Here is a 55,700-nt window from a genome sequence, read left to right on the forward strand (position 1 = left end):
ATGTATCTGCACGCCACCGATAAGGTAATGAAGGATGATAACCTGCTGGCGCTGTTTGATATCCCGAAAATTCTCTGGCCGCGCCTGCGTCTCTCCTGGCAGCGCCGTCGTCATCATATGATCACCGGGCGCATGGATTTTTGCATGGACGAGCGCGGGCTGAAGGTGTACGAGTACAATGCCGATTCCGCCTCCTGCCATACCGAAGGCGGGCTGATCCTCGAACAGTGGCTGAAGCAGGGCTACTACGGCACCGGCCACAATCCGGCGGAAGGTCTGCTCGATGAGCTGGCGGGGGCGTGGAAACACAGCCGGGCGCGGCCCTTCGTCCACATCATGCAGGACAAGGATCTGGAAGAGAACTACCACGCGCAGTTTATCCAGCGTTCGCTGACCCAGGCCGGTTTTGAGAGCAAAATTCTCTTTGGCCTTGATGAGCTGCGCTGGGACGCTGCCGGCCAGCTGATCGACGCCGACGGGCGGCTAGTCAACTGCGTCTGGAAAACCTGGGCATGGGAAACCGCCATTGAGCAGGTGCGCGAAGTCAGCGCTGAGGAGTACGCGGCGGTACCGATTCGTACCGGACATCCGCAGAATGAGGTGCGGCTGATTGACGTCCTGCTGCGTCCTGAAGTATTGGTATTCGAACCCCTGTGGACGGTGATCCCCGGCAACAAAGCCATTCTGCCGGTGCTGTGGTCGCTGTTCCCGCATCATCGCTATCTGCTGGATACCGATTTTGAGGTTAACGACGAGCTGGTGAAAACCGGCTATGCGGTGAAGCCTATTTCCGGGCGCTGCGGAAACAATATCGACCTGATCGGCCCTCAGGATGAACTCCTGGATAAGACCAGCGGCCAGTTTGTCGATCGCAAGAATATCTACCAGCAGCTGTGGTGCCTGCCGAAAGTGGACGGTAAGTACATTCAGGTGTGCACGTTTACCGTCGGCGGTAACTACGGCGGTACCTGCCTGCGCGGCGATTCGTCGCTGGTGGTGAAAAAAGAGAGCGATATCGAGCCGTTAATCGTTTTGAAAGACAAAGCATGACGTGCGAAACCCGGGTAGCGGCATACCCCTGTCCCGGTGACAACGTACTGAAAAGGATAGCCCCGGCATGGTAAGCGCCGCCGGGGAGCACCTGCCATAACGCAAAGATAATTAACACAACAACAAGACAGAAAAGGAAAATAGTATGCACGATCGGCGTCTCGCCGCCCGCGCGGGTGAACTCAAGCCCTCCGCCGTCCGCGAACTTCTCAAGCACAGTAAACTGCCCGGCGTGATCTCGCTTGGCGGCGGCATCCCGGCCCCGGAACTGTTTGATACCGAAGGCCTGGAGCAGGCGGTGCAGAAGGTGATGAGCGAGCGTTTTAATGACGCATTCCAGTACGGTCTGACGGAAGGCTACCCGCCACTGCGCCAGGCGGTGAGTGAAATTTGCCAGTCCCGTGGCGTCGCCTGTTCAGCCGCCCAGGTCTATATCACCTCTGGCTCCCAGCAATCGCTGGATATCGTTGCCCGTACGCTGCTCGATCCGGGCGATACTATCGTCGTTGAGCGTCCTACCTATCTGGCGGCGCTGCAGGTATTTCAGCTGGCGCAGGCCAATATCCTCAGCGTCGACACCGACGATGACGGGATGTTGGTGGAGCAACTGGCCGACCTGCTGGAGACCACCCGCGTCAAAGCCGTTTACCTGGTGCCGACGTTTGGCAACCCTGGCGGCAAAACGCTGAGCGAGGCGCGTCGTCGCCGTCTGGTTGAGCTGGCGAAAAAATATGATTTCGTCATTCTGGAAGACGATCCCTACGGCGAAATTAGCTTTACAGACGCCGTGCGACGCCCGCTCTATCAGCACGCTGTCGAGCTGGGCTGTGAAGATCAGGTGGTTTACACCTCGACCTTTTCGAAAATCCTCGCGCCGGGGATGCGTATCGGCTGGATCGTCATGCCGGACTGGCTGGCGCAGCAGACGGTGATTGTGAAGCAGGCGGCGGATCTGCATACCAATATGCTGTCGCAGGTGATCACTGCGGAATACCTCAGTCTGAACCGGCTGGAGAACCAGATTGCGTTGATTCGCGAAGACTACCGCAAGAAGTGCGTGGCGCTCGCCGATGCGCTGGAAAGCCGCCTTGGCGAGCACCTGGAATTCAGCCGCCCACAGGGGGGAATGTTCCTGTGGGCGCGTTTCCGCTATCCGTTCGATACTATGGAATGGATGAAGAAAACGCTGGAAAACGGCGTGGTGTACGTCCCGGGTGAAGCGTTCTATCACGATAAGCCGGATACCCGTACCCTGCGCCTTTCTTACTCCACGGTGTCAGAAGCCGGATTGCTGACGGCCGTTGAGCGGCTGGCAGCCTCCCTGTAACGACCCTGCTGTGCGCCGCTTCTCGGCGGCGCACAGCTCCGCGTGACGTTAACGTCCAGCGCAGGGTCAATCCGTTTCGGCGATCCGGTCATCGAGCCAGACCAGCATCAGCGCTGCGAGAAAAGCCAGCGCAAAGGTACCAATAAACAACAACATAGACGTCCCTCGCGGGTTAATTATTTTTCTGGTTTTACCGGAGAGATATTGTTTCGATCGGAGATAGAGATTTTTGTTCCAGCGGCGTGGCTGGCGAGAGAGAAAAAGTCATCGGCATCAATATCGAAGTTAAGAATAATTTCCCTGTACTTCCCACCGTTAATTAACGCTTTGGCTTCTTTAACACTACTGGCAATAATGACAGGCATCAGTTTTATCTCATTTTGAAAACTGTGAAGCAAAATAAGAGTTAGTTCGTACCAGATCAACTACTTTTTATCGTATTCCGCCGCAGAAAAAACGTCGTACTGTGACGCGACGACGACCGGATATTTTGTGACAGCGATCCGGTCATCAATAGCACAATCTTATTCGACGCTGGCGATATGCTGCAATTTTGCCAACTCGTCAGGATGATTTCCCCTGTTGTTTTTCGCGCAATATCTCGTCGCAGCGCTGCCGGTCCTGACGCAGCGCCTGCTGTTCCTGCGGGCTGAGCTGGCGCCAGGTATCCAGCATCCGCTGCCCCAGCGCCGGAAGGTAATGGGTTTTATGCAACGCATAGTCTGAATTTCCCCCCTCGACGATATTCTGCATATCGTCGAGGAACTGGCGGCTGTCCTCATGATCGATTACGCAAAAGACAGCCCGGTAGTAAGCTTCGTCTTCCTCGGTGTAATGCGGGGTGAACCACCAGACCAGCAGCGCGATAAGCGCCAGCAGCGGGATAATTAAGGATAATTTTTTCAACATCAGTTTTTCGGCCGGAGACAATCAGCCGTCAGTGTACCTGCAACGACGGCCTGATGTAAGCGCCGGCCCCGGCGGGCCGGCACAGGCTAGTAGCCGACCGGGTAGATGCGTCCGGTCTGAACCCCTTCAATGCTGCGGCGATAGGCCTGCGCCACGGCGGCAGCGGGAACGTTGGGAAAGCCCGGGAAAAAGTCGCCGTAGGCCGCCAGCGACTCGCTGAGCACAGTGGGGCTGATGAGATTGATGCGGATCCCGCGCGGCAGTTCGCAGGCGGCGGCGCGGACAAAGCCTTCCAGACCGGCGTTGACCGTCGTGGCATTGATCCCCTGAGCAATCGGCTCCTGCGCGACAATGCCGCTAACCAGGGTAATCGACCCGCCGTCGCGCAGAAAGTGCTGCCCGATCAGCGCCAGGCGAATTTGCCCCAGCAGCTTGTCCTGTAGCCCGAGATTGAACTGGCTGTCAGTCATGGTGCTTAACGGCCCAAAATGCAGATTGCCGGTGGTGGAGACGATGGCATCTACTTCGCCCGTTTGGGCAAATAGCGCCTCGACGCTCTCCTGCGAGGTGATATCCACCTGATAATCTCCCCGGGTGCGGCCGACGCGGATAACGTCATGTCTCTGGCTCAGTTCTTCGCTGACCGCGCGACCGATGGTGCCGCTGGCACCGATAACGATAATTTTCATGGCAGACTCCTGATGAGGTGAGAGGCTATTTTTTAATAAAACGAATCTCGGATAAACTGGCGAAAAGTTAGAACATTACTAACCAGAGGTTAGCAATATGGACAAATTACGAGGGATGGAGACGTTTATTGCCGTGGTGGAGTGCGGCAGCTTTACCGGGGCGGCGTCGCGCCTGGGGCTGTCGGCGGTGATGGTTGGGAAATATATCGCCCAGCTGGAAAGCCAGCTGGCGACGCGTCTGCTGGAGCGTAACACCCGACGCCAGAGCCTCACCGACGCCGGGCGGGTCTATTTTGACGAAGCAAAACGGGTGATGGAGCAGGTCTCCATCGCCGAAAGCGCCGTTGAGCGGCTGCGGCTGGCGCCGGCCGGTACCCTGCGGGTGAGCGCCCCCACCTCGTTCGGCGCCAGCGTGATCGCGCCCCTGACCGCCACCTTCCTGCAGGCCTGGCCTGCGGTTCGGGTGGAACTGGATCTGACTAACCGGATGGTCGATCTGGTGGATGAGGGGGTCGATCTGGCGATCCGCATCGGCGAGATCCATCAGGAGGATCTGGTGGCTCGCTACCTGGCGCCGTATCGGATGGTGATCTGCGCCGCACCGGCTTATCTGGCGCGTTACGGAACGCCCGGGAGGCCGGAAGATCTCGCCGATCATCTCTGCCTGTCCCATACGGTCTGGACCGCCCGCAACGAGTGGCGGCTGCCGGGCGTAGAGGGAGAAGTGCGCTGGAAACGCGATGCGGTTTTGCGCTGCAACGATGGCTACGCGCTGCGCCAGGCGGCGATCGCCGGGGCCGGGCTGCTGATGCAGCCGGAGGTACTGCTGGCCGATGCGCTGGCCAGCGGCAGCCTGGTGCGCGTGCTGGAGGCGTGGACCCCACAGCCGAGACCCGTGCATCTGCTCTGGCGCCAGGATCGCCGGCCCCTGCCGAAGCTGACGCAGTTTATCGCCCATCTTCAGCAGGGAATGGCCGACGCGCTGACAACGACCCGCGCATCGGAATAATCACTCCTCCCGCAGCGCCTGCTGCCAGTCGGCAATCAGATCGTGAGGATCTTCGATCCCGACCGACAGGCGGATCAGCTGCGGTGTGATACCGTTCGCCAGGCGTTTCTCCAGCGGGATCGAGGCATGGGTCATGCTGAAGGGCTGGCTCACCAGACTCTCCACGCCGCCCAGACTCTCCGCAAGCGTAAACCAGCGCAGCTTGCTGATGATGCGTTCGGCGTAACCGTCATCGCCCTTCACCACCACCGAAATCATGCCGCCGGGCAGCGCCATTTGCTGGCGCGCCAGCTGATGATGCGGGTGCGAGGCCAGCCAGGGGAACCAGACCCGCTCCACTTCCGGCTGCTGTTCCAGCCATTCCGCAAGCTGCAGCGCGTTCGCGCTGTGGCGCTCCATCCTCAGCGCCAGGGTGCGGATGCCGCGTAGCGTCAGGAAGCTGCTGAACGGGTCAAGCACGCCGCCTACCGCATTCTGCAGATAGCCAAGCTTTTCCGCGAGCGCGGAGTTATCGCCAACCACCGCCAGGCCGGCGACGACATCGGAATGGCCGTTGAGGTACTTGGTTGCGGAGTGCACCACAATATCAAACCCATGCTCCAGCGGGCGATGGATCGCCGGCGAGGCGAAGGTGTTATCGGCGACGCTGATCAGGCTATGGCGGCGCGCAATGGCGGCGATGGCGCTGAGATCCGCCAGCTTCAGCAGCGGGTTGGTGGGCGTTTCCACCCAGATCATGCGCGTATCGGGGCGGATCGCCGCTTCAATCCCCTTCAGGTCGTCGGGTTTCACCCAGCTCACCTGCAGACCCGCGCTACGGCGGCGAACGTTTTCCAGCAGGCGGTAAGTGCCGCCATACACATCATCGACCGCCACCAGGTGACTGTCCTTATCCAGCAGCTCCAGCACGGTGGAGATGGCGGCCAGCCCGGAGGCGAACGCGTAGCCGCGCGTGCCATTTTCCAGATCGGCGATCGCGGTTTCCAGCGCATGGCGGGTGGGATTCCCGCTGCGGGAATATTCATAGCCGGTGTGCTGCCCCGGCGCCGGCTGAGCAAAAGTGGAGGTGGCGTAAATCGGCGGCATCACTGCGCCGTGGCTGTCGGTGAAGGTTCCGCTATGTACACTCAGGGTGTGGATAGATGACATAAAAAATTCCTTATTGTGCGACTCGGTTACGCCAGGCGGTCAGTACATCGCTGCGGGTGACCAGGCCAAGAAAACGCGCGTTGTCAGCGATCACCGCCACCAGACCGCGATCGAGAATGGCCTGCAGTTCGCTCTCTGGCGCATGCTTATCGAGAGTTTCAACATGGCGGCTCATCGCTTCGCTGACCGGCAGGGAGAAGCGTTGGCGATCGCCCTGTACGTGGCGGATCAAATCCCACTCATCGACGATGCCGACCACGCGGCCATCTTCCAGTACCGGCAGTTGGGAGATGTCATACAGCCGCATGCGGGTAAAGACCGCGGCCAGGGTGTGGTCCGGCGCGGCCGTGACGGTAGCGCCTTCGTCATGGCGCAGGGCGATAAAATCACTGAGATCGCCCTGTTGGGGCCGGGCGATCAGTCCTTGCTGGCGCATCCAGTCATCGTTGAACATTTTGGACAGGTATTTATTGCCGCTATCGCAGGCGAAGGTCACCACCCGTTTCGGACGGCTTTGCGCCCGGCAGTAGCGCAGGGCGGCGCTGAGCAAGGTGCCGGTGGAGGAGCCGGCCAGCACGCCCTCGACCTGCAGCAGCTGGCGCGCAGTCTGGAATGCTTCGCGGTCGCTGACGCGATACGCGGTATGCACTCCCTCCAGCCTGGCCAGCGGCGGGATAAAATCTTCGCCGATCCCTTCGACCAGCCAGGAGCCCGTTTCACCGTAGCGTCCGGTATCGACCTGATCGGCAAGGATCGAACCCGCCGGATCGGCGAGAATAAATTCCGTTTTCGGCGAGTGTTCTGCAAACCAGGCCTGAAGCCCACCCAGCGTACCGCCGGAGCCGACGCCGACAACGATGGCGTCAATGTCGCCTTCCAGCTGCTGATAAAGCTCCGGCGCAGTGGAGGTGGCATGGGCCAGCGGATTGGCGTCGTTATTAAACTGGTCGATGTAAAAGGCGCCCGGGGTTTCATCGGCAAGCCGGCGGGCATAATCCTGATAATAGGCTGGGTGGCCTTTATTGACGTCGGAACGGGTGAGCAGCACCGTCGCGCCCAGCGCCCGCAGGTGAAAGATTTTCTCGCGGCTCATTTTGTCCGGCACCACCAGGATCAGCCGGTAATTTTTCTGCGCCGCGATCAGCGCCAGGCCGAGGCCGGTGTTACCGGCGGTGGCTTCGATTATCGTTCCTCCAGGCGCCAGTTTTCCCTGGCGCTCGGCTTCATTAATCATCGACAGCGCAACGCGATCTTTAATTGATCCGCCCGGGTTCTGATTTTCCAGTTTTAAAAACAGACTGCAGGGGCCGGTATCCAGTTTATGCAACTGGAGCAGGGGAGTATGACCGATCAGATCGCTCACGGAATGAAACAGTGACATAACCATTTACCCACTCGTTTAAGATATTTTTGCATGGTAGAGCTGTGAAAATGGTAATTTAAAGAATATTTCTCTGTCAGTTAGCGCGAAATGGAATATAAGATGCTATTTGGCCATCTGGAGGGAAAGCAGGGCAGCCACCTGGGCGGATCGATTGCCAGAAAAGGGCGTTTTTAGTCGCTTTTAGCGAGAAAATGGCGATTTTAATCAGTGTGTTATTTGATATCTGAAAATGTAATTGCGAAAAGATTCTATGGGGGGAGGCGGTCTGCGCTTGCCGTTAAGTGGCAGCTGGCTGGCCAGGAGAATAGCGCAGCAGAGAAATCACGGGTTAGCGTTGTTCGATGAAGAGTACTGGCTATAGAAAAGCAAAAAACGCCTTTTTGGCGGGTTCTTTAAATAGTGGTGCCCGGACTCGGGAACATTCAGTACTCTATTAAATTAAAATTTATCATAAATCTGTTTTTTGGTTAATTATCAAAACGCTGCGTTAGACTCATAATTTTATTTTTAAATCAAAACACTAGATTTGAAAGTTTAAAGGCATGTCCGGTTCGATACTCCGATTCGATTCCTTATAAATTTATCGTAATGACATCTGCGTTACGCATGTTGTATACTTTATATCCAGAGAAACACAAGAGGACAACACCATGCCAGCCGCAAACAGTATGACGATGAAACGCGAAACCTTGAACCTGCGCATCAAGCCCGCCGAGCGCGATCTTATTGATCGGGCGGCGAAAGCCAGAGGGAAAAACCGCACTGACTTTGTGCTGGAGGCCGCCCGCGCTGCCGCTGAGGAAGCGTTGATTGAGCAACGCATCATTATGGCCGATCCGCAGGCTTATCAGGAATTTCTCGCTCGTCTGGATCAGGCTCCTGAGCCCAATGCCGCATTGCGTAAAACCATGCAGACCCCTGCGCCGTGGGAACAGGAAAAATGATTTCTGCCCCTGAGCCGCTTCACGCCGGGCATATTCTTACTCCATTCTGCAGTGGCGTGGATTCGATGGATAACTGGCTGAAACAGCGGGCGATGAAGAACCAGCTTTCTGGCGCATCCCGCACGTTTGTCTGCTGCGACGATGCGAAGGTAATGGCGTACTACTCACTGGCTTCCAGCGCTGTGACGACAAATACTGCGCCTGGTCGTTTTCGCCGCAATATGCCTGATCCGATCCCGGTTGTGGTGCTGGGTCGTCTGGCGGTGGAGAAATCACTACATGGGAAAGGTGTCGGGCGGGCGCTGGTACGTGATGCCGGGCTGCGTGTGATTCAGGTGGCGGAGACTATCGGCATTCGCGGGATGCTGGTTCACGCCCTGTCGGATGAAGCACGGGATTTTTACCTGCGGGTGGGGTTTGAGCCGTCGCCGATGGATCCGATGATGCTGATGGTGACGTTGGGGGATTTGGTTCATGCCTGATTGGTATTATTTATAATTACAAGAGAATCTGAAGTGTTTGTTAAACCCGTAGTGATTCAGTCCCACATGTATCGTCGGTCAGATTAGCAACCTGGGACCACGGTCCCATCTGCTCATTTTAGTACTATTTAGTCTGTGACTATGGTCCCAACTGACGGTCAGGAAGGCTTCCAACTGTATGTCAAATTTATGCATAACAGTCTGAACCAAGTAATGCAGATTTGTCGTACCGTGACTGGCTATCAAGCTCTTTGAACGCGAAAAGACGTGGATGCAGATCTAAGTAATAAGCTCCCCGCTGTAGCTGGGAAAATCCGACAAAGGATGTTCTGTATGGACTCACAGGATGTATTGTATATCGTCCGATGTTACGGCGTCGTCAAGCGGTCCTTTACCGCTCCAGGTCACCAATTAGCATATGGAAGCTTAAAGGTCGCCGATGGCGAACTAGATAAGGTTGCCTGCAAAATTCACCGCACAGGTGAAAACAGCCCAGTTAGTCACGACAAGCCATAAAATTAAAATGAATTGACGACGCTGTGCAAATCACATTTTTATCGCCGCTATGAACGCTGTGTTCCGGAAACGGCAAAACGGGGAGGGGATGAATAGACCTGCATGTTCTAAGTAATAATTTGTTGCTATGTTGAACGCGAAGAATGATAATTGCTAACAGGAAGCTAATATTACTAAAGGGAAATTTAGATGCCTTCAATTCTCGCAAGGTTGTCAGTTTGTATTATTCTGTCATTGTTTATAGTTTCTTGTTCGGGAAGTTTTGATAAAACTATTGATTATCAAGATGCTAAACAGATGCCCGGCTATGGGTATATAGTCATGGATTTCAGACTGGCAAATGAAATGGCGTATGGCAATGGCTATATTCCAGGAAAAACAAACTATACAATTTCTTATAAAAATAAAGGTGATATTTTTTTTGTTGATATTCAGCATGCTGATTTTCGTAATAGAATATTAAAGGCATACATACCATATATGAAAGGCTATACCTTAATAGGTATAGGGAGAAGTTATTGGTATCCTTTTTTTAGATGTGATAAATGTGACAATGAGCCACAGTTAAAATTTTTATATATAAACATTGTAAAATCTGTGGATGAAGCCTGGTGTAGTGAAACAACTTATAAAAATTTACGATCATTTAATGCAATGGACGGTTGCTCTCAAATGGTAGGTGTAGAAGAATCTAGAAAAGTTACAGGAGATGTTCTTATCACCCCAGAATTAAAATCTGATTTCCAGGGGATGTTCACCCCTTATCTGAAGCCAGGACGTTAATTACGAGGCTCTTAAGTTGATCTCCTCCCAGAAAAGAGTGACAGGATAAACTGAAGTCTACGGTTTTTCTTCCATCTCACAGAGAGGCATATCGCCATGAAAAAGACCCGTTATACCGAAGAACAGATTGCATTTGCACTGAAGCAGGCCGAAACCGGCATCTGTGTCGGGGAAGTCTGCCGAAAGATGGGCATTTCTGAAGCCATTTTTATAATTAGAAGATAAATTCGCTGCTCTGGGCGTAACTGAACTTGAATTGCGTCGTCTGCGGCAACTGGAGGATGAAAATCAGCGGCTGAAAAAGCTTGTGGCTATAAGACCTACCGGGGCGGAGTCAGCTCACCCTCAGTTGTACCCTCGCAATGGACATGATGCGGGTTGAAGTTGATTGAGTTGGGTGGAGTTAAGGGATTGAAGAGATGTTGATTTCTGCGGGCTTGGAATGCAAAAACGGACCTCCGTGGAGGTCCGTTGCTATGAATTTGGTGCCCGGACTCGGACTAACGCCGCAGGCGTTGAACAGCGCGCGTGCCGCGCTGGCCCCGAAGGGGTGAGCCGCTGTGCGGCGAATAATCGAACGCAGTTCGATGGAGAGTCCGGTCGTAGAAAAGCAAAAACCCGCCTTGTGGGCGGGTTCTTTAAATAGTGGTGCCCGGACTCGGACTAACGCCGCAGGCGTTGAACAGCGCGCGTGTCGCGCTGGCCCCGAAGGGGTGAGCCGCTGTGCGGCGAATAATCGAACGGAGTTCGATGAAGAGTCCGGATGCAGAAAAGCAAAAACCCGCCTTTTAGGCGGGTTCTTTAAATAGTGGTGCCCGGACTCGGAATCGAACCAAGGACACGGGGATTTTCAATCCCCTGCTCTACCGACTGAGCTATCCGGGCAACGGGGCGCATTAAACCGTAATCGCCGCGCCTCGTCAACGAAATTTATCTGTTTTGCAGCAGACTGAACAATCTATCACCACATTGCGCTAAAAGCACGCGTCTTCAGGCAAAAAACAGCGTCCAGGCCGCTGAAATTGGCATCGCCAGCACCAGCGCAGGCAGCATATTCACCACCGCAAACATTTTTATCCCGCAGATGCGCAGCCCGGTGGCGACCAGCAGCATGCCGCCGACGGCGCTGAAATCCGCCAGCATCATTGGCGTGGTAAGCGGCATTATGATCGCCGCGCAGGCTGCAAGAGTCAGCTGGATAAGCAGCATCGGCACGCTGATAGCGGCGACGGCAATGCCCAGGGTGCAAGCGAAAATGGTGGCGGTGAAAAAGTCGAGAAACGCTTTGGCAATCAGAATGCTGGCGTCGCCGGTCATCCCTTCGCGCATGGCGCCGAAGACGCCGGTGCCGCTGGCGCAGAACAGGACGATAATCGCCACATAGCTCTGAATATAGGAGTCATGAGCCGAGGCTTTTTTCTTACCTTTAGCTGACAGCAGCTGCTGGAGCTTACTGACCAGGGCATTGATCCCTTTTTCCATATTGCATATTTCGCCGAGCAGCGTCCCCACCAGGGTTGAGAGCACCATCACCGGCAGATTGGCGCACTTAATGACCAGTAAAATGCCGATGCCCAATGACGCCAGGCCAAAAATAGAGGTCATTGCGGTACGGATCCGTTCCGGCAACCGTTGGCTGAGTAAGGCGCCCAGCACACCGCCGACCAGCACCGCGCTGGCGTTAATAAAAGGTCCTGTAACCACGCTGACTCCTGTTAAATATCCCTGATAACCGCATTATTATGACGTTAACCCGCCGTGAAAGCTTGTGTATCCGTGATATAAGTGCATACGGTTTTCATCTTGCGCCTGTTCGGGAAAGGTGCCATGATTGCGCGAATTTTCTCCTCCCTGATATGAGGCCGCCGATGACGACACAGCCATTATCTCGCCAGCGACGCCGCGCCCAGATGCGCGGGCTGCCTCATCTTGCTACGCTTACCCCTCTGTCCACTATGCGGTGAAGGACACGTATGCTCACTGTAGGGCAACAGTAAGATCGGACGCGTCTGCTTTTACTGATGTCCGGCGGTCGGAGCTGAATCCGTCAGACCCGGACACATCGTTGGGCAAGGTCTCCCTTGTCTGAGATTTTTACACTCCCGATACGGGCATTTGCGCTTATGAAATCCATGCACATTGCCGCCAGCTACGAGCTGGTCACCCGCTTGTCCACCCACCGTCGCGTTGTGGCGCTGGACAGTACCGATTTTACCGATGTGGCGGCAGTCGTCATCACCGCGGCGGACAGTCGCAGCGGCATCCTTACTCTCCTCAGGCGTAGCGGATTTAATCTGCCGGTCTACCTGCTGAGTGAGACGGTGGTCGAGAGGCCAGAGGGGGTGCAGGCGGTGATCGCCGGTAAAGATCAGGAGTGGCTGGAGCTGGAGGCGGCGGCCTGTGATTATGAAGCGCGTCTGCTGCCGCCGTTTTTCAATACTCTGACCCAGTACGTCGAGATGGATAACAGCACTTTTGCCTGTCCGGGGCATCAGCATGGGGCGTTTTTCAAAAAGCACCCTGCAGGCCGTCAGTTCTATGACTTTTTTGGCGAAAATGTCTTTCGCGCTGACATGTGCAACGCCGACGTGAAATTAGGCGATCTGCTGATCCACGAAGGGTCGGCCAAGCACGCGCAGAAGTTCGCTGCGAAGGTGTTCAATGCGGATAAAACCTATTTCGTCCTCAACGGCACTTCGGCGGCCAACAAAGTCGTGACCAATGCGCTGTTGACCCGTGGCGATCTGGTGCTGTTCGATCGTAACAACCACAAGTCGAATCATCACGGGGCGCTGATTCAGGCGGGAGCGACGCCTGTCTATCTCGAAGCCGCGCGCAATCCGTTCGGCTTTATCGGCGGCATTGATGAGCGCTGCTTTGATGAGCGCTACCTGCGGGATCTCATCCGCGAAACGGCGCCAGAGAAAGCCACTGCCCCCCGCCCGTTTCGTCTGGCGGTGATCCAGCTCGGGACCTACGACGGTACGGTCTATAACGCCCGTCAGGTGGTGGATAAGATCGGCCACCTCTGCGATTACATCCTGTTCGACTCGGCATGGGTGGGCTATGAGCAGTTTATCCCGATGATGGCCGACTGCTCGCCGCTGCTGCTGGAGCTGACCCCGGACGATCCGGGTATTTTTGTCACCCAGTCCGTGCACAAGCAGCAGGCCGGCTTCTCACAGACGTCGCAGATCCATAAAAAGGATAACCATCTGCGCGGCCAGGCGCGCTTCTGTCCACACAAGCGGCTGAATAACGCCTTTATGCTGCATGCCTCCACCAGCCCGTTCTATCCGCTGTTCGCCGCACTGGACGTCAACGCCAAAATCCATGAAGGTGAGAGCGGCCGTCGCCTGTGGGCCGAGTGCGTGGCGCTGGGCATTGAGGCGCGCAAAGCAATCATCGCCAACTGCAAGATGATCCAGCCCTTTATTCCGCCGATGGTGGCGGGGCGCCCGTGGCAGGATCACCCGACCGAGGCGATCGCCCGTGAGCGCCGCTTCTTCAGCTTCGAACCCGACGCGCGCTGGCATGGTTTTGAAGGCTACGCGGACGACCAGTATTTTGTCGACCCGTGCAAGCTGTTGCTGACCACCCCGGGCATCGACGCGGAGAGTGGGGAGTACAGTGAGTTCGGCATTCCGGCGACTATTCTGGCGCATTATCTGCGTGAAAACGGCATCGTGCCGGAGAAGTGCGATCTCAACTCGATTCTGTTCCTGCTGACGCCGGCGGAGAGCGCCGAAAAAATGGCGCATCTGGTAGCGATGCTCGGGCAGTTCGAACAGCATATTGAGGCGGATACGCCGCTGGCCGATGTGTTGCCGACCATCTACAACAAATATCCGGTGCGCTATCGCGACTATACCCTGCGCGAACTGTGCCAGGAGATGCACGATCTGTACGTCAGCTTTGACGTGAAGAGCCTGCAAAAAGAAATGTTCCGTAAACGGAGCTTCCCGCGGGTGGTGATGAATCCCCAGGATGCCAACCACGAGTTTATTCGCGGCAACGTTGAGCTGGTGCGTCTGAGCGAGGCGGAAGGCCGCGTCGCGGCGGAGGGGGCGCTGCCGTATCCGCCGGGCGTGCTGTGCGTGGTGCCCGGCGAGGTCTGGGGCGGCGCCGTGCTGCGCTATTTCCTCGCGCTGGAGGAGGGGGTCAATATGCTGCCGGGCTTCTCGCCGGAGCTGCAGGGGGTTTACAGCGAGACGGATCCGGACGGCATTAAGCGGCTGTATGGCTACGTGCTGAAGGGATAAAAAAACGCCCCGCCAAACAGGCGGGGCGTTTTACTTTTGCCGATCACGCGCTCTGCTGGGCGGCGGTCGGTTGTCTGACGTGTTTGTATTTGAACAGCGCCACGAAGGCAAAGGCCAGCACCAGCGAATAACCGGCGAAAATCAGCCACACGCTTTGCCAGTCAGTGATCCCCTCAACGGTAAAGTGCTCAACCACTTTGCCGCTCACCATCCCGCCAAGAATACAGCCGAAGCCGTTGGTCATCATCAGGAACATCCCCTGGGCGCTGGCGCGGATTTCCGGGCGCACCTCTTTCTCAACGAATACCGAACCGGAGATGTTGAAGAAGTCGAAGGCGCAGCCGTAGACGATCATCGACAGCACCAGCAGCACAGTGCCGAACGGCGTCGGATCGCCGAAGGCGAACAGGCCGAAGCGCAGCATCCACGCCACGATACTGATAAGCATCACGTTCTTAATGCCGTAGCGGCTGAGGAAGAACGGGATGGTCAGGATAAACAGCGTCTCGGAGATCTGTGAGATCGACATCAGCACCGAGGCGTGCTCGACGATAAAGCTGCCAGCAAACAGTGGATCTTTATCGAAGCTGTGCAGGAAGGTGTTGCCGAACATATTGGTGATTTGCAGCTCGGCGCCGAGCATCATCGAGAAGATGAAGAAGATTGCCATACGTTTGTTTTTAAACAGCGCAAAAGCGTTAAGCCCCAGCATCTCCGTCCAGCTTTGATTGCGCTGGGCGTTGGCGACCGGAATAGGCGGCAGCGTCAGGGTGAACAGCGCCAGCAATACCGACAGCGTTGCGCCAATGTACAACTGCATATGGCTTAGTTCGAAGCCAGAGAAGCTCACGCCCCACATGGCGAGGATAAAGCCGATGGTGCCCCAGATACGAATTGGCGGGAAATCGGTGACGATATCCAGCCCCGCCGACTGCAGGCGGTAGTAGGAGATGGTGTTGATCAAGCCAAGCGTCGGCATATAGGCCAGCGAGTTAAGCAGGATCACGAGGAACATCTCGCCCGGCGTGGTGACCTGCGCCGCCAGATACAGCGTTAACGCGCCGACCAGGTGGCAGATGGCGTATACCCATTTGGCGCTGATCCATTTGTCGGCGACGATGCCGAGCAGTGTCGGCATCAACACCGCGGCGATACCGAGCGAGCTATACACTGCGCCGATTGCCGCGCCGTCAAATTTCAGCGTGACAAACATGTACGAGCCAAGCGTGGTGAGCCAGCTCCCCCAAAGGCAGAACTGCAGGAACGACAATATTTTGAGCTGCAGCTTAAGATTCATGTAGTTATCCTCACGTATGTGGGCTTGTAATGTTTTTAAAATAACATTAATCCCGTTATTTTGATGCGATTCTATCATTCGCTAGCTGAAAGCTTCTGTTAACTGCCGCAGAAAATCGAAAGATATTAAAGAGTATGGCGGAGAATAAGCGCGGCCTCAGCGCGGGGCTGAGGCCGTAGTCGGGAGGAGGGTTATTTACGGCGGTAGCTTTTCTGCGCGGTATTAACTTTGTACAGATAGCGGCGCGATTCCGCCGACGGATGGCGGGTGGTCAGCGTCTGGTAGACGTCCCCTGGGGCCATGCTGTTGATAATATTGGCCGCCTGCACTTTATCGCTGGAGAAGACCCGCAGCACGCTGCCAGCGCCGCCGTTATAGGCTGTGATCACCGCGTAGCGACGCGAGGTGGGGTTATCGATGCCGGCGAGGTAAACATTGTTCAGCATCGCCAGGTAGGCGGTGCCGGTGTCGATATTATTCGCCGGGTCGAACAGATAACTGCGGCTTGGCAGGCCGGATTTACCCTGGGAGCGGAAGACGTCTCTGCCGGCGCTATGCTGTACGACCTGCATCAGCCCCATGGCGTCGGCATGGCTCACCGCATAGGGGTTAAAGGAGGATTCGGTCTGCATAATCGCGAGGATCAGCGACTCATCAACCCCATACTTACGCGAGGCCTGACGCACCATGCCGAGGTATTTATGCGCACGTTTGTCGAGGTGGTTCGGCACCAGGTTAATGGTGATGCTGTAGACCACGCGCAGGCCGTTGTTGCGGCTCTTCAGGCGGGTTTGCAGCAGATAGTCGGCAAAGCGCGCGGCGCGCCACTCCCAGCGAATCGATGCCCCGGTGTTATCCACCACCTGGCCATAGAGGAACGGCTCTTTGGAGATCTGAATATCATCGACATCGGAATAGAGGTCAATGGAGTTGGGGTCATCGCCCATCAGCAGAGTTTTGACGATCGCCTGGCGCAGTCGTCCGCGCGGATCGGTGCCGGAAATGGTCTCGACGGTGATCGTCCCTTCATCAAAGTTGATGTGGCTGCGGGTTTGATACTGGTCGGTGTATTTGACGTAGTCCTTCGGCCCGGCGAGCAGGACTTCGTTATACCCCCAAATGTTCTCGATGTTGTGGGCGAACTGGCCCATCAAAATATCGAATCCGTTCGTGTCCTTGACCCAGGCCTCGTTGTATTCGGCGCCTTTTTTATTGGAACTGGAACACGAAACGAGCAACGGCGCAATCAGCGCGAGCGCTAAGTATTTTTTCATCATTCCGGGCGTGCGTGTTGTGTTTGTTTTTTTAAAGGCCGCAGGGCCCTTACTGTTTTTCCGGCGGCGTGTAGCCTTCGATGTGCACGTCTTTTCCTTCAAACAGGAACTGCACCATCTCCTGCTCAAGCAGTTTGCGGTGCTCCGGGTTCATCATGCTGAGCTTTTTCTCGTTGATCAGCATGGTCTGCTTGTGCTGCCACTGCGCCCAGGCTTCTTTGGAGATTTCGTTATAAATACGCTTTCCGAGCTCGCCCGGATACAGCTGGAAATCCTGACCGTCCGCTTCACGTTGCAGGAAGGTACAAAAAATGGTTCTGCTCATAATCAATCCTCTTTGATAGCCGAAAAATTTATACCGGCGTTCCGGCTTTTAACTGTTGCAACAAGCGCTCCACAGGAGCCGCCAGTCCGACCGACGGCGGCTGCGCTAAGTTATACCAGAGTGCGTTGCCTTCATCCATGCATGCGCCAGATGAGTGCACTGTAAGCCACATCGGCACAATATCCAGGTGGAAATGGCTGAAAGTGTGGCGAAAAGCGGTGAGCTGCGTCAGATGGTCGGCCTTAATCTGGCGCTGCGCCAGCCACTCGCGTAGCTCTGCTTCGTCGGCAAACTGCGGAAAACAGAACAAGCCGCCCCACAGACCCACCGGCGGACGCTGGGAGAGAAACACCTCGTCGCCGTGCTGCATCAGCAGGAAATAGCCAGTGCGTTCCGGGAGGATCTGCTTCGGTTTTTTGCCCGGATATTCCGCCCATGAATGGTTTGCGTAGGCTACACAGCCGTTGCTCAGCGGACACAGCTCGCACTTCGGCTTCGAGCGGGTGCAAACCATTGCCCCGAGATCCATCATCGCCTGGTTGAAGCGCTCGACGCCCTTCGCCGGGGTGACCTCTTCGCTGATGTCCCACAGCCGTTTTTCCACCTCTTTTTTTCCCGGCCAGCCGCTGACAGCATAGCAGCGGGCGAGCACGCGCTTCACGTTGCCGTCAAGAATCGGATAATGCTGACCGAGCGAAAGGGATAAAATCGCCCCCGCCGTTGAGCGCCCGACGCCGGGCAGCGCCGCCACTTCGTCAAAGGTCCGGGGGAATTCCCCGCCGTGCAGTGTGGCGACCTGCTGCGCGGCTTTATGTAAATTGCGCGCCCGCGCGTAGTAGCCAAGGCCGGTCCACAGATGCAGCACCTCATCCAGCGGTGCGTTGGCTAAATCAACAACCGTGGGGAAACGCGCCATAAAGCGTTCAAAATAGGGAATAACCGTGGTCACCTGGGTTTGTTGCAACATCACTTCGGAGAGCCATACTTTGTAGGGCGTCTTGGCGATTTGCCAGGGCAGGGTTTTACGCCCGTATTTGTCGTACCAGTCCAGAACCTGGGCTGAAAATTGCGTGGCGAGAAAAGTCAAAGCTACGGCTCCGGGATCGCGATTACAGGGGGGCAGATTGCAGCATAAGGGCGAGTGGCTGTAAACCCTTGCATCCGCCGGGTAACTTTGGATAATGCCCGTTTTCCGAACACATTCACAAGCAGACCAAACTTTTATGAAAAACGACGTCATCTCTCCGGAATTTGATGAAAACGGCCGTCCGCTGCGCCGTATTCGTAGCTTCGTCCGTCGCCAGGGTCGCCTGACGAAAGGGCAGCAGCATGCGCTGGATAACATTTGGCCGGTGATGGGCGTTGAATTCAACGATGCGCCGCTCGATTTCGCCGCCCTGTTTGGCCGTGACGCGCCGGTCACCCTCGAGATTGGCTTCGGCATGGGCGCCTCGCTGGTGGCGATGGCAAAAGCCAAACCGGAACAGAATTTCCTCGGCATTGAAGTACACTCGCCGGGCGTCGGCGCATGCCTGGCTTCTGCGGAAGAAGAAGGCGTACAAAACTTGCGCGTAATGTGTCACGATGCGGTGGAAGTGCTGCATACGATGATCCCGGATAACTCGCTGAATATGGTGCAACTATTTTTCCCTGATCCGTGGCATAAAGCGCGTCATAATAAACGTCGTATCGTGCAGCCGCCTTTCGCTGAGCTGGTGAAAAGCAAGCTGAAGCTCGGCGGCGTCTTCCATATGGCGACCGACTGGGAAGCCTATGCCGTGCATATGCTGGAAGTGATGTCCTCGCTGGAAGGCTATCGTAACCAATCGGCAAGCAACGATTACGTACCGCGCCCGGAATCGCGCCCGGTAACCAAATTTGAACAGCGTGGCCATCGTCTCGGCCACGGCGTATGGGACTTAATGTTCGAGAGGGTGAAATAATGGCCAAGAATCGTAGCCGTCGTCTGCGTAAAAAAATGCATATCGATGAGTTTCAGGAGTTAGGCTTCTCCGTCGCCTGGCGTTTCCCGGAAGGGACCAGCGAAGAGCAGATCGACCAGACGGTCAACGATCTGATTGAAGAGGTGATTGAGCCGAACAAGCTGGCCTTCGACGGCAGCGGTTATCTCTCCTGGGAAGGGCTTATCTGCATGCAGGAGATCGGTAAATGCACCGAAGAGCATCAGGCCATCGTACGCAAATGGCTGGAAGCGCGTAAGTTAGAGGATGTGCGCACCAGCGAACTTTTTGACGTCTGGTGGGACTAAGTTTGACAAGGGTCGGCAATTGCCGGCCCGTTTTGTCTTAAGGGAGTTTTATGATGCGTAAAACGCTGCTGGCGGTGGCGCTCTCCGTCACCGCTTTGTCTGCCCATGCGGACTACCAGTGTAGCGTCACGCCGCGTGACGATGTGATCCTCAGCCCGCAGCAGGTCCAGGTGAAAGGGGAAAATGGCGATCTGGTGATAAAGCCGGACGGCAATTTGACCTTTAACGGCAAGGCCTATGCGCTCAGCGCCGCCCAGCGCGAGCAGGCGCAGGATTATCAGGCCAGTCTGCGCAGCAGCCTGCCGTGGATTGACGAAGGCGCGCGTTCGCGAGTCGAAAAAAGCCGTAAGGCGCTGGATAAAATCATTACCGAACAGGTTGGCGCCAACAGCAGCATGCATGGTCGCCTGACCAAGCTGGACGCGCAGCTCAAAGAGCAGATGAACCGCATCATTGAGCGCCGCAGCGATGGCCTGACCTTCCACTATAAAGCCATCGACCAGGTGCGCGCCGACGGCCAGCAGCTGGTGAATCAGGCGATGGGCGGCATTCTGCAGGACAGCATTAACGAGATGGGGGCGAAAGCGGTGCTTAAAGGCGGCGGTAACCCGCTGCAGGGTATTCTCGGCAGCCTCGGCGGCCTGCAAACGGCGATTCAGGATGAATGGAAAAACCAGGAGGCCGATTTCCAGCAGTTTGGTAAAGACGTCTGCAGCCGGGTGGTCTCGCTGGAGGACAGCCGCAAGTCGCTGGTTGGCTCGCTGAAATAATGACATGGCGGTCCGCTTGCCGGCAGGACCGCTTCTGCGTTTACTCGTTCAGAAATAACTCAAGCAGGGAATTCAAAAACAGCTTACCGTGCTCGGTGATCTGCCAGTTCTGCTCGTCTTCATGCAGATAGCCCTGGGCTATCGCCGCCTCCAGCTGCGGGCGGATCGCCGCTTCCTCAAGACCGGTATAGCGTCTGAATTCGTCGCGCGGCGCGGCCTCCAGCAGGCGGAAACGGTTCATAAAGAACTCAAACGGTTTATCTGCGTCTTCCACATCATGCTGACGCTCGAGGTAACGGCCTTCCATATACCCGCGCGGGTGGCGGGTTTTGGCGGTACGCAGGATACGTCCGTCAGGGAAGGTGATCTTGCCGTGCGCGCCGCAGCCGATGCCGAGGTAGTCGCCAAAGCGCCAGTAGTTGAGATTATGCTGACACTGGAAGCCCGGCTTAGCGTAAGCGGACGTCTCGTACTGCTGATAGCCGGCGGCGCTCAGCAGCTGATGCCCCTGCTCGAAAATATCCCATAGCGCGTCGTCATCCGGCAGCACCGGCGGCCGGGAGCCGAACAAGGTGTTTGGCTCAATGGTCAGCTGGTACCACGACAGGTGCGGCGGGTTGAGGGCAATGGCCTGACGCAGATCGTCCAGCGCCTCCTCCAGCGACTGGTCCGGCAAACCGTGCATCAGATCGAGATTGAAGCTGCGCAGGCCGAGACCGCTGGCGAGACGTGCGGCGCGCTTGGCCTCCTCCGGGCCGTGGATCCGCCCCAGACGCTGCAGCTTCGGTTCGCTAAAGCTTTGTACGCCGATGGAGATGCGGTTCACCCCGGCGCGCTGGTAATCAACGAAGCGATCGGCCTCCACGGTACCCGGGTTGGCTTCCATGGTGATTTCCGCCCCGGCGGCCAGCGGCAGGCAGGTGCGGACGCCATCCAGCAGGGTTTGCATGGCCGGGCCGGACAGCAGGCTCGGCGTACCGCCGCCGATAAAAATAGTGCCTATTTCCCGTCCCTGGGCATATTGCGCATCAGCCTGCAGATCGTTCAGCAGATGCTGGACATAGTCATCGTGCGGCACCTCGCCTTTCAGCGCATGCGAATTAAAGTCGCAGTACGGACATTTCTGCACGCACCAGGGAATATGAATATAGAGACTCAGCGGCGGCAAATTAGCCATTACGTAATGCTTCCAGTAACAGTTTCAGCGCCTGCCCGCGATGGGAAATGGCGCTCTTTTCTTCACGGCTCAATTCGGCCGCGGTTTTCCCTTCTGACGGGACGAAGAAGATTGGGTCGTAGCCGAAACCGCCATGACCGGCGGCTTGGCGGGTGATTACCCCAGGCCAGCTGCCGTGGCACACCAGCGGCGTGGGATCCTCGGCATGGCGCAGATAGACCAGCACGCAGTGGAACTGCGCCTGACGCTGGTCGTCCGGCACGTCCTTTAACGCGTCGAGCAGCTTCTCAAGATTCTGCTGGTCGCTGGCGTCGACGCCGGAATAGCGGGCGGAGTAAATACCCGGCGCGCCGCCAAGAGCATCGACGGCCAGACCGGAATCGTCAGCGATGGCCGGCAGGCCGGTGATCTGCGCCGCGTGGCGCGCTTTCAGAATCGCGTTTTCAATAAAGGTCAGGCCGGTCTCTTCCGCAGAGTCCACGCCCAGCTCGGTTTGAGCGACGATATCGAGACCAAAATCTTCCAGCAGCGAGGCCAGTTCGCGCACTTTACCGGCGTTACCGGTAGCGAGGACGACTTTTTGCATGATGAATCCTGTTTATTCAGTTAGCGCCGCGACCGCAGTCGGGATCTGTTGTGGGGCGATGATTTTAACTTGCTTATGGCGGCCCAGCTCGCCTTTTTCAATCAGTACCTGGCTTTTGGCGACGCGGAACTGTTTGGCGAGAAATTTCACCAAGTGGGCATTGGCCTGGCCATCAACGGGCGGGGCGGTAATGGCGACTTTAAGCTCGTCGCCATGTACGCCCACGATGCTATCGCGGCTGGCCTTAGGCTGAATGTACAGCCTCAGCACCAGCCCGTCAGCGCAGGTTTCAACGGCACTCATAGCGCCATCCACAGCCCCGGCAGCAGTACATTACCGGTGGCCTGCAGCACCTCGGCGACGCCCATATTGATTACGTACAACAGCAGTACCAGCACCATCGGCGAGAAATCGATACCGCCCATCGACGGCAGCAGGTTGCGGATAGGGCGCAGCAGCGGGTCCGCCAGCTGCATCAGCACGTACTCCACAGGACTGCGCCCCTGGCTGACCCAGCTCATGATCGCCATCAGCAGCAGCACCCAGAAGATCAACGAGCCGATGGTTTTCAGCAGAATAAGCAGAGCGGAGATCCAGATGATCGGCTGGAAGGTGATCACCATAAACAGCACGATCGCTTTGATGACGCAGAGAATAAATGCCACCAGCAGCGAGGCGCTGTCAATCGGCCCCATTGCCGGGATAATCCGGCGCAGCGGCCCGACAATCGGCTGCGTGGCTTTCACCACAAACTGCGAAAAGGGGTTGTAAAAGTCGCAGCGCGCCCACTGCATCCAGACGCGTAACAACACGACCATCGTGTAAAGCTCAATGACCGTTGAAAGCAGGAAAGTCAACGTCTTCATGGCGTTCCTCTGATTCCTTATTATTTGCTGTAGTCGCGCGCACCAAAAATGGCTGTACCGATGCGCACCATCGTGCTTCCCGCCGCGATTGCGGCTTCCATATCGTCCGACATTCCCAGAGACAACGTATCGACCGTGGGGTACCGCGTTTTTAATCGCGCAAATGCTACCGCCATTTGCCGGGCGACGGCAAACTGCCTTACATATTCTGACTCAGGCGCGGGGATCGCCATCAGACCGCGCAGCTCCAGATGAGGTAACTCAGCGATCTCCGCCGCTAAGCCATCGAGCGCTTCCAGCGGGATGCCGGATTTGCTCTGTTCATCGCTGATGTTAATTTGAATCAGCACCTTCAGCGGCGGCAAATGCGCCGGGCGCTGCTCGTTCAGGCGGGTGGCGATTTTCAGCCGATCGACGGTGTGGCACCAGTCAAAATGCTCTGCCACCAATCGGCTTTTGTTGGACTGCAGGGGGCCAATAAAGTGCCACTGCAGCCCGCTGACGCCAGCCTGCTGGAAATGGTTAATTTTCTCCACGCCCTCCTGGACGTAGTTTTCACCAAATGCCCGTTGGCCTGCCGCAATGGCTTCTTCGATCGCGCTCGCAGGTTTCGTTTTACTCACTGCAAGCAATGTCACTTCTTCTGGCGCACGCCCGCATCGGGCGGCAGCACCGGAGATTTTGTCCCGGACCTGTGCCAGGTTATGCGCAATATCGTTCATATTCCGAGGATGAGTTATGAAGCTGGAAGAAATCGTAGCCCTTAGTGTAAAGCATAATGTCTCCGATCTACACCTGTGCAATTCCGCCGCACCGCGCTGGCGGCGGCAGGGCAAGCTGGAGCCCGCCCCCTTTCCCGCACCGGATATTGCGGATTTACTCAACGACTGGCTCGATGCAGGACAGTTACTGCACTGGCAGGAACACGGCCAGATTGACTTTGCGCTGACCCTGACCTGCGGTTCGCGGCTGCGAGCCAGCGCGTTCGCCCATACGCGTGGAATATCGCTGGTGCTGCGGCTCCTTCCTGAACAATGCCCGCGTCTGGAGACACTGGGCGCCCCGCCTGCGCTGAGCGAGCTGTTGGCAGAAGAGAGTGGTTTGCTGTTGGTGACCGGAGCGACGGGCAGCGGCAAGTCGACTACCCTGGCGGCAATGGTGGGGTACCTCAATCAGCGTCTTGATGGCCATATTCTGACCCTGGAGGACCCGGTGGAGTTTATTCATCACAGCGAGCGCTGCCTGATCCAGCAGCGGGAGATTGGCCGTCACTGTCCTTCGTTCGCCGCGGCGATCCGCGTGGCGTTGCGCCAGGATCCGGATGTGATCCTGCTCGGGGAGCTACGCGACAGCGAAACCATTCGCCTGGCGTTAACCGCGGCGGAGACCGGGCACCTGGTAATGGCGACATTACATACCCGCGGCGCGGCGCCGGCGGTGGAGAGATTAATCGATGTTTTTCCGGCGGAGGAGAAAGATCAGGTTCGCAGCCAGCTTGCCGGAAGCCTGTGCGCGGTGCTGGCGCAAAAATTGTTACCTGCACGTCAGGGCGGGAGAGTTGCGCTATACGAGCTTCTGGTCAACACGCCAGCGGTGGCGAATTTGATCCGTGAAGGAAAAGTACATCAATTGCCTGGTGTGATGCAGACCGGGATGCAGGCCGGAATGTTGACCTTTACCCAGAGTTTTCAGCAACGTGTCGCTGCAGGCGCGCTATAAGATGAGAAAGAGACTGATATGACGGGTTAAATGATATGTTAGATGAATGTTTATTTGTTGTTTATTAATATTATTTGGTAATACAAATAACTTTTGATTATAAATTCAAATAACACATTCAGATTAGATATGTCGACAGTGAATACGCATTTCCAGGAAAAAAGTTTGATTATCTTTTGACAGCTTTGAGTCATTCGATTTATGCTGTTTGTGGGAATAGGATGATTCTCATGGAATAACGTTTCAGTTTGTAAGTTACCTTGGTGATTTATAAATTCACGACTGTTTGTATCTTTTTTTATTCATTTAACCACCATGGCGGTGGGTAACAGCTAAGGAGAGTTTTAAGTGATTAATTCAAATGGAAATTCATCATCTTCTCGTCAGGTAACCTTTATTACCCACCCGTCTATTCAAAGCAAAGCCTTTGCCAGCTATCTGAGCGAAACCCTGATGGCACCGGTGGTTTTACAAAATATTAATAAACCGCTGGCGCAGCGTCTGGCAAAAGATTCTGTAATATTATTTGATATCGCAGTGTCAAATAAGAAATTAAACGGGGTGTGGCGGGATATTATTCGCCTGCAGGCAGATAATCCTCGTTTGTTGATTATTAATAGCGCACAAAAGTATGAGTTATACGAAATGGCGCAGTGGCCGGCTTTATATGGTGTATTCCGCCATGACGATGATGAATCGCGCTTAATTGAGGGCGTTAAGGCCGTGCTGAACGGCGAACAGACGGCTGAATTGAGCGTGATGCACCCGGCGATGTACGCTGCGGACCATGCATCGACTCCAGTAGAGAACTCGCCTCTGACGGAACGGGAATGCGAGATCCTCAACGAACTGCGCTGCGGCGCGACGAACCTGGATATCGCCCGGGCGCTGTTTATCAGCGAGAACACGGTGCGGACGCACCTGTATAATGTATTTCGTAAGCTAAGCGTGAAGAATCGCACCCAGGCGGTGAGCTGGGCTAACGAACATCTGCGCCACTAAGCGGGAAAACGTGCGCCGTCAGCAGCCTGCCAGCGGCGCAGGAGGGCAGAGCTTAAAAGCTCTGCTCGAAGTAGCTTTCCAGAATGACGACCGCAGAGGCCGAATCGACGCTGCCTTTATTCAGCGCCCGATAGCCGCCATGTTCAAACAGGCCCGCGCGGGCCTCGACCGTACTCAGCCGTTCATCGTGGAGAAGGATCGCGACGCCAAAGCGGCCATGAATTTTATTGGCGAAATTACGCGCGCGCGCCGTCAGCGGTTGCTCGGTGCCGTCCATATTCAGCGGCAGGCCGACGATCACCGCCTCAGGCTGCCACTCTTTAAGCAGCTTTTCGATGACGTTCCAGTCCGGTCTACCGTCCTGCGCTTTCAGCGCGGGCAGTGGCCGTGCGGTTGCGGTGATGCGTTGACCCACCGCCACGCCGATGCTTTTGGTGCCGAAATCAAAGCCGAGAAAGGTTCCACTCATCATGCATGCCCCGCGACGCCAGGCATCGTCACAATATCGATACCAATCAGTTTAGCCGCCTCGCGCCAGCGATCGGCAATCGGCGTGCGGAAGAGAATATTCTGGTCCGCCGGCGCGGTGAGCCAGGCATTATCTAAAATCTCCTGCTCCAGTTGCCCTTTCTCCCATGAGGCGTAGCCCAGCGCAACCAGCACGTTGCCCGGCTGCCGATCGGTACCTAAGGTTTCAAGGACATCCCGTGAGGTGGTGATCACCGTGTTATCCGAAATGCGGATGCTTGAGGAAAAGTCAGAGGGCGGGGTATGCAGTATAAAACCGCGGTCTTCCGCCAGCGGGCCGCCCAGCATTACCGGTTTATCCAGGCGGATCTCCGGGTTGCGCGGCTCCGGGACAATTTTGAGTTTCTCGAGGATCCCTTCCACCTGCAGATTTTCCAGCGGCTTATTGATAATAATGCCCATGGCACCCTCATCGTTATACTCGCAGATATAGACCACGGAGCGGCGGAAAATAGGGTCCTGAAGCGCAGGCATGGCAATCAGAAAGTGATGCTGTAAATTCATTGTCAGAGGTTCTGTTCCTGGTTCAAAAAAGCAACACCCAGTATGCGGGCAAAGTAGAATGGTGTCGATGCACTTTATCTGGCAGGTGCCCAGGTGACGCCTGGCTGGCAGCGTTTTACGAGCGCGGTAACCCGCGCTCGCAGCGTCATCAGCGGGCGTTTACCCCTGGTGCTTATTTAGCGATACGTCTCTCGATAGCGTCCATCAGCATGCCGGTGATCGAAATATCCGGGAAGGCGGCTTCGATTTCGCGTACGCAGGTGGGGCTGGTGACGTTAATTTCCGTCAGACGGTCGCCGATGATATCCAGGCCGACGAAGATAAGGCCTTTGGCCTTCAGCGTCGGGCCGACGCGGCGGGCGATTTCCCAGTCGCTTTCGGTCAACGGGCGAGCTTCGCCACGGCCGCCGGCGGCCAGATTGCCGCGGGTCTCGCCGCCCTGCGGAATTCGCGCCAGGCAATAAGGCACCGGCTCGCCATCCACTACCAACACGCGCTTGTCGCCATCTTTAATGGCCGGCAGATAGTTCTGCGCCATGCAGTAGCGGCTGCCCAGTTCGGTCAGCGTCTCGGCAATAACGCCAAGGTTTGGATCGCCGGCTTTAACACGGAAAATAGAGGCGCCGCCCATACCGTCGAGCGGTTTCATGATGATATCGCCGTGTTTTTCCCAGAAGGCTTTCAACTGGGCTTTATTGCGGGTGACCAGTGTTTCCGGGGTCAGTTCAGAGAACCAGGCGGTGAACAGCTTCTCGTTACAATCGCGCAGGCTCTGCGGCTTGTTGACGATAAGCGTGCCTTTCTCTTCCGCTCGCTCCAGGATGTAGGTGGCATAAATAAATTCGGTATCGAACGGCGGATCCTTACGCATCAGGATGACGTCAAGGTCCGCCAGCGGCAGATCCTGCTCGCCGGTGAAGTCATACCATTTATCATAGTTCTGTTCGACGTTCAGCGTGCGCGTCCGGGCGCGGGCGTCGCCGTTGATCAAATAAAGGTCGTTCATCTCCATGTAATGGAGTTCATAGCCGCGACGCTGCGCTTCCAGCAACATAGCGAAGCTGGTGTCTTTCTTGATGTTGATGGTTGCGATGGGATCCATCACGATGCCGAGCTTGATCATGGTTCTTCTCCGTTAACGCCTCAACCTAAGTCGCCAAAACGCACCTGCAGGGCGGTGATGGCGGTGAGCGCAGTAGTCTCTGTACGCAGAACGCGCGGTCCCAACAGGATATCAGTAAACTGGTATTGCGCGGTCATCGCTATTTCTTCAGCCGACAGCCCACCTTCCGGACCAATCAGCAGACGGACGCGTTCAACCGGCAGCAGCAGCGTGTTAATGCTGGCGCTGGCGCGCGGGTGCAGGTTGAGCTTCAGCCCGCTGTCCTGCTCGGCGCACCACGCCTCTAACTGCATCGCCGGACGTATTTCCGGTACCACGTTACGACCGCTCTGTTCGCAGGCGGCAATAGCGATTTTCTGCCACTGCTGGATCTTTTTCTGCAAACGTTCGGCATCCAGTTTAACGCCGCAGCGCTCGGAAAACAGTGGCGTTATGAGGCTTACCCCGAGTTCGATCGATTTCTGGATGGTGAATTCCATTTTTTCGCCGCGGGACATCACCTGGCCTAAATGGATATGCAGCGGCGATTCCCGATCGTCGGGTTCGCCACTGAGGACTTCAACCGTAACGTTTTTCTTACCGGCCTCGGTGATGACGGCATCAAACACCTGGTTACTGCCGTCGAATAGCTGAATGTGCTGGCCGGCGGTCATGCGCAGGACGCGGCCGACGTGGTTGGCTGCGTCATCGCTCAGCGCAATCTGGCTGCCGACAATGAGGCGTTCTGGATGATGGATGCGAGGAATGCGCATGCTTGATATTCCGTTCGTTGCGCAGATGCCAGCTTCCCGCCGCCAGGCGGGAAGCACAGGGCTGCAAATTAACAATTGCCGCTAGTGTAGGTTAGCTCTTTTGCGCCTGGCAAGCCTGCTGGACATACGGATTATGGTTGCCCTGCACTTTCGCAATGCGCTCATCGCGCTCACACTCCCAGGCGGTGACCGGGTACTGTTTATCCCATGCGGTAAACAGCTGAGTTTGCTGGCGGGAAAGATTCAGCTGGTAGCGGTCGCGCATATAGAAGTAGGTGCGGGCGATAGCGCCGCGGGCGCGGGCTGGGGGCTCGGCGACTTTATCTTTAAAATCGACCTTCATGGTGCACTGGCCGTACTGGCCTTCGCCACCGTTCCACTGGCTGTACATAAAGTTGCCGCGATCGCCATTCACTTCTCCCACCGCCGGCTGCAGGTTGTGCATATCGCTTTCCATTTTGCGGTATTCAGGATCTTTGGCGCAGTTTTTACGTCCGCCCTCCTGCCAGCACTGACGCTGATGGCCGAACTGCCACGCCGGCACCACGTGCTCCCATTCAACCCGGCTGGCACGGTTCTCATTTTTACGCACTTTATAGCCGCAAGATTCCAAATCGATAATGCCTTTTTTCCCCTGCCAGTCGATTTTACAGCCGCAATAAAAATCACCAGGAACGTCGGCATTCACTTTGACGCCAGCGGCTTTGGCCTGGGAAAAACTATTAATACCTGCGGCCGCAAGCGGGCCACTGACTGCCGCGCTCAATACCGCTACGGCTAAAACATGCATACGGGACATCGTTAACTCCGTGTCAAAACGAGCCCGCAACGTAGCGAATGAGGGTGCCGGATGCAATCAGTCAGATCAGAAAGTTTCTAAATAATTCCAATGGTTATTTTTCAGCTATCAGCAGATCGCCGCAGCGAACGCAGCGGTAAGTGGCCTCGCCGCGTACCACCCGGTTATGGCGACGGACGGTGAGCTGATGCTGCTGACAGCGGCAGCGATAGGGGAAGGTGTTCTGGCGAACCGAATCGAGTTCAAAGCGGTGGGTGCGACGCGCAGGAACGCCAAGGACGCTCTCCATCATCCATTTCCACTCTTTTCCGTGCGGCGCGACGCGGCCAAAATGCTGCCAGACCAGCAGGTGTGCCAGCTCATGCGGCACCACTTCATCGATAAACTCCTGCTGATTTTCCAGCAGCAGCACCGGGTTTAAACGAATTTCGTTTTTCTCCAGCCAGGCGGTGCCGGCGGAGGTACCGCGCTGCTGGTAGATCAGCGTCGGCTCCGCGTAGCGGCGTTCCAGCTTGCGGTTCGCATTGGCGAGATGCTCTCGCAGGCTGCGCATAACGGCCTGCTGAATAGCGATGGGAATACGGGGTGTTTTCATAGCGCCAGAGGATAGTGCGACGGGCAGGGGAGAGCAAGAGGAAGCTTCCTCCCCGGGAGGGAGGAAGCTCAGGCGGGTTAGTCGCGGGCGCCGATTTCGCGCAGCGGACGACCCTGCATCAGATTACGTTCAATATGTTCCAGCGAGACGTTTTTGGTTTCCGGGATCAGCCACAGCGTCAGCAGGATAAACAGCACGTTCAGACCGCCGTATACCCAGAAGGTATTGGCGCTGCCCAGCGAGTTGAGCATGGTCAGGAAGGTGGCGCCGACAATCATGTTGGCAATCCAGTTGGTCGCTGTGGAGCAGGTGATACCGAAGTCGCGGCCTTTCAGCGGCTGGATTTCGGAGCAAAGTACCCAAATCAGCGGGCCAGCACTCATGGCGAAACCGACGATGAACATCAGCAGCATCAGGACGGCGATGTACTGGGCGGTAGAGGAGTGAATGCCGATGTGCATCATGGTGCCCAGGACGCCCATTCCTGCGGCCATCACGATAAAGCCAAGGATCAGCGTCGGTTTACGGCCCCAGCGGTCGACCAGACCGATGGCGATAAAGGTGGCCAGCACGTTGGTCAGACCGACGATTACCGTCCCCCACATCTGCTCAGTGGTGTTGGCATAACCCGCCAGCTCAAAGATCTTCGGCGCGTAGTACATGATGACGTTCATCCCGGTGAACTGTTGCATCACCTGCAGCAGAATGCCGAGGAACACCGCGCGGCGGAAGTTGCTATTGTCTTTAAACAGTGACCAGCCGGACTGTTTTACCTTGAGGCTTTCACGGATTTCATCGAGCTCGCGTTTCGCTTCAGCGCTGGTATCGCGCAGGCGCAGCAGCACGCGTTCCGCATCGACGAAGCGACGTTTGGCGGCGAACCAGCGCGGGCTGTCCGGCAGGAAGATAACGCCGATCAGCAGCAATACCGCCGGAATGATGATAACCCCGAGCATCCAGCGCCATGCGCCGCTGTAGCTGAAAGCGGTGTCAGAGAGATAGGCGCCAAGGATCCCGATGGTGATCATCAGCTGGTACATGGAAATCATACTGCCGCGAATTTTTTCCGGCGCGATTTCCGATAGATACAGCGGAGCCGTGTATGAGGCGACACCCACCGCCAGGCCGAGCAGCACGCGGGAAACCAGCAGGATCTCAACGTTTGGCGCGGCAGCAGAGAACAGAGAACCGGCAACGAAGAGGATGGCGCCGATCATCAGGCTCTTTTTCCGGCCCAGTTTGAAAGAGAGCCAGCCGCTGCCAACTGCACCGACGGCGGCGCCGAACATCATAGAGCTGACCACCCACTCCTGAGTGTGAGCGGAAATCTGGAACTCATTGGCAATAAAGGGTAAGGCACCCGCAATAACACCGATATCCAGGCCGAACAGCAGACCAGCCAGCGCGGCGAGGAAACAGACGAAGAACGTCATAGTCTTGTTCGAACGCCCTTGTTTTTTGTTGTCAGGCATAACGCCCTCCAGTTGAGTTATTGATTCTGTCGATGGTTAGGGTAGGACACTCGTCGGTAAAAAAACGTGATTATAGTCACGGCTGTGTAATCGTTTACACAAAGGTAAAGAAACGTAATGCATTAAATGCTTTTTAAATCAGCAATATAAACAAGGATAGACGACATTTTGAAAAACGGTAATCAGAGTTGACCGAAACAATATGTAACATTGTGAAAAATGGGTACAGGAGATAGCGTCTTTGGGCAGAAGGTGACAGTCTTTACGATGTAATCGCTTTCATTTTTTGGCGGCCGCGCGTTGAAATGGGGGCGCAGAAAAGGGGGGGGTAAATAAAAAGGCCAGCGCGAGGCTGGCCTTGAACAGAGGAAGCGCGGTACTTACTTCAGACCGGCCGCTTCGCGCAGCAGAGCCGCTTTGTCGGTTTTTTCCCATGGGAAATGTTCGCGACCAAAGTGACCGTAGGCTGCGGTTTCTTTGTAGATCGGATGCAGCAGATCCAGCATCTGAATCAGGCCGTATGGACGCAGGTCGAAGAACTCGCGCACCAGCAGGGTCAGCTGTTCAGAAGGCACTTTCTCGGTGCCAAAGGTTTCCACCATGATGGACGTTGGTTCTGCAACGCCGATAGCGTAAGAAACCTGAATTTCGCAACGATCGGCCAGGCCTGCGGCAACGATGTTCTTCGCCACATAGCGCGCTGCGTAGGCTGCGGAACGGTCAACTTTTGATGGATCTTTACCGGAGAACGCGCCGCCGCCGTGACGAGCCATGCCGCCGTAGGTATCAACGATGATCTTACGACCGGTCAGACCGCAGTCGCCCATCGGGCCGCCGATAACGAAACGGCCGGTCGGGTTGATGAAGAATTTGGTCGAAGCGTTCAGCCATTCGGTCGGCAGAATCGGCTTGATAATCTCTTCCATCACTGCTTCCTGCAGGGATTTCTGATCGATATCTTCCGCGTGCTGAGTGGACAGAACGACCGCGTCGATACCGACGATTTTGCCGTCGTCATACTGGAAGGTCACCTGGCTTTTCGCATCCGGGCGCAGCCACGGCAGGGTGCCGTTTTTACGCACTTCGGCCTGGCGCTGCACCAGACGGTGAGCGTAAGTCACCGGTGCCGGCATCAGCACGTCGGTTTCGTTAGTGGCGTAGCCAAACATCAGCCCCTGGTCGCCAGCGCCTTGCTCCAGCGGATCGGCACGGTCAACGCCCTGGTTGATGTCCGGAGACTGTTTACCAATGGCGCTTAGTACGGCGCACGAATTGGCGTCAAAGCCCATATCGGAATGCACGTAGCCAATTTCGCGGACGGTGTTGCGAGTGATCTCTTCGATATCAACCCATGCGCTGGTGGTGATTTCGCCGCCTACCAGCACCATGCCGGTTTTGACATAGGTTTCACATGCGACACGCGCTTTCGGATCCTGCTCGAGGATGGCATCCAGCACGGCATCAGAGATTTGGTCAGCAATTTTGTCAGGATGCCCTTCTGATACGGACTCAGACGTAAAAAGGTGTTTTGCCATATTTTATTTCACCTGTGGACGATTCGGGTAGCTCATACTGTTGTGTAATGTGGCTTTGGTGGATTATCAGCGCAAAGCCGCGCAGGTTGCGACACGAGCAGTCTGAGTGTTAATCAGTATAGACGGATTAACTTCTGGACGGCCATTTTAGGTCAAATCTTGAGCCCATTTCCAGCCTTTTTTGATGGCGGTCGCATTTATGGGAAAACGGGTCTGGCAAATTTCCCTGACAACGGCGCAACCGGACACATTTTTATTTTGCTTTTTACCCCGCTTCTCGGTATAAAACGCCGCGCGCGGCTCATTAAAAAAGCGCACGGGGCATGGCCCTGTGGTGCCACTTCCAGCCGGGTTAAGCAGTCTGTATTTACAGAATCTCGCAGCGGCGTAGCGCCTGTTGCCCGGTATGTATAGCTTTGGCTTGTCGCCGACCCTGTCGCAGGGCGGTGTGGAGGTGATACCAGATAATGAACCAACGTTTTTCGCTTGATTCGTCGCGTCGTTCTGTCGCGCGTCAGCACTCCGCAACCTGCATCTCTCTCATGCAAACCAGCCGATGTTCACCCCATCTCGGCGCTTCTCAGGATTCCAGGGCCGGTCGGCCGTCAGAAAACTGAACAAGGGCGCTCTTGCCTGGCAAGAGTTTTCTCGTGGTTTCTCCGGACTGTCATACTCTGTTCGGCTACGTGTTTTACGATGATATGAATAAGAAACCGGTCGCGCAGTCGCAAAACCAGCAGATAGTGCTGGGCTTTAGGACTGTTCATGGGTTGTTATCGCATCTTTGGACTGCGATAGTAGTTAACTGTCTTACACTTATTATTAAAAATTGAGGTTCGCTATGTCTGACGACATGTCTATGGTTTCGCCTTCGTCAGCAGGCGAACACGGTGTACTACGTTCCATGCAGGAGGTAGCGATGAGCTCCCAGGAAGCCAGCAAGATGCTGCGTACTTATAATATTGCCTGGTGGGGCAATAACTATTATGACGTCAACGAACTGGGCCACATCAGCGTTTGCCCGGATCCGGACGTCCCGGAAGCGCGCGTTGACCTCGCGGAATTAGTCAAAGCCCGCGAGGCGCAAGGGCAACGTTTGCCGGCGCTGTTCTGCTTCCCGCAGATCCTGCAGCACCGCCTGCGCTCGATCAACGCCGCCTTCAAACGCGCGCGTGAATCGTACGGCTATAACGGCGATTACTTCCTCGTCTACCCAATTAAGGTTAACCAGCACCGTCGCGTGATTGAATCGCTGATCCATTCCGGCGAGCCGCTGGGCCTGGAAGCCGGTTCGAAAGCGGAACTGATGGCCGTGCTGGCGCACGCCGGGATGACCCGCAGCGTCATTGTCTGTAATGGTTATAAAGACCGCGAATATATCCGTCTGGCGCTGGTGGGCGAGAAGATGGGCCACAAGGTCTATCTGGTCATCGAGAAGATGTCCGAGATCGCTATCGTGCTGGAAGAGGCCGAGCGCCTGAACGTGGTGCCGCGCCTCGGCGTACGTGCGCGTCTGGCCTCGCAGGGCTCCGGTAAATGGCAGTCCTCCGGCGGCGAGAAGTCCAAGTTCGGCCTCGCAGCGACCCAGGTACTGCAGCTGGTTGAGATCCTGCGTGCCGCAGGGCATCTTGACAGCCTGCAACTGCTGCACTTCCACCTCGGTTCGCAGATGGCTAACATTCGCGATATCGCCACCGGCGTGCGTGAATCGGCGCGTTTCTACGTCGAACTGCATAAGCTGGGCGTCAATATTCAGTGCTTCGACGTCGGCGGCGGCCTGGGCGTGGACTATGAAGGCACCCGCTCGCAGTCCGACTGCTCGGTGAACTACGGTCTGAACGAATACGCCAACAATATCATCTGGGCGATCGGCGATGCCTGCGAAGAGAATGGTCTGCCGCACCCGACGGTGATCACCGAGTCCGGCCGCGCGGTGACCGCGCACCATACCGTGCTGGTTTCCAATATCATCGGCGTGGAGCGTAACGAATACACCGAGGCGACCCCGCCGGCGGAAGACGCTGCGCGTCCGCTGCAGAGCATGTGGGAAACCTGGCTGGAGATGCACGAGACCGGCAACCGCCGCTCGCTGCGCGAATGGCTGCACGACAGCCAGATGGACCTGCACGATATCCATATCGGCTACTCCTCCGGTACTTTCAACCTGCAGGAGCGCGCCTGGGCCGAGCAGCTGTATCTGAACATGTGCCATGAGGTGCAGAAGCAGCTCGACCCGAGCAACCGCGCCCATCGTCCCATCATCGATGAGCTGCAGGAGCGAATGGCGGATAAAATCTACGTCAACTTCTCGTTGTTCCAGTCGATGCCGGATGCCTGGGGGATCGATCAGCTGTTCCCGGTGATGCCGCTGGAAGGACTGAACAAGTCGCCGGAGCGCCGTGCAGTGCTGCTGGACATCACCTGTGACTCTGATGGCGCCATCGATCACTACGTAGACGGCGACGGGATCGCCACCACCATGCCGATGCCGGAATACGACCCGGAGAACCCGCCGATGCTGGGCTTCTTTATGGTCGGCGCCTATCAGGAGATCCTCGGCAACATGCACAACCTGTTTGGCGATACCGAGGCGGTGGACGTGTTCGTCTTCCCTGACGGCAGCGTTGAGGTTGAGCTGTCCGACGAGGGCGATACCGTGGCAGATATGCTGCAGTATGTGCAGCTGGATCCGAACACGCTGCTGACCCAGTTCCGCGATCAGGTGAAAAACACCGGCCTGGACGATGCGTTGCAGCAGCAGTTCCTCGAAGAGTTTGAGGCGGGTCTCTACGGCTATACTTATCTGGAAGACGAGTAACCGCTGATGCCCGGTAGCGCTGCGCTTACCGGGCCTGCGCATGTCTGCCGGATAAGGCGAAGCCGCCAGCTGGCCGAATGCGATACTCACTTGAACCCGTATGCATTACCGGCGATAATTCACGCCAATAAGCGATTTTTCTATCAAACCCTTCCTCGTCGGGCCTAACGACGCGGAGGGGTTTTTTTATACTTATTTTTTACGTTCCACGACTGCGAAAAGAGGTCATATCCATGAGCACTTTAGGTCATCAATACGATAACTCCCTGGTATCCAATGCCTTTGGCTTTCTGCGTTTGCCGATGAACTTCATGCCGTATGAAAGCGATGCGGACTGGGTCATCACCGGCGTGCCGTTCGATATGGCGACCTCCGGGCGCGCGGGTGGCCGTCATGGCCCGGCGGCTATCCGTCAGGTTTCCACTAACCTTGCCTGGGAGCACAACCGTTTCCCGTGGAACTTCGACATGCGCGAACGCCTGAACGTGGTGGACTGCGGCGATCTGGTGTACGCCTTCGGCGACGCGCGCGAAATGAGCGAGAAGCTGCAGGCTCACGCCGAGAAGCTGCTGGCGGCCGGCAAACGTATGCTCTCCTTTGGCGGCGACCACTTCGTTACCCTGCCGCTGCTGCGCGCCCACGCCAAGCACTTCGGTAAAATGGCGCTGGTACATTTCGATGCCCATACTGATACCTACGCCAACGGCTGCGAGTTCGACCATGGCACCATGTTCTACACCGCGCCGAACGAAGGGCTTATCGATCCGAACCACTCGGTGCAGATCGGGATCCGCACCGAGTTCGACAAAGACAATGGCTTTACGGTACTGGACGCCGGCCAGGTTAACGACCGCAGCGTTGATGACGTGATTGCCCAGGTGAAGCAGATCGTCGGCGACATGCCGGTGTACCTGACCTTTGATATCGACTGTCTGGATCCGGCGTTTGCGCCAGGCACCGGTACCCCGGTTATCGGCGGGCTGACCTCCGACCGCGCGATCAAGCTGGTGCGCGGCCTGAAGGATCTGAACATCGTTGGGATGGACGTGGTGGAAGTCGCCCCGGCCTACGATCAGTCCGAAATCACCGCCCTGGCGGCGGCGACTCTGGCGCTGGAGATGCTGTACATCCAGGCGGCGAAGAAGGGCGAATAACCCGGATGACCCCGACCCTCTCCCTTCCCGGGAGAGGGTTGCGCACGGCACAGAGGGGTTATCAAGGCGCCGGGCGATAGCTCCTGCGCGCCGGGAGAGGGCCAGCCCGCAGGAGAGGGGTCAGCAACGCATCAAAACACGTTAAACGGATATTCAACGTAGAACCGGACTTCATTCCCGCTGACGTTATAGTCACTGGCGTTGCTGGAAACGCGCAGCACCGAATAGCGGAGTCTGAATTTCAAATCTTTCGCTACGCCATTTTGTACCTGGTATTGAACCTGGTTGAACCATTCATGTTCTTTCCCGTTGCTGGTCTCCGCAGTTTTAATGTTATCCCCGCGTACGTAGGCGGTGGTCCAGGTCAGCCCCGGCAACCCCAGCCCGGCAAAATCCAGTCCGTACGACGCCTGCCACGAGCGTTCATCTTCCCCGTTAAAATCAGACCAGTAGGAGTTAGCCAGCCAGATGGTGTTGCCGCCATCGCCGACGCCGCCCTGGTTCTGATAGCCGCCGTAGTGATAGCCGGTGCTGCCGCTGCTTTGCTGATAAGCGACTTTAAAGGTGTGGATATCCCAGATGTAGCTGGCGGCCAGGCTCCAGATGCTGTTGCTGCGCCCGGTATCATTGGCATCGGCATATTCTTGATCCAGCCGTGAGTTATAGCCGTTGAAGTCGAGAACCAGCTGTTGGTTGGCGGCGAACGGCTGCTTATAATTCAGACCAAGATACTGTTTGTTCAGCACATCTTCGACGTGCGACGCGTACAGCGCACCGCTAAGCTGGTCGTTGAACTGGTAGCTGGCGCCGCCGAAGGTCAGGCTTTTCAGGCCGCTGTTATGGCTGTCGTCGCTTTTGCGCTGCTGATCGGTCAGGTAGCCTGCGTTAATTTCCAGACCGTCGATTTCGCGTGAGGTCAGCATGGTGCCGGTATAGCTCTCGTACAGCAGACGTGAGTCGTCGGCATAGACGATGGGCAGCATCGGGCGCTGGCTACCGTAGCTGAGTACGGTATTCGAGAAGCGCATTTTGCCGGTGGCGCCGAATTTCGCAAGATCGGATTTCGCGCGGCCATCGTCATCCTGGGCGAAAAAGTCGATCCCGCCCGCGCCGCTGCGCCCGCGACCGCCGTCCAGGCGCATCGCATATTGAGCGATACCGTCTACGCCGAAGCCAACCGGACCTTGGGTAAAGCCGGATTCGAAGGTGGCGATAATCCCCTGGCCCCATTCGGCCTTATCCGGTAGTCCGTCACGATAATCACGTTTGATATACGCGTTACGCAAAAAGAGATCCAGATGGCTGTCGTCAATAAAGCCCTGGCTGGCGGATTGTTGGCTGGCGAAAGTCGGCGTGGCGGCAATAATGCCAAGTGCGATTAACGATAATTCTTTTTTCACTGAAGGCACTTCTCTGTCTGTCGATATATTCAAGGGAATCACTGCTGACCAGATATTCTCCTGAAATAATGTCGAAAGCAATCATTGTGTGAGCAATGGTATCGCCAGGAAACAAGCCATGTGGCGCACGCTGGCTGCGTTTGGCGAAGAGGGGTGGACTATTTATTATCTGGAGGAACGCGGTTCTGAAAGGCGGATTGTGTCCGTCGTTTTTTATTTGCCAAATAATATTTTGCTAAGTGGCAGTGCTTAAAATAATTGGCTGTGGCGAGGCGTAGTAATAGTTAACGGTTTGTGCGCTTAAATTATCAATTAATGCGGCTAAATATTTTTACGGATATATAAAAAAGGGAGGCAATAATGCCTCCCGCTGATGATTATTTAATGCCGTCGGCCTTCATGCGATCGCGAATATGCTGGGCGCGCGCTTCTGAGGCCGGGTGATCGTCAAACATGGAACTTTGACGGCCGGCTTCCAGCTTGGCCAGTTTTTCGAAGCTGGTGGCCAGTCCCGACGGATTGATACCGCGCTTACGCAGCAGGTCGTAAGAGTAGTCATCCGCTTCCGATTCCTGACGCTGGGAGAACTGCGAGTTCACCAGTTTTTCGCCCAGATCGCCCAACTGAGACTGCGACAGGCTACCGACGATACCGCCCGCAGAGGCCGCCGCCGCACGCACGGCGTTGGTACCCAGCGCAACCTGCATGCCTTTCTTCACATGGCCCAGCGCAACGTGACCCATTTCGTGGCCGATCACCGCTTCAACTTCATTATCGTTCATCAGGTCCATCAGTCCGCTGTAGACGCGGATGCAGCCGTTGGCCATCGCGAAGGCGTTCACATCCTTGGTCTCATACACTTTGTAGTTCACTGGCTGGCCATTGATATTATCGCCCAGCGCGGCCGCGATCTTGGTCAGACGCTGGCTGTATTCACTGCTGGCCGGGGCAATTTTCGCTTTGGCGTCCATTTCTTTGCAGGCCTGGTCGCTTAAGGTTTTCACCTGCGCGTCGCTGAGAGAGTATGCCTGGAAGGCTTCGGCGCCTGAGCTGAGCAGACCGTTGGAGTCCATGTTCTGACATCCGGTGAGGGTTGCTGCGATCCCAAGGGCAAGTACGGTTGAGCGAATTTTCATTTTTTATCTTCCACAATCTTATGGTTGTTTATCCGACAATACGGCGACGGCAGGGAAACGTATTCTGCGTAAATTATAAAGAGTATCGCAGGAAGCGGGCGAGCGGATTCCGGGGTAGCACAACCTGTTCCAGAGATTTCTTAAAGGGCAAAAGGATGCTCCATGTACATGACTTGTCGCTTGGGTTACATTGTTCACACTTTTTTCCGGCGTAGCCCAAAACGCGCTCTCGTCAAGTCGTTAAGGGCATGGCCTTCAACAGTCCGAACTGGAGTCAAAATGTCCTCACGTAAAGAGCTTGCTAACGCTATTCGTGCGCTGAGCATGGACGCTGTACAGAAAGCCAAATCCGGCCACCCGGGTGCCCCGATGGGTATGGCTGACATTGCCGAAGTGCTGTGGCGTGATTTCCTGAACCATAACCCGAACAATCCGGCGTGGGCTGACCGTGACCGCTTTGTCCTGTCCAATGGCCATGGTTCGATGCTGATTTACAGCCTGCTGCACCTCACTGGCTACGATCTGCCGATTGAAGAGCTGAAAAACTTCCGCCAGCTGCACTCCAAAACCCCGGGCCACCCGGAAGTCGGCTACACCGCGGGCGTGGAAACCACCACCGGTCCGCTGGGCCAGGGTATCGCTAACGCGGTCGGGATGGCTATCGCCGAGAAAACCCTGGCGGCGCAGTTCAACCGTCCGGGCCACGATATCGTCGACCACTACACCTACGCCTTTATGGGCGACGGCTGCATGATGGAAGGCATTTCTCACGAAGTGTGCTCCCTGGCCGGTACCCTGAAACTGGGCAAACTGGTGGCGTTCTATGATGACAACGGTATCTCCATCGACGGCCACGTTGAAGGCTGGTTCACCGATGACACCGCGAAACGCTTTGAAGCCTACGGCTGGCACGTGGTGCGCGGCGTTGACGGGCACGACGCTGACGCCATCAAACGCGCGGTAGAAGAAGCGCGCGCGGTCACCGACAAACCGTCCCTGCTGATGTGCAAAACCATCATCGGCTTCGGTTCGCCGAACAAAGCAGGCACCCACGACTCCCACGGCGCGCCGCTGGGCGACGCGGAAATCGCCCTGACCCGCGAAGCGCTGGGCTGGAAATACGCGCCGTTTGAAATCCCGTCTGACATCTATGCGCAGTGGGATGCCAAAGAAGCCGGCCAGGCGAAAGAAGCGGCATGGAACGAGAAGTTCGCTGCCTACGCCAAAGCTTTCCCGCAGGAAGCAGCCGAATTCACCCGCCGCATGAAAGGCGAGATGCCGTCTGACTTCGACGCCAAAGCTAACGAGTTCATCGCGAAGCTGCAGGCCAACCCGGCGAAAATTGCCAGCCGTAAAGCCTCGCAGAACGCCATCGAAGCGTTTGGCCCGCTGCTGCCGGAATTCCTCGGCGGCTCCGCTGACCTGGCGCCGTCCAACCTGACTCTGTGGTCTGGCTCTAAGCCGATCAACGAAGACGCTGCCGGGAACTACATCCACTACGGCGTGCGTGAGTTCGGTATGACCGCGATTGCCAACGGTATCGCGCTGCACGGCGGTTTCCTGCCGTACACCTCCACCTTCCTGATGTTCGTCGAGTATGCGCGTAACGCGGTACGTATGGCGGCGCTGATGAAGCAGCGTCAGGTGATGGTCTACACCCACGACTCCATCGGTCTGGGCGAAGATGGCCCGACTCACCAGCCGGTAGAGCAGGTGGCTTCCCTGCGCGTCACGCCGAACATGTCCACCTGGCGTCCGTGTGACCAGGTTGAATCCGCGATTGCGTGGAAATATGGCGTGGAGCGTCAGGACGGCCCGACCGCGCTGATCCTGTCCCGTCAGAACCTGGCGCAGCAGGAGCGTACCGCAGAGCAGCTGGCGAACGTGGCCCGCGGCGGTTACGTGCTGAAAGATTGCGCCGGCCAGCCGGAGCTGATCTTCATCGCCACCGGTTCCGAAGTGGAGCTGGCGGTGGCCGCGTGGGACAAACTGACTGCCGAAGGCGTGAAGGCGCGCGTGGTCTCCATGCCGTCCACCGACGCGTTCGACAAGCAGGATGCGGCTTATCGTGAATCCGTACTGCCGAAATCCGTGACCGCGCGCGTTGCCGTGGAAGCCGGTATCGCTGACTACTGGTTCAAATACGTTGGCCTGAACGGGGCGATCGTTGGCATGACCACCTTCGGTGAGTCTGCGCCGGCTGAGCAGCTGTTCGAAGAGTTCGGCTTCACCGTCGACAACGTGGTCGCTAAAGCGAAAGCGCTGCTGTAATCGCTGGTATGGTGCGGGCTGATGCCCTCACCCCAACCCTCTCCTACAGGAGAGGGGGCAAACACCAAAACGGTAACCCCGGGGTTACCGTTTTTCTTTTACCTCGCCACCCGGTTTTTTGTATCTGCTATTCCTGAACCATGTAATACGCTTGTAAATTATTCCAGTAAAAATGTGATGTGAGTCATATAGCTGGTTTATTGCGCTGGACAAACATTCCTTTTATTCCTCGTTTGGCTTATTCTAGCTGAAGCGTTTCAGTCGTTTAAATGTTCGACAATTAATCAATCAGTCGCAGTTTGCAGCTGGTAAGGTTCCCCTCAGAGCGTTGCTGGATTACTCTGTCAGCCACCTCATAACAGGGACAGCCTTGCAGGAGATCTATGACCATTCGCATCGCGATTAATGGCTTCGGTCGCATTGGACGCAACGTGGTTCGTGCTCTATATGAATCCGGGCGTCGTGCGGAAATCACCGTGGTGGCAATCAATGAGCTGGCGGATGCTGCGGGCATCGCGCATTTGTTGAAATATGACACCAGCCATGGCCGTTTCGCCTGGGATGTCCGTCAGGAGCGCGAGCAGCTGTTTGTTGGCGATGATGCTATCCGTCTGCTGCATGAGCCGACCATTGCGGCGCTGCCCTGGCGCGAGCTGGCGGTAGACGTGGTGCTCGACTGCACCGGCGTATACGGGAGCCGTGAGCACGGTGAAGCGCACCTGCAGGCTGGGGCGAAGAAAGTGCTCTTCTCCCATCCCGGCGGCAACGACCTCGACGCAACGGTGGTATACGGCGTCAATCAGGATGAACTCCGCGCCGAGCACCGCATTGTCTCCAACGCCTCCTGCACCACCAACTGCATTATTCCGATCATTAAACTGTTAGATGATGCCTATGGCATCGAGTCCGGCACCGTCACCACCATTCACTCGGCGATGCATGACCAGCAGGTGATTGACGCCTACCATCCGGATCTACGGCGTACCCGCGCGGCCAGCCAGTCGATCATTCCGGTGGATACCAAACTGGCGGCAGGGATCACCCGTATTTTCCCGCAGTTTAATGACCGTTTTGAAGCGATTGCTGTGCGGGTGCCGACGATAAACGTGACGGCAATTGACCTGAGCGTGACGGTCAAAAAACCGGTAAAAGCATGTGAAGTCAACCAGTTGCTGCAAAAAGCAGCACAAGGTGCATTTCATGGTATAGTTGACTATACGGAATTACCGTTGGTCTCGACAGATTTTAACCACGATCCGCACAGTGCTATTGTTGATGGCACGCAAACCCGGGTCAGTGGCGCGCATCTGATCAAAACGCTGGTCTGGTGCGATAACGAATGGGGCTTTGCTAACCGAATGCTCGACACGACGTTAGCGATGGCGGCTATTGGTTTCAGGTTCGACGCATAAACGTCGACAAAACTTTATGAATCAACGAGAGGATTCACCATGTCTGTAATTAAGATGACCGATCTGGATCTGGCTGGTAAACGCGTTTTTATCCGTGCGGATCTGAACGTACCAGTTAAAGACGGGAAAGTAACCAGCGACGCACGTATCCGTGCATCTCTGCCGACCATTGAACTGGCGCTGAAGCAGGGCGCGAAAGTCATGGTTACTTCTCACCTGGGTCGTCCGACCGAAGGCGAGTACAACGAAGAATTCTCTCTGCTGCCGGTTGTTAATTACCTGAAAGACAAACTGTCCAACCCGGTACGTCTGGTTAAAGACTACCTGGACGGCGTGGAAGTGGCTGCCGGTGAGCTGGTGGTTCTGGAAAACGTTCGCTTCAACAAAGGCGAGAAAAAAGACGACGAAGCGCTGTCTAAAAAATACGCTGCCCTGTGCGACGTGTTCGTGATGGACGCTTTCGGTACTGCACACCGCGCGCAGGCTTCCACCCACGGCATCGGCAAATTTGCTGACGTGGCGTGCGCAGGCCCGCTGCTGGCCGCTGAACTGGACGCGCTGGGTAAAGCGCTGAAAGAGCCGGCTCGTCCGATGGTCGCTATCGTTGGTGGTTCTAAAGTGTCCACCAAACTGACCGTGCTGGATTCCCTGTCTAAAATCGCTGACCAGCTGATCGTGGGCGGCGGTATCGCTAACACCTTCGTTGCCGCTCAGGGCCACAACGTCGGTAAATCCCTGTACGAAGCAGACCTGGTTGACGAAGCCAAACGCCTGCTGAGCACCTGCGATATCCCGGTTCCGACCGACGTTCGCGTCGCGACCGAGTTCTCCGAAACCGCAACGGCGACCCTGAAATCTGTTAACGACATCAAAGATGACGAGCAGATTCTGGACCTCGGCGACGTTTCCGCACAGAAACTGGCTGAAATCCTGAAAAACGCCAAAACCATCCTGTGGAACGGCCCGGTTGGCGTATTCGAATTCCCGAACTTCCGTAAAGGGACTGAAATCGTCGCTAACGCTATTGCGGATAGCGAAGGTTTCTCCATCGCCGGCGGCGGTGACACCCTGGCAGCGATCGACCTGTTCGGCATCGCTGACAAAATTTCCTACATCTCCACTGGCGGCGGCGCGTTCCTTGAATTCGTCGAAGGCAAAGTCCTGCCGGCAGTAGCGATGCTCGAAGAGCGCGCTAAGCAGTAATTCAGTTCAGGCGGGGAAACCCGCCTGTTTTTCAGCGCGCTTAAGGGCTCGCGAACCTTCTTCAACGGTCGAAGATACAGATACAGGACTAAGTAACATGTCTAAAATTTTTGATTTCGTAAAACCGGGCGTCATCACTGGCGACGACGTTCAGAAAGTGTTCCAGGTAGCGAAAGAAAACAACTTTGCACTGCCGGCGGTAAACTGCGTAGGTACTGACTCCATCAACGCCGTTCTGGAAGCTGCTGCTAAAGTTCGCTCTCCGGTTATCGTTCAGTTCTCTAACGGCGGCGCAGCGTTCATCGCAGGTAAAGGCGTGAAAACTGACGTTCCGCAGGGTGCTGCTATCCTCGGCGCTATCTCTGGCGCGCACCATGTGCACCAGATGGCTGAACACTACGGTGTACCGGTTATCCTGCACACTGACCACTGCGCGAAGAAACTGCTGCCGTGGATCGACGGCCTGCTGGACGCTGGTGAAAAACACTTCGCCGCTACCGGCAAACCGCTGTTCTCTTCCCACATGATCGACCTGTCTGAAGAGTCCCTGCACGAAAACATTGAGATCTGCTCTAAGTACCTGGCTCGCATGGCCAAAATGGGCATGACTCTGGAAATCGAACTGGGCTGCACCGGCGGTGAAGAAGATGGCGTGGACAACAGCCACATGGACGCTTCCGCCCTGTACACCCAGCCGGAAGACGTGGATTACGCGTACACCGAGCTGAGCAAAATCAGCCCGCGCTTCACCATCGCCGCTTCCTTCGGTAACGTACACGGCGTGTACAAACCGGGTAACGTGGTTCTGACCCCGACTATCCTGCGCGACTCTCAGGAATATGTTTCCAAGAAACACAACCTGCCGCACAACAGCCTGAACTTCGTGTTCCACGGCGGTTCCGGTTCTTCCGCTCAGGAAATCAAAGACTCCGTCAGCTACGGCGTGGTGAAAATGAACATCGATACCGACACCCAATGGGCAACCTGGGACGGTATCCTGCAGTACTACAAAGCGAACGAAGCTTACCTGCAGGGCCAGCTGGGCAACCCGAAAGGCGAAGACCAGCCGAACAAGAAATACTACGATCCGCGCGTATGGCTGCGTGCTGCACAGACTTCCATGGTGACTCGTCTGGAGCAGGCCTTTAAAGAGCTGAACGCGATCGACGTTCTGTAAGAAAAATCTGTTTCTTACCCGGAAGCCCGCAGCAATGCGGGCTTTTTTATTACCTTAACAACAGGATAGCGCGGAGTAAAACTGTGATCCATTTGGCAAAACACGCACTTATTGTTTACCCTATAACCTGACTGCCCTGTCGCAGGCTGAGTTTTTTACTTTCCCCCAGGGGATTCATAAGGAATGTTAAATGGAAGATTTGAACGTTGTCGATAGCATCAACCACGCCGGGACGTGGCTGGCACGCAACCAGGAGTTGCTGCTGAGCTATGCCGTCAACATCGTCGCGGCTATCGCAATTCTCATTGTCGGGATGATCGTGGCGCGCGTGGTCTCGAATACGGTTAACCGCCTGATGCTGGCGCGTAAAATTGACGCTACCGTGGCCGATTTCCTCTCCGCGCTGGTGCGTTACGCGGTTATCGCCTTCACCCTGATTGCCGCCCTGGGCCGGGTAGGCGTGCAGACCGCCTCGGTGATTGCTGTACTGGGTGCCGCGGGTTTAGCCGTCGGTCTGGCGCTGCAAGGGTCACTGTCTAACCTCGCGGCTGGCGTACTGCTGGTCATGTTCCGCCCATTCCGCGCAGGCGAGTATGTCGATCTTGGTGGTGTGGCGGGTACGGTGCTGAACGTACAGATTTTCTCCACTACCCTGCGTACCGCCGACGGCAAAGTGGTGGTGGTCCCGAACGGGAAAATCATCGCCGGCAATATCATTAACTTCTCCCGCGAACCGGCGCGCCGCAATGAGTTTATTATCGGCGTCTCTTACGATGCTGATATCGACAAGGTGAAGCAACTGCTGACCTCGATTATCGAATCTGACGATCGAATTCTGCGCGATCGGGAAATGACCGTACGCCTGAACGAACTTGGCGCCTCGTCGGTGAACTTCGTGGTGCGCGTCTGGAGCAAAAGCAGCGATCTGCAAAACGTCTACTGGGATATCCTCGAGCGCATCAAGCGTGAATTTGACGCCAACGGTATCAGCTTCCCTTACCCGCAGATGGATGTTCATGTGGTACAACTGCCGGAAAAAGCAGAGTAAATCATCACTGACAGAGTCAGGCCGGCCATGCCGGCCTTTTTTAATGGCTCACTATTAGCTTAGCTTATTAATAATTAATACTTTCAATTTCCGCTAATAATCCATTCGCGTTATAGTCAGCGCCATTCTCGAACACAGCGGAAAAATCCTTATGTTTACCTATTACTTTCAGGGCCTTGCCCTGGGAGCGGCAATGATTTTGCCGCTTGGCCCGCAAAATGCCTTTGTGATGAGTCAGGGGATCCGTCGTCAGTATCACCTGATGATTGCCCTGCTATGCGCCATCAGCGACTTGGTGTTGATCTGCGCCGGCATTTTTGGCGGTAGCGCGCTACTGATGCAATCCCCGTGGCTGCTGGCAATCGTGACCTGGGGTGGCGTGGCCTTTTTACTGTGGTACGGCTTCGGTGCACTGAAAACGGCGTTCAGTCAGAGTCTTGAACTCGCCAGCGCCGAGGTGATGCAGCAGGGGCGCTGGAAAATCATTATCACCATGCTGGCGGTGACCTGGCTGAACCCGCACGTTTACCTCGATACTTTTGTGGTGCTGGGCAGTCTGGGAGGCCAGCTGGCCGTCGAGCCGAAGCGCTGGTTTGCGTTGGGGACCATTAGCGCCTCTTTCCTGTGGTTCTTTGGTCTGGCGCTGTTAGCCGCCTGGCTGGCACCGCGGCTGCGTACCGCCAAAGCCCAGCGGATCATCAATATTGTGGTCGGCGCCGTCATGTGGTTTATTGCGTTTCAGCTGGCAAGAGAAGGCGTCAGCCATCTCATGGCGTTGCTCAACTAAGCGTTGTCCGATGGACTTTCCTGCTGTACGCGCTAAGCTTGCTGGCATGCGTCCCGTAAGGGCGATTTAAGTAACATGGAGAAACGACAGTGAAGTTAAAAGTCTTAGCCCTGGCGGCAGCACTCGGATTAACCTCGATGGCGGCACAGGCCAGCGAATTGCCGGATGGCCCGCACATTGTGACTTCAGGCACAGCAAGCGTTGCCGCGGTTCCGGACATCGCCACCCTGGCGATCGAAGTGAACGTGGCGGCAAAAGACGCCGCGTCGGCAAAAAAACAGGCTGACGATCGCGTTGCGCAATATCTCTCTTTCCTTGAAAAGAGCGGTATTGCCAAAAAGGATATCAGTTCGGCGAATCTACGTACCCAGCCTGATTACGACTATCAGAACGGGAAAAGTATTCTGAAAGGCTATCGTGCGGTGCGCACCGTAGAAGTGACCTTGCGCCAGCTGGATAAACTCAACGGTCTGCTGGACGGCGCCCTGAAAGCTGGTCTCAACGAAATTCGCTCTGTCTCGCTGGGTGTTGCGCAACCAGATGCTTATAAAGATAAAGCGCGTAAAGCGGCGATCGACGACGCCGTGCATCAGGCGCAGGAGCTGGCGGCAGGTTTCCACAGCAAGCTGGGGCCGGTGTACAGCGTGCGCTATCATGTCTCTAATTACCAGCCGAGCCCGATGGTTCGCATGATGAAGGCCGCTGACGCTGCGCCGGTTTCCGCCCAGGAAACCTACGAGCAGGCGACGATTCAGTTTGACGACCAGGTTGATGTGGTCTTTGAACTGCAGCCGGCTCAGGCAGCCGCTCCGGCCTCGCCGGCGAAACCGGCCGAAGCGCCGAAACCGGCGCAGTAAGCGCGAGAAACAAAAAAAGCCACTTCCCTGAAGTGGCTTTTTTATGTCTGTGGTTTAATCCTGACGCAGCACCTTGTGGCCGTAGTCGATGAGCGCATCGGTTACCCTGCGCATCATGCGGCTTTCCGGGGCGAAGCGGTGCCAGTAAAGCATGCGGCGCTGGAACAGGCCCGGGGTAAGATCGATAAGTTCGCCGCTGTTGAGCTCTTTTTCGATCTGCAGATGCGGGATCATACAGCAGGTGGTGCCCTGGCGCGCCAGCTGCACGAAAGCTTCCGATGAATTGACGATATGGCAGGGCACGCTGCCCGGCGGCAGGTCGAAATTTTGCTGCAGGAACGCCTGATGCATATCGTCCAGATGGTCGAAGGCGACGACTGGTGCTTTCAGCAGCGCCGAACGCGTCACGCCGTTCGGGAAATAGCGTTGCGCAAACTCTTTTGAGGCGACAAACAGGTAATCGAGCGCCCCCAGCTGATCCACCAGGCAGCTAGGCAGCGCCTGCGGCTGGATACTCACTGCGCCCACCACTTCCCCACGGCGCAGGCGCTCCTGGGTGCGGGTTTCATCTTCCACCTGCAGGTTGAGACGAATAGGGGAGTCTGACAGAACGTTGGCCAGCGCCGGCAGCAGCCAGGTGGCCAGACTGTCGGCGTTCACCGCCAGCGACAGCAGCAGCGGCGTGGAACCGGTTTGTTCATCGCCCAGCCACTCCTCTTCCAACAGTTCAACCTGGCGCAACAGAGCCAGCAGTTTCTGTCCTTGCTCGGTGGGGCGCGGCGGCACGGTACGCACCAGCAGCGGCTGGCCGAACATGTTTTCCAACTGCTTAATGCGCTGGGAGACGGCGGACTGGGTAATACATAGCTTCTGCGCGGCGCGCTCAAATCCTCGTTCCCTAATCACCGCGTCCAGTGCTTGTAATGTCCTGTAGTCCGGTCGTTTCATTATTCTGGCGTGCCCCCATAACTAATCGTTATCTCGCACTATGACATAAATTTTTATTTGATACAGACGAAATTGGTCTGCTCAGTTGTGTGATCTGCATCGCAGGGACATTTCCACTGTCGATGTTCTATAATGCGCCACAGGCATTCACATCTCGGACCATAATTATGACGCAGGATGAACTGAAAAAAGCGGTAGGTTGGGCGGCGCTGCAATATGTACAGCCAGGGACTATTGTCGGCGTAGGCACCGGCTCGACGGCGGCCCATTTTATTGACGCGCTGGGCACCATGAAGGGGCAGATCGAAGGGGCGGTTTCCAGCTCCGACGCCTCCACCGAAAAGCTGAAAAGCCTCGGGATCACCGTCTTCGATCTTAACAGTGTCGATCGCCTGGGGATCTACGTTGATGGCGCGGATGAGATCAACGGTCACATGCAGATGATCAAAGGCGGCGGCGCGGCGCTGACCCGCGAGAAGATTATCGCTTCTGTGGCGGATAAATTTATCTGCATCGCCGACGCCTCCAAGCAGGTTGATATTCTGGGCAAATTCCCGCTGCCGGTTGAAGTCATTCCGATGGCGCGCAGCGCCGTGGCGCGTCAGCTGGTCAAGCTGGGCGGTCGTCCAGAGTACCGTCAGGGCGTGGTGACCGATAACGGCAACGTGATCCTTGACGTGCACGGCCTGGAAATTCTCGATGCGATCGCGCTGGAAAACGCGATCAACGGTATTCCTGGCGTCGTCACCGTGGGGCTGTTCGCCAACCGTGGCGCCGACGTGGCGCTGATTGGTACTGCCGACGGCGTGAAGACCATCGTAAAATAGTCTGTCCGCAGGGAGCCGACCGGCTCCCTCGCAAATATTTTTTCACCAGGTGCAATTTGGTGACTTCTGTCACATTTATGCAACCATTCTGATTTACACGCTACCATTTCTTCTCTTTCTGGTGTTTTGTCCTGCGATTTCCCTCTGGATGACATTTCTTCAGGACGGCGACGCAAACGTTCATATTGCCGCGATAGTTTTTTTTGATATGTTGCTGAGACGAACTTTCGTTCAGCACGACATCAGTTAAGAAAAAACAGGACGGGGAAATGGCTAAGGTATCACTGGAAAAAGACAAGATTAAATTTCTGCTGGTTGAAGGTGTGCATCAAAAGGCAATCGATAGCCTTCGCGCAGCGGGTTACACCAACATTGAATTTCATAAAGGCGCGCTGGATTCCGAACAGCTGAAAGCGTCGATCCGTGATGCCCATTTCATCGGCCTGCGTTCCCGTACCCATCTGACTGAAGAGATTTTCGCCGCAGCGGAAAAACTGGTTGCCGTCGGTTGCTTCTGCATCGGGACCAACCAGGTCGATCTGAACGCCGCTGCGAAGCGCGGTATTCCGGTGTTTAACGCGCCGTTCTCTAACACCCGCTCGGTGGCCGAGTTGGTGATCGGCGAACTGCTGCTGATGCTGCGCGGCGTGCCGGAAGCCAACGCCAAAGCGCACCGCGGGGTGTGGAACAAGCAGGCGGTCGGCAGCTTCGAAGCGCGTGGTAAAAAGCTGGGCATCATCGGTTACGGCCACATCGGTACCCAGCTTGGCATTCTGGCGGAATCGCTGGGAATGCACGTCTTCTTCTATGATATTGAAAACAAACTGCCGCTCGGCAACGCCACTCAGGTACAGCATCTCTCCGACCTGCTGAACATGAGCGATGTGGTCAGCCTGCACGTGCCGGAAAACGCCTCTACCAAAAATATGATGGGCGCGGAAGAACTGGCGCTGATGAAGCCGGGCGCGCTGCTGATCAACGCCTCCCGCGGTACCGTGGTGGACATTCCGGCGCTATGCGATGCGCTGGCCAGTAAGCATCTGGCCGGGGCGGCTATCGACGTCTTCCCGACTGAACCTGCGACCAACAGCGACCCCTTCACTTCGCCGCTGTGCGAGTTTGATAACGTGATCCTCACACCGCATATCGGTGGCTCCACTCAGGAAGCGCAGGAGAACATCGGTCTGGAAGTGGCTGGCAAGCTGGCGAAATACTCTGACAACGGGTCAACCCTGTCGGCAGTTAACTTCCCGGAAGTTTCTCTACCGCTGCACGGCGGCCGCCGTCTGCTGCATATCCATGAGAACCGGCCGGGCGTCCTGACCGCAATCAACCAAATCTTCGCCGCGCAGAGCATCAACATTGCCGCCCAGTATCTGCAAACGTCGCCGCAGATGGGCTACGTGGTGATTGATATTGAAGCGGAAGAAGATGTTGCCCAGCAGGCGCTGCAGGCAATGAAAGCGATCCCGGGGACTATCCGCGCCCGTCTGTTGTTCTAATCATTTTTGCCTCTCGGGCAGGTCGCGTACCTGCCCGTTTTTTTGTTAATACTTTCCAGGCTGAATTTCTCGTCCCCGCGTACCTACCAACACCAGGTTTTTCCCGGGGTGATGACCGCCGGCAGCGGGATATCCCACTCTTCGCTCGGCAGGCTATCCACCTGCTGGCAGTCGTGCGCGTAGCCCACCGGCTGCAGGCGATACTGCTGCCAGTTTTGCAGCGTCCGGTCGTAAAAACCGCCGCCCATTCCCAGCCGTTGGCCACTGACATCGAAGGCCACCAGCGGGGTCACCAGCACATCGAGTTCAGCCAGCGGCAGCACATCCCGCACATCGAGCTTCGGTTCGCGGATCTTCAGGCGATTCACGATCAGTTGGCTCTGCGGATGGTAGTGTAAAAACAGCAGATTGCCTGGGCTAAACGGATGTAGCACCGGCAGATACACCCGCTTGCCGGCGCGCCAGAGCTGGTCGATCAGCGGCTGGGTGTCCAGCTCGCCGTCAAAGGAGAGAAACAGCGCCACGTTGTGGGCGAGAACTATCGGCGGCCAGGCCATCATCCGCTCGGCGGCCTGTTGGGCAAACAGGCGCTGTTGCGCCGGGCTGAGTGCGCGTCGACGATCGCGGATCTGCTGGCGAATATGCTGACGGGAGAGCAGGGTATCGGGCTGTATAGTCATGCAGGTCTCGTTACGAGCTGGCGAAACAATAGGAGCAAGTGTAATACAGGGCGGCTTCAGCCGAAAACACGTATGGGGGATGATGCGAAGTAAAGAAGGGAATCTCCGAGATGCCGCCGCAGGCTGTAACCCTTGAACCCTTGGTTCAAGGTGAATGTGTCGTCACGGTTTTAAGGCTTCTCGGACGAACCGAGCATGCTCACCAACCGTGGAGCGCCACATTCTTGTGGTATGAAATATCGGCTCAGGGGACTGGCCCGCTTGCAAACATCTCAGAGAAATTTTGTTCTTGCGATTACTCTAACACAGTTAACTGCAAAGTGTTATTCAAACTTCGACCCTGGTCTTTCGCTTATGCGACCTTGCTCAAGCAATGCCTGTTCAATAGTCTGCTGAAGCATGCGAATGCGCTGCTCCATGCTGGAAGCGTAGTCGCGGGTCTTCGCTTTTTCCTGAGTCAACTCATAGCTGATGTTCAACGCGGCGATGAAGACCAGCTGCTCAGTATTTGTGACTCTAGTGCGTTCTTTTAAATCTTGCAACCGCTGATTAAGGTCTTCAGCTGCCTGATTCAGGGCATCCCTTTGTTCAGGCGGGCAATTCACTCGCAGTGAACGGCCGAAAATTTGGAGATCTACGGGTTGTGCAGACATGCCACCTTCCTGCTGATTGACTGCGCTGCCTTCACACCCTGACCCGGGTCTGCGAAGGGGCGACACTATAGCTACCCTGGTGCGAAGATACAAGCCCTATTCTGGTTCACCAGGGTCCAAAGTGGTAGCATACCATGAATATTCCTCCCAACGATGACGAATGCGCATGTCTATACAGAACGAAATGCCTGGTTACAACGATGTAGACCAGTTACTGAACCAACAAGGGGTAGGTCTCACCCCGGCCGAAATGCACGGTTTGATCAGCGGATTGCTGTGCGGCGGCAACACGGACAGCAGCTGGCAGCCGCTGGTGCACGACCTGACCAACGAAGGCCTCGCCTTTGGTCATGAGCTGGCTCAGGCGCTGCGTAACATGCATTCCGCCATCAGCGACTCTCTGGATGACGACGGCTTCCTGTTTCAGCTGTATCTGCCGGAAGGCGATGCGGTGAGCGTCTTCGACCGCGCCGACGCCCTTGCCGGCTGGGTCAACCACTTCCTTCTCGGCCTGGGCGTCAGCCAGCCGAAGCTGGATAAAGTGAAAGATGAAACCGGGGAAGCGATTGACGATCTGCGTAATATTGCCCAACTGGGCTACGATGAAGACGAAGATCAGGAAGAGCTGGAGATGTCTCTGGAGGAGATTATCGAGTATGTCCGCGTTGCCGCACTGCTGTGCCACGACACCTTTGCGCGTCAGCAGCCAACCGCACCGGAAGTCCGCAAACCGACACTACACTAACTAAAATTCGTTCAGGGGGCGTCATGACTCAGCAGGAATTTCTCTCGCGTCGCCAGGCGCTGTTGGCGCAGATGCAGCCAGGCAGCGCGGCGCTGATTTTCGCTGCACCGGAAGCGGTGCGCAGTGCAGATTCGGAATATCCCTACCGGCAGAACAGCGATTTCTGGTACTTCACCGGCTTTAACGAACCGGAAGCGCTGCTGGTGTTGATTAAAAGCGATGAAACCCACAACCATAGCGTGCTGTTCAACCGGGTTCGCGATCTGACCGCTGAGATCTGGTTTGGGCGCCGTCTGGGCCAGGAGGCCGCGCCGGCGAAGCTTGGCGTCGACCGGGCGCTGGCGTTCAGCGAAATCAACCAGCAGCTGTATCAGCTGCTCAACGGTCTGGACGCTATCTATTTCGCCCAGGGCGAATATGCCTATGCCGATGAGATTGTGTTCAACGCCCTCGAAAAACTGCGCAAAGGCTCGCGCCAGAATCTGCAGGCGCCGAACTCGGTTATCGACTGGCGGCCCATTGTGCATGAGATGCGCCTGTTTAAATCCGCGGAAGAGCTTGCCGTGATGCGCCGCGCCGGGGAGATAACCGCGCTGGCCCATACCCGGGCGATGGAAAAATGCCGCCCTGGCATGTTCGAATATCAGCTGGAAGGTGAAATTCTCCATGAATTCAACCGCCACGGGGCACGCTTCCCCTCCTATAACACCATCGTTGGCGGCGGCGAAAACGGCTGCATTCTGCACTACACCGAAAACGAATCTGAACTGCGCGACGGCGATTTAGTCCTGATTGACGCCGGCTGCGAATATCGCGGCTATGCGGGCGATATCACGCGCACCTTCCCGGTAAACGGTAAATTCACCCAGCCGCAGCGCGAAATCTACGACATCGTGCTCGAATCGCTGGAAACCGCGCTGGAGCTTTATCGTCCGGGCACCTCGATCTATCAGGTTAACCAGGAAGTGGTGCGTATTATGATTACCGGCCTGGTACGGCTGGGGATCCTGAAAGGCGAAGTTGACGAGCTCATCGCCAACAACGCCCATCGTCCGTACTTCATGCATGGCCTGAGCCACTGGCTGGGGCTGGATGTGCACGATGTCGGTAACTATGACACCGACCGTTCGCGCGTACTGGAGCCGGGAATGGTGCTGACCGTCGAGCCGGGGCTGTATATCGCCACCGATGCCGACGTGCCGCCGCAGTATCGCGGCATCGGCATCCGTATTGAAGATGACATTGTCATTACCGAAGACGGCAACGAAAATCTCACCGCCAGCGTGGTGAAGAAGGCGGATGAGATCGAGGCGCTGATGGCGGCGGCGCGCCAGTCATGAGCGTGCTGATCGTCGGCGGCGGGATGACCGGGGCGACGCTCGCCCTGGCCATCTCCCGTTTGACCGGCGGCGCGCTGCCGGTCCACCTCATTGAAGCGCAGGATCCGTATTCGTCACGCCACCCCGGTTTTGACGACCGGGCGATCGCCCTGGCCGCCGGCACCTGCCAGCAGCTGGCGCGCATCGGTATCTGGCAACGCCTCGCCGAACGTGCGACGCCCATCCAACGAGTACACGTCAGCGACCGCGGTCATGCCGGGTTTGTGAATCTGGCGGCAGCGGATTATGGCCTGTCGGCACTGGGCCAGGTGGTTGAACTTCACGATGTCGGCCAACGGCTGTTTGATCTGCTGCGCAAGGCGCCGGGTGTGACGCTACACTGTCCGGCGAAAGTGGAAGCGGTCAACCGCAGCCAGGAGAGCGTCAGTCTCACCCTCGATAGCGGCGAAACGATCACCGGTAAGCTGCTGGTGGCGGCGGACGGTTCCCGTTCATCGCTGGGCGCTCGCTGCGGCATCAGCTGGCAGCAGCAGCCTTATGAGCAGATAGCGATCATTGCTAACGTCAGCACCGCGCTGCCGCACGAAGGCCGCGCTTTCGAGCGTTTTACCGAGCATGGGCCGCTGGCGATGTTGCCGATGTCGC

At 56.3% G+C, this 55,700-nt stretch carries 57 protein-coding genes, 1 tRNA gene, 1 other RNA gene and 1 pseudogene (2 of these 60 running past the window's edge); 30 read left to right on the forward strand and 30 right to left on the reverse strand.

Annotated features, from left to right (window positions below):
* Positions 1-1,050: the 3' portion of a bifunctional glutathionylspermidine amidase/synthase gene (gss, locus tag LGL98_RS03615; RefSeq protein ID WP_136031422.1), read on the forward strand. 816 nt of this gene lie to the left of the window's left edge; 1,050 of the gene's 1,866 nt are visible here — the last part of the coding sequence; its start codon lies off the left edge, out of view; its stop codon occupies positions 1,048-1,050.
* Positions 1,051-1,195: 145 nt separating this feature from the next.
* Positions 1,196-2,377: an aminotransferase-like domain-containing protein gene (locus LGL98_RS03620; RefSeq protein ID WP_136031424.1), complete on the forward strand. Its 1,182-nt coding sequence runs from the start codon at positions 1,196-1,198 to the stop codon at positions 2,375-2,377.
* Between the two features lie 176 nt (positions 2,378-2,553).
* On the opposite strand, the gene LGL98_RS03625 is transcribed toward LGL98_RS03620, so the two are convergent.
* The 3 genes from LGL98_RS03625 to LGL98_RS03635 form a co-directional block, all read right to left on the reverse strand.
* Positions 2,554-2,742, reverse strand: a complete 189-nt coding sequence (locus LGL98_RS03625) for a hypothetical protein (protein ID WP_025710483.1) — start codon at positions 2,740-2,742, stop codon at positions 2,554-2,556.
* A 199-nt stretch (positions 2,743-2,941) separates the two neighbouring features.
* Positions 2,942-3,286, reverse strand: coding sequence for a hypothetical protein (locus tag LGL98_RS03630; RefSeq protein WP_136031426.1), 345 nt, complete (start codon positions 3,284-3,286; stop codon positions 2,942-2,944).
* 86 nt (positions 3,287-3,372) lie between these two features.
* Positions 3,373-3,975, reverse strand: a complete 603-nt coding sequence (locus tag LGL98_RS03635) for a short chain dehydrogenase (protein WP_136031428.1) — start codon at positions 3,973-3,975, stop codon at positions 3,373-3,375.
* A gap of 97 nt (positions 3,976-4,072) precedes the next feature.
* Here LGL98_RS03635 and LGL98_RS03640 point away from each other — a divergent pair, with 97 nt between their 5' ends.
* The gene (locus tag LGL98_RS03640) at positions 4,073-4,984 is read left to right on the forward strand and encodes a LysR family transcriptional regulator (protein WP_014906929.1); all 912 of its coding nucleotides are present in this window, start codon (positions 4,073-4,075) and stop codon (positions 4,982-4,984) included.
* On the opposite strand, the gene LGL98_RS03645 is transcribed toward LGL98_RS03640, so the two are convergent.
* A complete protein-coding gene (locus LGL98_RS03645) occupies positions 4,985-6,133 on the reverse strand; it encodes a trans-sulfuration enzyme family protein (RefSeq protein ID WP_136031430.1) in 1,149 nt (382 codons plus the stop codon). It lies immediately after the preceding gene.
* 10 nt (positions 6,134-6,143) lie between these two features.
* Positions 6,144-7,520, reverse strand: a complete 1,377-nt coding sequence (locus LGL98_RS03650; RefSeq protein ID WP_168435287.1) for a pyridoxal-phosphate dependent enzyme — start codon at positions 7,518-7,520, stop codon at positions 6,144-6,146.
* Between the two features lie 647 nt (positions 7,521-8,167).
* Between LGL98_RS03650 and LGL98_RS03655 the strand changes: the two genes are divergently transcribed.
* The 4 genes and pseudogenes from LGL98_RS03655 to LGL98_RS03670 form a co-directional block, all read left to right on the forward strand.
* Positions 8,168-8,461: a type II toxin-antitoxin system TacA family antitoxin gene (locus LGL98_RS03655; protein ID WP_025710477.1), complete on the forward strand. Its 294-nt coding sequence runs from the start codon at positions 8,168-8,170 to the stop codon at positions 8,459-8,461.
* Entirely contained in the window at positions 8,458-8,943 is a 486-nt protein-coding gene (locus tag LGL98_RS03660) for a GNAT family N-acetyltransferase (protein WP_136031433.1), read from the forward strand. Before LGL98_RS03655 ends, LGL98_RS03660 begins: the two co-directional genes overlap by 4 nt.
* 705 nt (positions 8,944-9,648) lie before the next feature.
* Positions 9,649-10,242, forward strand: a complete 594-nt coding sequence (locus LGL98_RS03665) for a hypothetical protein (RefSeq protein WP_046881922.1) — start codon at positions 9,649-9,651, stop codon at positions 10,240-10,242.
* A gap of 96 nt (positions 10,243-10,338) precedes the next feature.
* A pseudogene (locus LGL98_RS03670) lies at positions 10,339-10,555 on the forward strand (transposase); the annotation flags it as partial.
* A gap of 496 nt (positions 10,556-11,051) precedes the next feature.
* Here LGL98_RS03670 and LGL98_RS03675 read toward each other — a convergent pair.
* Together LGL98_RS03675 and LGL98_RS03680 are read right to left on the reverse strand one after the other, a co-directional pair.
* Positions 11,052-11,127 (reverse strand) — tRNA-Phe (locus LGL98_RS03675).
* A 105-nt stretch (positions 11,128-11,232) separates the two neighbouring features.
* On the reverse strand, positions 11,233-11,946 hold the full coding sequence (locus LGL98_RS03680; RefSeq protein WP_136031435.1) for a DUF554 domain-containing protein: 714 nt from the start codon (positions 11,944-11,946) through the stop codon (positions 11,233-11,235).
* 419 nt (positions 11,947-12,365) lie between these two features.
* On the opposite strand from LGL98_RS03680, the gene LGL98_RS03685 reads away from it, so the two are divergent.
* Positions 12,366-14,504 (forward strand): ornithine decarboxylase, encoded by a 2,139-nt coding sequence (locus tag LGL98_RS03685; protein WP_136031439.1) that lies wholly within the window; start codon positions 12,366-12,368, stop codon positions 14,502-14,504.
* Between the two features lie 43 nt (positions 14,505-14,547).
* Here the strand turns inward: LGL98_RS03685 and LGL98_RS03690 are convergent, their stop codons facing one another.
* From LGL98_RS03690 to mutY, 4 genes are all read right to left on the reverse strand, one after another.
* Complete coding sequence (locus LGL98_RS03690) at positions 14,548-15,801, reverse strand: nucleoside permease (protein WP_032731250.1); 1,254 nt, start codon at positions 15,799-15,801, stop codon at positions 14,548-14,550.
* Positions 15,802-15,992: 191 nt separating this feature from the next.
* Positions 15,993-17,075 (reverse strand): membrane-bound lytic murein transglycosylase MltC, encoded by a 1,083-nt coding sequence (gene mltC, locus LGL98_RS03695; RefSeq protein WP_136031465.1) that lies wholly within the window; start codon positions 17,073-17,075, stop codon positions 15,993-15,995.
* 49 nt (positions 17,076-17,124) lie between these two features.
* Positions 17,125-17,400, reverse strand: a complete 276-nt coding sequence (locus LGL98_RS03700) for an oxidative damage protection protein (protein ID WP_004105744.1) — start codon at positions 17,398-17,400, stop codon at positions 17,125-17,127.
* Between the two features lie 28 nt (positions 17,401-17,428).
* A complete protein-coding gene (mutY, locus tag LGL98_RS03705) occupies positions 17,429-18,487 on the reverse strand; it encodes an A/G-specific adenine glycosylase (RefSeq protein WP_136031441.1) in 1,059 nt (352 codons plus the stop codon).
* 136 nt (positions 18,488-18,623) lie between these two features.
* Here mutY and trmB point away from each other — a divergent pair, with 136 nt between their 5' ends.
* From trmB to LGL98_RS03720, 3 genes are read left to right on the forward strand one after another with little or no spacing between them, the layout of a single operon-like run.
* Positions 18,624-19,343 carry a tRNA (guanosine(46)-N7)-methyltransferase TrmB gene (gene trmB, locus LGL98_RS03710; protein WP_002916627.1) on the forward strand — a complete coding sequence of 240 codons (720 nt, stop codon included), beginning with the start codon at positions 18,624-18,626 and terminating at the stop codon, positions 19,341-19,343.
* Positions 19,343-19,669: a YggL family protein gene (locus LGL98_RS03715; protein ID WP_002916620.1), complete on the forward strand. Its 327-nt coding sequence runs from the start codon at positions 19,343-19,345 to the stop codon at positions 19,667-19,669. The genes trmB and LGL98_RS03715 overlap by 1 nt, the downstream gene beginning before the upstream one ends.
* Positions 19,670-19,719: 50 nt before the next feature.
* Positions 19,720-20,439, forward strand: a complete 720-nt coding sequence (locus LGL98_RS03720) for a YggN family protein (RefSeq protein ID WP_095032735.1) — start codon at positions 19,720-19,722, stop codon at positions 20,437-20,439.
* A gap of 40 nt (positions 20,440-20,479) precedes the next feature.
* Here the strand turns inward: LGL98_RS03720 and hemW are convergent, their stop codons facing one another.
* From hemW to LGL98_RS03745, 5 genes are read right to left on the reverse strand one after another with little or no spacing between them, the layout of a single operon-like run.
* Positions 20,480-21,616, reverse strand: coding sequence for a radical SAM family heme chaperone HemW (gene hemW / locus LGL98_RS03725; protein ID WP_136031443.1), 1,137 nt, complete (start codon positions 21,614-21,616; stop codon positions 20,480-20,482).
* A complete protein-coding gene (locus LGL98_RS03730; protein ID WP_002916615.1) occupies positions 21,609-22,202 on the reverse strand; it encodes an XTP/dITP diphosphatase in 594 nt (197 codons plus the stop codon). Before LGL98_RS03730 ends, hemW begins: the two co-directional genes overlap by 8 nt.
* Before the next feature lie 12 nt (positions 22,203-22,214).
* The gene (gene yggU, locus LGL98_RS03735) at positions 22,215-22,505 is read right to left on the reverse strand and encodes a DUF167 family protein YggU (protein ID WP_002916614.1); all 291 of its coding nucleotides are present in this window, start codon (positions 22,503-22,505) and stop codon (positions 22,215-22,217) included.
* Positions 22,502-23,068 carry a YggT family protein gene (locus tag LGL98_RS03740; protein ID WP_004205182.1) on the reverse strand — a complete coding sequence of 189 codons (567 nt, stop codon included), beginning with the start codon at positions 23,066-23,068 and terminating at the stop codon, positions 22,502-22,504. Before LGL98_RS03740 ends, yggU begins: the two co-directional genes overlap by 4 nt.
* A gap of 20 nt (positions 23,069-23,088) precedes the next feature.
* Positions 23,089-23,790 carry a YggS family pyridoxal phosphate-dependent enzyme gene (locus LGL98_RS03745; protein ID WP_004144780.1) on the reverse strand — a complete coding sequence of 234 codons (702 nt, stop codon included), beginning with the start codon at positions 23,788-23,790 and terminating at the stop codon, positions 23,089-23,091.
* 16 nt (positions 23,791-23,806) lie between these two features.
* Here LGL98_RS03745 and LGL98_RS03750 point away from each other — a divergent pair, with 16 nt between their 5' ends.
* Both LGL98_RS03750 and LGL98_RS03755 read left to right on the forward strand, forming a co-directional pair.
* Positions 23,807-24,787 (forward strand): type IV pilus twitching motility protein PilT, encoded by a 981-nt coding sequence (locus tag LGL98_RS03750; RefSeq protein WP_136031446.1) that lies wholly within the window; start codon positions 23,807-23,809, stop codon positions 24,785-24,787.
* 348 nt (positions 24,788-25,135) lie between these two features.
* Positions 25,136-25,789, forward strand: coding sequence for a LuxR C-terminal-related transcriptional regulator (locus LGL98_RS03755; RefSeq protein WP_136031448.1), 654 nt, complete (start codon positions 25,136-25,138; stop codon positions 25,787-25,789).
* A gap of 52 nt (positions 25,790-25,841) precedes the next feature.
* Here the strand turns inward: LGL98_RS03755 and ruvX are convergent, their stop codons facing one another.
* The 8 genes from ruvX to metK form a co-directional block, all read right to left on the reverse strand.
* Positions 25,842-26,258 (reverse strand): Holliday junction resolvase RuvX, encoded by a 417-nt coding sequence (gene ruvX / locus LGL98_RS03760; RefSeq protein ID WP_136031467.1) that lies wholly within the window; start codon positions 26,256-26,258, stop codon positions 25,842-25,844.
* Complete coding sequence (locus LGL98_RS03765; protein ID WP_025713491.1) at positions 26,258-26,821, reverse strand: YqgE/AlgH family protein; 564 nt, start codon at positions 26,819-26,821, stop codon at positions 26,258-26,260. Before LGL98_RS03765 ends, ruvX begins: the two co-directional genes overlap by 1 nt.
* A gap of 172 nt (positions 26,822-26,993) precedes the next feature.
* Positions 26,994-27,944 carry a glutathione synthase gene (gene gshB, locus LGL98_RS03770; RefSeq protein WP_136031450.1) on the reverse strand — a complete coding sequence of 317 codons (951 nt, stop codon included), beginning with the start codon at positions 27,942-27,944 and terminating at the stop codon, positions 26,994-26,996.
* A 20-nt stretch (positions 27,945-27,964) separates the two neighbouring features.
* A complete protein-coding gene (gene rsmE / locus LGL98_RS03775) occupies positions 27,965-28,696 on the reverse strand; it encodes a 16S rRNA (uracil(1498)-N(3))-methyltransferase (protein ID WP_136031451.1) in 732 nt (243 codons plus the stop codon).
* A 91-nt stretch (positions 28,697-28,787) separates the two neighbouring features.
* A complete protein-coding gene (endA, locus tag LGL98_RS03780) occupies positions 28,788-29,495 on the reverse strand; it encodes a deoxyribonuclease I (RefSeq protein WP_136031453.1) in 708 nt (235 codons plus the stop codon).
* A 94-nt stretch (positions 29,496-29,589) separates the two neighbouring features.
* Entirely contained in the window at positions 29,590-30,090 is a 501-nt protein-coding gene (locus LGL98_RS03785; RefSeq protein ID WP_136031455.1) for a SprT family zinc-dependent metalloprotease, read from the reverse strand.
* A 77-nt stretch (positions 30,091-30,167) separates the two neighbouring features.
* Positions 30,168-31,562 carry a sugar porter family MFS transporter gene (locus LGL98_RS03790; RefSeq protein WP_002916587.1) on the reverse strand — a complete coding sequence of 465 codons (1,395 nt, stop codon included), beginning with the start codon at positions 31,560-31,562 and terminating at the stop codon, positions 30,168-30,170.
* A 380-nt stretch (positions 31,563-31,942) separates the two neighbouring features.
* Entirely contained in the window at positions 31,943-33,097 is a 1,155-nt protein-coding gene (metK, locus tag LGL98_RS03795; protein ID WP_004149807.1) for a methionine adenosyltransferase, read from the reverse strand.
* A 542-nt stretch (positions 33,098-33,639) separates the two neighbouring features.
* Between metK and yqgG the strand changes: the two genes are divergently transcribed.
* From yqgG to speB, 4 genes are all read left to right on the forward strand, one after another.
* Positions 33,640-33,714: a small protein YqgG gene (gene yqgG, locus LGL98_RS26440; RefSeq protein ID WP_474286830.1), complete on the forward strand. Its 75-nt coding sequence runs from the start codon at positions 33,640-33,642 to the stop codon at positions 33,712-33,714.
* Between the two features lie 84 nt (positions 33,715-33,798).
* Positions 33,799-33,930, forward strand: a complete 132-nt coding sequence (gene yqgB / locus LGL98_RS03805; RefSeq protein WP_002916578.1) for an acid stress response protein YqgB — start codon at positions 33,799-33,801, stop codon at positions 33,928-33,930.
* A gap of 8 nt (positions 33,931-33,938) precedes the next feature.
* Complete coding sequence (gene speA, locus LGL98_RS03810) at positions 33,939-35,915, forward strand: biosynthetic arginine decarboxylase (protein WP_004205167.1); 1,977 nt, start codon at positions 33,939-33,941, stop codon at positions 35,913-35,915.
* Between the two features lie 233 nt (positions 35,916-36,148).
* Positions 36,149-37,069, forward strand: coding sequence for an agmatinase (speB, locus tag LGL98_RS03815; protein ID WP_002916572.1), 921 nt, complete (start codon positions 36,149-36,151; stop codon positions 37,067-37,069).
* A gap of 131 nt (positions 37,070-37,200) precedes the next feature.
* On the opposite strand, the gene LGL98_RS03820 is transcribed toward speB, so the two are convergent.
* Positions 37,201-38,469 carry an OprD family outer membrane porin gene (locus LGL98_RS03820; RefSeq protein ID WP_136031457.1) on the reverse strand — a complete coding sequence of 423 codons (1,269 nt, stop codon included), beginning with the start codon at positions 38,467-38,469 and terminating at the stop codon, positions 37,201-37,203.
* 118 nt (positions 38,470-38,587) lie between these two features.
* On the opposite strand from LGL98_RS03820, the gene LGL98_RS26215 reads away from it, so the two are divergent.
* A complete protein-coding gene (locus tag LGL98_RS26215; protein WP_261363032.1) occupies positions 38,588-38,722 on the forward strand; it encodes a hypothetical protein in 135 nt (44 codons plus the stop codon).
* A gap of 124 nt (positions 38,723-38,846) precedes the next feature.
* Here LGL98_RS26215 and loiP read toward each other — a convergent pair whose 3' ends face one another.
* On the reverse strand, positions 38,847-39,605 hold the full coding sequence (gene loiP / locus LGL98_RS03825; RefSeq protein ID WP_136031459.1) for a metalloprotease LoiP: 759 nt from the start codon (positions 39,603-39,605) through the stop codon (positions 38,847-38,849).
* Positions 39,606-39,884: 279 nt separating this feature from the next.
* Between loiP and tkt the strand changes: the two genes are divergently transcribed.
* The 7 genes from tkt to LGL98_RS03860 all read left to right on the forward strand — a co-directional run bounded on the left by tkt (position 39,885) and on the right by LGL98_RS03860 (position 48,360).
* Positions 39,885-41,876, forward strand: coding sequence for a transketolase (gene tkt, locus LGL98_RS03830; RefSeq protein WP_226651787.1), 1,992 nt, complete (start codon positions 39,885-39,887; stop codon positions 41,874-41,876).
* A gap of 383 nt (positions 41,877-42,259) precedes the next feature.
* Positions 42,260-43,288: an erythrose-4-phosphate dehydrogenase gene (gene epd, locus LGL98_RS03835; RefSeq protein ID WP_004205289.1), complete on the forward strand. Its 1,029-nt coding sequence runs from the start codon at positions 42,260-42,262 to the stop codon at positions 43,286-43,288.
* Between the two features lie 39 nt (positions 43,289-43,327).
* Positions 43,328-44,491 (forward strand): phosphoglycerate kinase, encoded by a 1,164-nt coding sequence (gene pgk / locus LGL98_RS03840; protein WP_004205291.1) that lies wholly within the window; start codon positions 43,328-43,330, stop codon positions 44,489-44,491.
* 97 nt (positions 44,492-44,588) lie between these two features.
* Positions 44,589-45,668 (forward strand): class II fructose-bisphosphate aldolase, encoded by a 1,080-nt coding sequence (fbaA, locus tag LGL98_RS03845; protein WP_004144748.1) that lies wholly within the window; start codon positions 44,589-44,591, stop codon positions 45,666-45,668.
* Positions 45,669-45,858: 190 nt separating this feature from the next.
* Complete coding sequence (locus LGL98_RS03850) at positions 45,859-46,716, forward strand: small-conductance mechanosensitive channel MscS (RefSeq protein WP_136029106.1); 858 nt, start codon at positions 45,859-45,861, stop codon at positions 46,714-46,716.
* 151 nt (positions 46,717-46,867) lie between these two features.
* The gene (gene argO / locus LGL98_RS03855) at positions 46,868-47,503 is read left to right on the forward strand and encodes an arginine exporter ArgO (RefSeq protein ID WP_136029108.1); all 636 of its coding nucleotides are present in this window, start codon (positions 46,868-46,870) and stop codon (positions 47,501-47,503) included.
* 89 nt (positions 47,504-47,592) lie between these two features.
* Complete coding sequence (locus LGL98_RS03860; protein ID WP_136029110.1) at positions 47,593-48,360, forward strand: oxidative stress defense protein; 768 nt, start codon at positions 47,593-47,595, stop codon at positions 48,358-48,360.
* A gap of 54 nt (positions 48,361-48,414) precedes the next feature.
* Here LGL98_RS03860 and argP read toward each other — a convergent pair whose 3' ends face one another.
* Complete coding sequence (gene argP / locus LGL98_RS03865) at positions 48,415-49,308, reverse strand: DNA-binding transcriptional regulator ArgP (protein WP_002916497.1); 894 nt, start codon at positions 49,306-49,308, stop codon at positions 48,415-48,417.
* A 167-nt stretch (positions 49,309-49,475) separates the two neighbouring features.
* On the opposite strand from argP, the gene rpiA reads away from it, so the two are divergent.
* Together rpiA and serA are read left to right on the forward strand one after the other, a co-directional pair.
* The gene (gene rpiA, locus LGL98_RS03870; RefSeq protein WP_002916495.1) at positions 49,476-50,135 is read left to right on the forward strand and encodes a ribose-5-phosphate isomerase RpiA; all 660 of its coding nucleotides are present in this window, start codon (positions 49,476-49,478) and stop codon (positions 50,133-50,135) included.
* A gap of 269 nt (positions 50,136-50,404) precedes the next feature.
* A complete protein-coding gene (gene serA, locus LGL98_RS03875) occupies positions 50,405-51,637 on the forward strand; it encodes a phosphoglycerate dehydrogenase (protein WP_002916493.1) in 1,233 nt (410 codons plus the stop codon).
* Between the two features lie 83 nt (positions 51,638-51,720).
* On the opposite strand, the gene LGL98_RS03880 is transcribed toward serA, so the two are convergent.
* The 3 genes from LGL98_RS03880 to zapA form a co-directional block, all read right to left on the reverse strand.
* Complete coding sequence (locus LGL98_RS03880) at positions 51,721-52,317, reverse strand: 5-formyltetrahydrofolate cyclo-ligase (RefSeq protein WP_136029111.1); 597 nt, start codon at positions 52,315-52,317, stop codon at positions 51,721-51,723.
* Between the two features lie 98 nt (positions 52,318-52,415).
* Positions 52,416-52,599, reverse strand: a non-coding RNA gene (gene ssrS, locus LGL98_RS03885) — 6S RNA.
* Between the two features lie 41 nt (positions 52,600-52,640).
* On the reverse strand, positions 52,641-52,970 hold the full coding sequence (gene zapA / locus LGL98_RS03890) for a cell division protein ZapA (RefSeq protein ID WP_004205298.1): 330 nt from the start codon (positions 52,968-52,970) through the stop codon (positions 52,641-52,643).
* A 166-nt stretch (positions 52,971-53,136) separates the two neighbouring features.
* Between zapA and LGL98_RS03895 the strand changes: the two genes are divergently transcribed.
* The 3 genes in view from LGL98_RS03895 to ubiH are tightly spaced (at most 23 nt apart) and all read left to right on the forward strand, a layout consistent with a single transcriptional unit that may run on beyond the window.
* Positions 53,137-53,715, forward strand: a complete 579-nt coding sequence (locus tag LGL98_RS03895; protein WP_002916486.1) for a YecA/YgfB family protein — start codon at positions 53,137-53,139, stop codon at positions 53,713-53,715.
* A 23-nt stretch (positions 53,716-53,738) separates the two neighbouring features.
* Entirely contained in the window at positions 53,739-55,055 is a 1,317-nt protein-coding gene (gene pepP, locus LGL98_RS03900; protein WP_136029113.1) for a Xaa-Pro aminopeptidase, read from the forward strand.
* Positions 55,052-55,700: the 5' portion of a 2-octaprenyl-6-methoxyphenyl hydroxylase gene (gene ubiH / locus LGL98_RS03905; RefSeq protein ID WP_136029115.1), read on the forward strand. It continues 530 nt past the right edge of the window; only the first 649 of its 1,179 coding nucleotides appear in the window; it begins with the start codon at positions 55,052-55,054; the stop codon falls past the right edge of the window. Before pepP ends, ubiH begins: the two co-directional genes overlap by 4 nt.

The sequence above is a fragment of the Klebsiella africana genome (assembly GCF_020526085.1).
Classification (GTDB): Bacteria; Pseudomonadota; Gammaproteobacteria; order Enterobacterales; family Enterobacteriaceae; genus Klebsiella; species Klebsiella africana.

Excerpts from the sequence above, each read along its gene's own strand:
- LGL98_RS03620 (WP_136031424.1), top strand. The coding sequence starts at position 1,196 with ATGCACGATCGGCGTCTCGCCGCCCGCGCGGGTGAACTCAAGCCCTCC.
- LGL98_RS03625 (WP_025710483.1), bottom strand. The coding sequence starts at position 2,742 with ATGCCTGTCATTATTGCCAGTAGTGTTAAAGAAGCCAAAGCGTTAATT.
- LGL98_RS03630 (WP_136031426.1), bottom strand. The coding sequence starts at position 3,286 with ATGTTGAAAAAATTATCCTTAATTATCCCGCTGCTGGCGCTTATCGCG.
- LGL98_RS03635 (WP_136031428.1), bottom strand. The coding sequence starts at position 3,975 with ATGAAAATTATCGTTATCGGTGCCAGCGGCACCATCGGTCGCGCGGTC.
- LGL98_RS03640 (WP_014906929.1), top strand. The coding sequence starts at position 4,073 with ATGGACAAATTACGAGGGATGGAGACGTTTATTGCCGTGGTGGAGTGC.
- LGL98_RS03645 (WP_136031430.1), bottom strand. The coding sequence starts at position 6,133 with ATGTCATCTATCCACACCCTGAGTGTACATAGCGGAACCTTCACCGAC.
- LGL98_RS03650 (WP_168435287.1), bottom strand. The coding sequence starts at position 7,520 with ATGGTTATGTCACTGTTTCATTCCGTGAGCGATCTGATCGGTCATACT.
- LGL98_RS03655 (WP_025710477.1), top strand. The coding sequence starts at position 8,168 with ATGCCAGCCGCAAACAGTATGACGATGAAACGCGAAACCTTGAACCTG.
- LGL98_RS03660 (WP_136031433.1), top strand. The coding sequence starts at position 8,458 with ATGATTTCTGCCCCTGAGCCGCTTCACGCCGGGCATATTCTTACTCCA.
- LGL98_RS03665 (WP_046881922.1), top strand. The coding sequence starts at position 9,649 with ATGCCTTCAATTCTCGCAAGGTTGTCAGTTTGTATTATTCTGTCATTG.
- LGL98_RS03685 (WP_136031439.1), top strand. The coding sequence starts at position 12,366 with ATGAAATCCATGCACATTGCCGCCAGCTACGAGCTGGTCACCCGCTTG.
- LGL98_RS03690 (WP_032731250.1), bottom strand. The coding sequence starts at position 15,801 with ATGAATCTTAAGCTGCAGCTCAAAATATTGTCGTTCCTGCAGTTCTGC.
- mltC (WP_136031465.1), bottom strand. The coding sequence starts at position 17,075 with ATGAAAAAATACTTAGCGCTCGCGCTGATTGCGCCGTTGCTCGTTTCG.
- LGL98_RS03700 (WP_004105744.1), bottom strand. The coding sequence starts at position 17,400 with ATGAGCAGAACCATTTTTTGTACCTTCCTGCAACGTGAAGCGGACGGT.
- trmB (WP_002916627.1), top strand. The coding sequence starts at position 18,624 with ATGAAAAACGACGTCATCTCTCCGGAATTTGATGAAAACGGCCGTCCG.
- LGL98_RS03715 (WP_002916620.1), top strand. The coding sequence starts at position 19,343 with ATGGCCAAGAATCGTAGCCGTCGTCTGCGTAAAAAAATGCATATCGAT.
- LGL98_RS03720 (WP_095032735.1), top strand. The coding sequence starts at position 19,720 with ATGATGCGTAAAACGCTGCTGGCGGTGGCGCTCTCCGTCACCGCTTTG.
- hemW (WP_136031443.1), bottom strand. The coding sequence starts at position 21,616 with ATGGCTAATTTGCCGCCGCTGAGTCTCTATATTCATATTCCCTGGTGC.
- LGL98_RS03730 (WP_002916615.1), bottom strand. The coding sequence starts at position 22,202 with ATGCAAAAAGTCGTCCTCGCTACCGGTAACGCCGGTAAAGTGCGCGAA.
- yggU (WP_002916614.1), bottom strand. The coding sequence starts at position 22,505 with ATGAGTGCCGTTGAAACCTGCGCTGACGGGCTGGTGCTGAGGCTGTAC.
- LGL98_RS03740 (WP_004205182.1), bottom strand. The coding sequence starts at position 23,068 with ATGAAGACGTTGACTTTCCTGCTTTCAACGGTCATTGAGCTTTACACG.
- LGL98_RS03745 (WP_004144780.1), bottom strand. The coding sequence starts at position 23,790 with ATGAACGATATTGCGCATAACCTGGCACAGGTCCGGGACAAAATCTCC.
- LGL98_RS03750 (WP_136031446.1), top strand. The coding sequence starts at position 23,807 with ATGAAGCTGGAAGAAATCGTAGCCCTTAGTGTAAAGCATAATGTCTCC.
- ruvX (WP_136031467.1), bottom strand. The coding sequence starts at position 26,258 with ATGAGTGGAACCTTTCTCGGCTTTGATTTCGGCACCAAAAGCATCGGC.
- LGL98_RS03765 (WP_025713491.1), bottom strand. The coding sequence starts at position 26,821 with ATGAATTTACAGCATCACTTTCTGATTGCCATGCCTGCGCTTCAGGAC.
- gshB (WP_136031450.1), bottom strand. The coding sequence starts at position 27,944 with ATGATCAAGCTCGGCATCGTGATGGATCCCATCGCAACCATCAACATC.
- rsmE (WP_136031451.1), bottom strand. The coding sequence starts at position 28,696 with ATGCGCATTCCTCGCATCCATCATCCAGAACGCCTCATTGTCGGCAGC.
- endA (WP_136031453.1), bottom strand. The coding sequence starts at position 29,495 with ATGTCCCGTATGCATGTTTTAGCCGTAGCGGTATTGAGCGCGGCAGTC.
- LGL98_RS03785 (WP_136031455.1), bottom strand. The coding sequence starts at position 30,090 with ATGAAAACACCCCGTATTCCCATCGCTATTCAGCAGGCCGTTATGCGC.
- LGL98_RS03790 (WP_002916587.1), bottom strand. The coding sequence starts at position 31,562 with ATGCCTGACAACAAAAAACAAGGGCGTTCGAACAAGACTATGACGTTC.
- metK (WP_004149807.1), bottom strand. The coding sequence starts at position 33,097 with ATGGCAAAACACCTTTTTACGTCTGAGTCCGTATCAGAAGGGCATCCT.
- yqgB (WP_002916578.1), top strand. The coding sequence starts at position 33,799 with ATGAATAAGAAACCGGTCGCGCAGTCGCAAAACCAGCAGATAGTGCTG.
- speA (WP_004205167.1), top strand. The coding sequence starts at position 33,939 with ATGTCTGACGACATGTCTATGGTTTCGCCTTCGTCAGCAGGCGAACAC.
- speB (WP_002916572.1), top strand. The coding sequence starts at position 36,149 with ATGAGCACTTTAGGTCATCAATACGATAACTCCCTGGTATCCAATGCC.
- LGL98_RS26215 (WP_261363032.1), top strand. The coding sequence starts at position 38,588 with ATGTGGCGCACGCTGGCTGCGTTTGGCGAAGAGGGGTGGACTATTTAT.
- loiP (WP_136031459.1), bottom strand. The coding sequence starts at position 39,605 with ATGAAAATTCGCTCAACCGTACTTGCCCTTGGGATCGCAGCAACCCTC.
- tkt (WP_226651787.1), top strand. The coding sequence starts at position 39,885 with ATGTCCTCACGTAAAGAGCTTGCTAACGCTATTCGTGCGCTGAGCATG.
- epd (WP_004205289.1), top strand. The coding sequence starts at position 42,260 with ATGACCATTCGCATCGCGATTAATGGCTTCGGTCGCATTGGACGCAAC.
- pgk (WP_004205291.1), top strand. The coding sequence starts at position 43,328 with ATGTCTGTAATTAAGATGACCGATCTGGATCTGGCTGGTAAACGCGTT.
- fbaA (WP_004144748.1), top strand. The coding sequence starts at position 44,589 with ATGTCTAAAATTTTTGATTTCGTAAAACCGGGCGTCATCACTGGCGAC.
- LGL98_RS03850 (WP_136029106.1), top strand. The coding sequence starts at position 45,859 with ATGGAAGATTTGAACGTTGTCGATAGCATCAACCACGCCGGGACGTGG.
- argO (WP_136029108.1), top strand. The coding sequence starts at position 46,868 with ATGTTTACCTATTACTTTCAGGGCCTTGCCCTGGGAGCGGCAATGATT.
- argP (WP_002916497.1), bottom strand. The coding sequence starts at position 49,308 with ATGAAACGACCGGACTACAGGACATTACAAGCACTGGACGCGGTGATT.
- rpiA (WP_002916495.1), top strand. The coding sequence starts at position 49,476 with ATGACGCAGGATGAACTGAAAAAAGCGGTAGGTTGGGCGGCGCTGCAA.
- serA (WP_002916493.1), top strand. The coding sequence starts at position 50,405 with ATGGCTAAGGTATCACTGGAAAAAGACAAGATTAAATTTCTGCTGGTT.
- LGL98_RS03880 (WP_136029111.1), bottom strand. The coding sequence starts at position 52,317 with ATGACTATACAGCCCGATACCCTGCTCTCCCGTCAGCATATTCGCCAG.
- zapA (WP_004205298.1), bottom strand. The coding sequence starts at position 52,970 with ATGTCTGCACAACCCGTAGATCTCCAAATTTTCGGCCGTTCACTGCGA.
- LGL98_RS03895 (WP_002916486.1), top strand. The coding sequence starts at position 53,137 with ATGTCTATACAGAACGAAATGCCTGGTTACAACGATGTAGACCAGTTA.
- pepP (WP_136029113.1), top strand. The coding sequence starts at position 53,739 with ATGACTCAGCAGGAATTTCTCTCGCGTCGCCAGGCGCTGTTGGCGCAG.